At 60.7% G+C, this 54,556-nt stretch carries 59 protein-coding genes and 1 riboswitch; of the genes, 21 read left to right on the plus strand and 38 right to left on the minus strand.

Features of this window, described 5'->3' with window-relative positions:
* Positions 1–239: 239 nt before the first annotated feature.
* The gene (tyrS, locus tag BLT85_RS12790) at positions 240–1,439 is read right to left on the minus strand and encodes a tyrosine--tRNA ligase (RefSeq protein WP_093395418.1); all 1,200 of its coding nucleotides are present in this window, start codon (positions 1,437–1,439) and stop codon (positions 240–242) included.
* A 241-nt stretch (positions 1,440–1,680) separates the two neighbouring features.
* Between tyrS and BLT85_RS12795 the strand changes: the two genes are divergently transcribed.
* Both BLT85_RS12795 and BLT85_RS12800 read left to right on the plus strand, forming a co-directional pair.
* Positions 1,681–3,123, plus strand: coding sequence for a peptidoglycan DD-metalloendopeptidase family protein (locus BLT85_RS12795; protein ID WP_093395421.1), 1,443 nt, complete (start codon positions 1,681–1,683; stop codon positions 3,121–3,123).
* Positions 3,123–4,229 carry an anhydro-N-acetylmuramic acid kinase gene (locus BLT85_RS12800; protein ID WP_093395424.1) on the plus strand — a complete coding sequence of 369 codons (1,107 nt, stop codon included), beginning with the start codon at positions 3,123–3,125 and terminating at the stop codon, positions 4,227–4,229. The genes BLT85_RS12795 and BLT85_RS12800 overlap by 1 nt, the downstream gene beginning before the upstream one ends.
* Before the next feature lie 4 nt (positions 4,230–4,233).
* Here BLT85_RS12800 and erpA read toward each other — a convergent pair whose 3' ends face one another.
* The 6 genes from erpA to argC all read right to left on the minus strand — a co-directional run bounded on the left by erpA (position 4,234) and on the right by argC (position 9,730).
* Complete coding sequence (gene erpA, locus BLT85_RS12805) at positions 4,234–4,587, minus strand: iron-sulfur cluster insertion protein ErpA (protein ID WP_093395427.1); 354 nt, start codon at positions 4,585–4,587, stop codon at positions 4,234–4,236.
* 73 nt (positions 4,588–4,660) lie between these two features.
* Entirely contained in the window at positions 4,661–5,077 is a 417-nt protein-coding gene (locus BLT85_RS12810; RefSeq protein ID WP_093397754.1) for a bactofilin family protein, read from the minus strand.
* 252 nt (positions 5,078–5,329) lie between these two features.
* Positions 5,330–6,310, minus strand: a complete 981-nt coding sequence (locus BLT85_RS12815; RefSeq protein ID WP_093395430.1) for a phosphoribosyltransferase family protein — start codon at positions 6,308–6,310, stop codon at positions 5,330–5,332.
* 30 nt (positions 6,311–6,340) lie between these two features.
* The gene (locus BLT85_RS12820) at positions 6,341–7,627 is read right to left on the minus strand and encodes a glycosyltransferase family 4 protein (protein ID WP_093395433.1); all 1,287 of its coding nucleotides are present in this window, start codon (positions 7,625–7,627) and stop codon (positions 6,341–6,343) included.
* A gap of 308 nt (positions 7,628–7,935) precedes the next feature.
* Positions 7,936–8,694, minus strand: coding sequence for a DUF6776 family protein (locus BLT85_RS12825; RefSeq protein WP_093395436.1), 759 nt, complete (start codon positions 8,692–8,694; stop codon positions 7,936–7,938).
* A gap of 1 nt (position 8,695) precedes the next feature.
* Positions 8,696–9,730 carry an N-acetyl-gamma-glutamyl-phosphate reductase gene (argC, locus tag BLT85_RS12830; RefSeq protein ID WP_093395439.1) on the minus strand — a complete coding sequence of 345 codons (1,035 nt, stop codon included), beginning with the start codon at positions 9,728–9,730 and terminating at the stop codon, positions 8,696–8,698.
* Positions 9,731–9,846: 116 nt separating this feature from the next.
* On the opposite strand from argC, the gene hemJ reads away from it, so the two are divergent.
* The gene (gene hemJ, locus BLT85_RS12835) at positions 9,847–10,269 is read left to right on the plus strand and encodes a protoporphyrinogen oxidase HemJ (RefSeq protein WP_093395442.1); all 423 of its coding nucleotides are present in this window, start codon (positions 9,847–9,849) and stop codon (positions 10,267–10,269) included.
* On the opposite strand, the gene BLT85_RS12840 is transcribed toward hemJ, so the two are convergent.
* Positions 10,270–11,748: an AAA family ATPase gene (locus BLT85_RS12840; RefSeq protein ID WP_093395445.1), complete on the minus strand. Its 1,479-nt coding sequence runs from the start codon at positions 11,746–11,748 to the stop codon at positions 10,270–10,272.
* Positions 11,749–11,839: 91 nt separating this feature from the next.
* On the opposite strand from BLT85_RS12840, the gene BLT85_RS12845 reads away from it, so the two are divergent.
* Together BLT85_RS12845 and coq7 are read left to right on the plus strand one after the other, a co-directional pair.
* Positions 11,840–12,178 carry a histidine triad nucleotide-binding protein gene (locus tag BLT85_RS12845; RefSeq protein ID WP_093395448.1) on the plus strand — a complete coding sequence of 113 codons (339 nt, stop codon included), beginning with the start codon at positions 11,840–11,842 and terminating at the stop codon, positions 12,176–12,178.
* A gap of 63 nt (positions 12,179–12,241) precedes the next feature.
* Positions 12,242–12,886, plus strand: coding sequence for a 2-polyprenyl-3-methyl-6-methoxy-1,4-benzoquinone monooxygenase (gene coq7, locus BLT85_RS12850; RefSeq protein ID WP_093395451.1), 645 nt, complete (start codon positions 12,242–12,244; stop codon positions 12,884–12,886).
* Between the two features lies 1 nt (position 12,887).
* On the opposite strand, the gene BLT85_RS12855 is transcribed toward coq7, so the two are convergent.
* Positions 12,888–13,310: an OsmC family protein gene (locus BLT85_RS12855; protein WP_093395454.1), complete on the minus strand. Its 423-nt coding sequence runs from the start codon at positions 13,308–13,310 to the stop codon at positions 12,888–12,890.
* A gap of 239 nt (positions 13,311–13,549) precedes the next feature.
* On the opposite strand from BLT85_RS12855, the gene crp reads away from it, so the two are divergent.
* The 8 genes from crp (at position 13,550) to BLT85_RS12895 (ending at position 22,539) form a co-directional block, all read left to right on the plus strand.
* Positions 13,550–14,194, plus strand: a complete 645-nt coding sequence (gene crp, locus BLT85_RS12860; RefSeq protein ID WP_093395457.1) for a cAMP-activated global transcriptional regulator CRP — start codon at positions 13,550–13,552, stop codon at positions 14,192–14,194.
* A 62-nt stretch (positions 14,195–14,256) separates the two neighbouring features.
* On the plus strand, positions 14,257–15,609 hold the full coding sequence (locus tag BLT85_RS12865; protein ID WP_093395459.1) for an adenosylmethionine--8-amino-7-oxononanoate transaminase: 1,353 nt from the start codon (positions 14,257–14,259) through the stop codon (positions 15,607–15,609).
* Between the two features lie 3 nt (positions 15,610–15,612).
* A complete protein-coding gene (locus tag BLT85_RS12870) occupies positions 15,613–16,335 on the plus strand; it encodes a 16S rRNA (uracil(1498)-N(3))-methyltransferase (protein ID WP_093395461.1) in 723 nt (240 codons plus the stop codon).
* 35 nt (positions 16,336–16,370) lie between these two features.
* On the plus strand, positions 16,371–17,147 hold the full coding sequence (locus BLT85_RS12875; RefSeq protein WP_093395463.1) for a sulfite exporter TauE/SafE family protein: 777 nt from the start codon (positions 16,371–16,373) through the stop codon (positions 17,145–17,147).
* A 68-nt stretch (positions 17,148–17,215) separates the two neighbouring features.
* Positions 17,216–17,452: an exodeoxyribonuclease VII small subunit gene (locus tag BLT85_RS12880; protein WP_093395465.1), complete on the plus strand. Its 237-nt coding sequence runs from the start codon at positions 17,216–17,218 to the stop codon at positions 17,450–17,452.
* On the plus strand, positions 17,449–18,336 hold the full coding sequence (ispA, locus tag BLT85_RS12885) for a (2E,6E)-farnesyl diphosphate synthase (protein ID WP_093395467.1): 888 nt from the start codon (positions 17,449–17,451) through the stop codon (positions 18,334–18,336). The genes BLT85_RS12880 and ispA overlap by 4 nt, the downstream gene beginning before the upstream one ends.
* A 145-nt stretch (positions 18,337–18,481) precedes the next feature.
* Entirely contained in the window at positions 18,482–20,395 is a 1,914-nt protein-coding gene (gene dxs, locus BLT85_RS12890) for a 1-deoxy-D-xylulose-5-phosphate synthase (protein WP_093395469.1), read from the plus strand.
* 29 nt (positions 20,396–20,424) lie between these two features.
* A riboswitch (cobalamin riboswitch) is annotated at positions 20,425–20,620 on the plus strand.
* 104 nt (positions 20,621–20,724) lie between these two features.
* Positions 20,725–22,539, plus strand: coding sequence for a TonB-dependent receptor domain-containing protein (locus BLT85_RS12895; RefSeq protein ID WP_093395472.1), 1,815 nt, complete (start codon positions 20,725–20,727; stop codon positions 22,537–22,539).
* A 79-nt stretch (positions 22,540–22,618) separates the two neighbouring features.
* Here BLT85_RS12895 and BLT85_RS12900 read toward each other — a convergent pair whose 3' ends face one another.
* The 13 genes from BLT85_RS12900 to nrdR all read right to left on the minus strand — a co-directional run bounded on the left by BLT85_RS12900 (position 22,619) and on the right by nrdR (position 32,517).
* On the minus strand, positions 22,619–23,458 hold the full coding sequence (locus BLT85_RS12900; protein ID WP_093395474.1) for a cobalamin-binding protein: 840 nt from the start codon (positions 23,456–23,458) through the stop codon (positions 22,619–22,621).
* Positions 23,458–23,883, minus strand: a complete 426-nt coding sequence (locus tag BLT85_RS12905; RefSeq protein ID WP_093395476.1) for a hypothetical protein — start codon at positions 23,881–23,883, stop codon at positions 23,458–23,460. Before BLT85_RS12905 ends, BLT85_RS12900 begins: the two co-directional genes overlap by 1 nt.
* Positions 23,883–24,494 carry a GTP cyclohydrolase II gene (gene ribA / locus BLT85_RS12910; RefSeq protein ID WP_093395478.1) on the minus strand — a complete coding sequence of 204 codons (612 nt, stop codon included), beginning with the start codon at positions 24,492–24,494 and terminating at the stop codon, positions 23,883–23,885. The genes BLT85_RS12905 and ribA overlap by 1 nt, the downstream gene beginning before the upstream one ends.
* 116 nt (positions 24,495–24,610) lie before the next feature.
* Complete coding sequence (locus tag BLT85_RS12915; protein ID WP_093395480.1) at positions 24,611–25,261, minus strand: retropepsin-like aspartic protease family protein; 651 nt, start codon at positions 25,259–25,261, stop codon at positions 24,611–24,613.
* 65 nt (positions 25,262–25,326) lie between these two features.
* Entirely contained in the window at positions 25,327–25,821 is a 495-nt protein-coding gene (locus BLT85_RS12920; RefSeq protein WP_231701480.1) for a phosphatidylglycerophosphatase A family protein, read from the minus strand.
* Positions 25,814–26,803, minus strand: a complete 990-nt coding sequence (gene thiL / locus BLT85_RS12925; protein WP_093397756.1) for a thiamine-phosphate kinase — start codon at positions 26,801–26,803, stop codon at positions 25,814–25,816. The genes BLT85_RS12920 and thiL overlap by 8 nt, the downstream gene beginning before the upstream one ends.
* A 25-nt stretch (positions 26,804–26,828) precedes the next feature.
* Positions 26,829–27,308, minus strand: coding sequence for a transcription antitermination factor NusB (gene nusB / locus BLT85_RS12930; RefSeq protein ID WP_093395487.1), 480 nt, complete (start codon positions 27,306–27,308; stop codon positions 26,829–26,831).
* Entirely contained in the window at positions 27,309–27,785 is a 477-nt protein-coding gene (ribH, locus tag BLT85_RS12935; protein ID WP_093395490.1) for a 6,7-dimethyl-8-ribityllumazine synthase, read from the minus strand. It lies immediately after the preceding gene.
* A 60-nt stretch (positions 27,786–27,845) separates the two neighbouring features.
* Entirely contained in the window at positions 27,846–28,937 is a 1,092-nt protein-coding gene (gene ribBA, locus BLT85_RS12940) for a bifunctional 3,4-dihydroxy-2-butanone-4-phosphate synthase/GTP cyclohydrolase II (RefSeq protein ID WP_093395492.1), read from the minus strand.
* A gap of 23 nt (positions 28,938–28,960) precedes the next feature.
* The gene (locus BLT85_RS12945) at positions 28,961–29,626 is read right to left on the minus strand and encodes a riboflavin synthase (protein ID WP_093395494.1); all 666 of its coding nucleotides are present in this window, start codon (positions 29,624–29,626) and stop codon (positions 28,961–28,963) included.
* A gap of 25 nt (positions 29,627–29,651) precedes the next feature.
* On the minus strand, positions 29,652–30,908 hold the full coding sequence (gene nhaD / locus BLT85_RS12950; protein WP_093395496.1) for a sodium:proton antiporter NhaD: 1,257 nt from the start codon (positions 30,906–30,908) through the stop codon (positions 29,652–29,654).
* Between the two features lie 12 nt (positions 30,909–30,920).
* The gene (ribD, locus tag BLT85_RS12955; protein WP_093397759.1) at positions 30,921–32,060 is read right to left on the minus strand and encodes a bifunctional diaminohydroxyphosphoribosylaminopyrimidine deaminase/5-amino-6-(5-phosphoribosylamino)uracil reductase RibD; all 1,140 of its coding nucleotides are present in this window, start codon (positions 32,058–32,060) and stop codon (positions 30,921–30,923) included.
* Positions 32,047–32,517, minus strand: a complete 471-nt coding sequence (gene nrdR, locus BLT85_RS12960) for a transcriptional regulator NrdR (RefSeq protein WP_093395498.1) — start codon at positions 32,515–32,517, stop codon at positions 32,047–32,049. The genes ribD and nrdR overlap by 14 nt, the downstream gene beginning before the upstream one ends.
* Positions 32,518–32,628: 111 nt before the next feature.
* On the opposite strand from nrdR, the gene BLT85_RS12965 reads away from it, so the two are divergent.
* The 6 genes from BLT85_RS12965 (at position 32,629) to BLT85_RS12990 (ending at position 37,423) form a co-directional block, all read left to right on the plus strand.
* The gene (locus BLT85_RS12965; protein WP_093395500.1) at positions 32,629–33,282 is read left to right on the plus strand and encodes a class I SAM-dependent methyltransferase; all 654 of its coding nucleotides are present in this window, start codon (positions 32,629–32,631) and stop codon (positions 33,280–33,282) included.
* A gap of 57 nt (positions 33,283–33,339) precedes the next feature.
* Positions 33,340–34,218 (plus strand): thioredoxin, encoded by an 879-nt coding sequence (gene trxA, locus BLT85_RS12970; RefSeq protein ID WP_093395502.1) that lies wholly within the window; start codon positions 33,340–33,342, stop codon positions 34,216–34,218.
* Between the two features lie 83 nt (positions 34,219–34,301).
* On the plus strand, positions 34,302–34,895 hold the full coding sequence (locus tag BLT85_RS12975) for a DUF2796 domain-containing protein (protein WP_093395504.1): 594 nt from the start codon (positions 34,302–34,304) through the stop codon (positions 34,893–34,895).
* 45 nt (positions 34,896–34,940) lie between these two features.
* Complete coding sequence (locus BLT85_RS12980; protein WP_093395506.1) at positions 34,941–35,648, plus strand: ABC transporter ATP-binding protein; 708 nt, start codon at positions 34,941–34,943, stop codon at positions 35,646–35,648.
* A complete protein-coding gene (locus BLT85_RS12985) occupies positions 35,648–36,910 on the plus strand; it encodes an ABC transporter permease (protein WP_093397762.1) in 1,263 nt (420 codons plus the stop codon). Before BLT85_RS12980 ends, BLT85_RS12985 begins: the two co-directional genes overlap by 1 nt.
* 3 nt (positions 36,911–36,913) lie before the next feature.
* Positions 36,914–37,423: a DUF3299 domain-containing protein gene (locus tag BLT85_RS12990; RefSeq protein WP_093395508.1), complete on the plus strand. Its 510-nt coding sequence runs from the start codon at positions 36,914–36,916 to the stop codon at positions 37,421–37,423.
* Here the strand turns inward: BLT85_RS12990 and BLT85_RS12995 are convergent.
* The 6 genes from BLT85_RS12995 to BLT85_RS13020 are packed head-to-tail and all read right to left on the minus strand — an operon-like array spanning position 37,417 to position 42,322.
* Positions 37,417–38,526 (minus strand): tetratricopeptide repeat protein, encoded by a 1,110-nt coding sequence (locus tag BLT85_RS12995; protein ID WP_093395510.1) that lies wholly within the window; start codon positions 38,524–38,526, stop codon positions 37,417–37,419. The two genes, BLT85_RS12990 and BLT85_RS12995, sit on opposite strands and share 7 nt — an antisense overlap.
* Positions 38,523–39,248, minus strand: coding sequence for an energy transducer TonB (locus BLT85_RS13000; RefSeq protein ID WP_093395512.1), 726 nt, complete (start codon positions 39,246–39,248; stop codon positions 38,523–38,525). The genes BLT85_RS12995 and BLT85_RS13000 overlap by 4 nt, the downstream gene beginning before the upstream one ends.
* Complete coding sequence (locus BLT85_RS13005) at positions 39,248–39,673, minus strand: ExbD/TolR family protein (RefSeq protein WP_093395514.1); 426 nt, start codon at positions 39,671–39,673, stop codon at positions 39,248–39,250. Before BLT85_RS13005 ends, BLT85_RS13000 begins: the two co-directional genes overlap by 1 nt.
* A 9-nt stretch (positions 39,674–39,682) precedes the next feature.
* Positions 39,683–40,198 (minus strand): MotA/TolQ/ExbB proton channel family protein, encoded by a 516-nt coding sequence (locus BLT85_RS13010; protein ID WP_172829834.1) that lies wholly within the window; start codon positions 40,196–40,198, stop codon positions 39,683–39,685.
* A complete protein-coding gene (locus BLT85_RS13015) occupies positions 40,191–41,561 on the minus strand; it encodes a MotA/TolQ/ExbB proton channel family protein (protein WP_093395516.1) in 1,371 nt (456 codons plus the stop codon). The genes BLT85_RS13010 and BLT85_RS13015 overlap by 8 nt, the downstream gene beginning before the upstream one ends.
* Positions 41,558–42,322 carry a DUF3450 domain-containing protein gene (locus tag BLT85_RS13020; protein ID WP_093395518.1) on the minus strand — a complete coding sequence of 255 codons (765 nt, stop codon included), beginning with the start codon at positions 42,320–42,322 and terminating at the stop codon, positions 41,558–41,560. The genes BLT85_RS13015 and BLT85_RS13020 overlap by 4 nt, the downstream gene beginning before the upstream one ends.
* Before the next feature lie 202 nt (positions 42,323–42,524).
* On the opposite strand from BLT85_RS13020, the gene BLT85_RS13025 reads away from it, so the two are divergent.
* Complete coding sequence (locus tag BLT85_RS13025) at positions 42,525–43,193, plus strand: OmpW family outer membrane protein (protein WP_093395520.1); 669 nt, start codon at positions 42,525–42,527, stop codon at positions 43,191–43,193.
* 40 nt (positions 43,194–43,233) lie between these two features.
* On the opposite strand, the gene BLT85_RS13030 is transcribed toward BLT85_RS13025, so the two are convergent.
* The 4 genes from BLT85_RS13030 to BLT85_RS13045 form a co-directional block, all read right to left on the minus strand.
* The gene (locus tag BLT85_RS13030; RefSeq protein WP_093395523.1) at positions 43,234–44,115 is read right to left on the minus strand and encodes a sugar nucleotide-binding protein; all 882 of its coding nucleotides are present in this window, start codon (positions 44,113–44,115) and stop codon (positions 43,234–43,236) included.
* Between the two features lie 76 nt (positions 44,116–44,191).
* On the minus strand, positions 44,192–44,869 hold the full coding sequence (locus tag BLT85_RS13035; protein WP_093395526.1) for a histidine phosphatase family protein: 678 nt from the start codon (positions 44,867–44,869) through the stop codon (positions 44,192–44,194).
* Between the two features lie 90 nt (positions 44,870–44,959).
* Positions 44,960–45,445 (minus strand): single-stranded DNA-binding protein, encoded by a 486-nt coding sequence (gene ssb / locus BLT85_RS13040; protein ID WP_093395529.1) that lies wholly within the window; start codon positions 45,443–45,445, stop codon positions 44,960–44,962.
* A gap of 27 nt (positions 45,446–45,472) precedes the next feature.
* A complete protein-coding gene (locus BLT85_RS13045) occupies positions 45,473–46,843 on the minus strand; it encodes an MFS transporter (protein WP_093395532.1) in 1,371 nt (456 codons plus the stop codon).
* 194 nt (positions 46,844–47,037) lie between these two features.
* Between BLT85_RS13045 and uvrA the strand changes: the two genes are divergently transcribed.
* Positions 47,038–49,875 (plus strand): excinuclease ABC subunit UvrA, encoded by a 2,838-nt coding sequence (gene uvrA, locus BLT85_RS13050; RefSeq protein ID WP_093395535.1) that lies wholly within the window; start codon positions 47,038–47,040, stop codon positions 49,873–49,875.
* Positions 49,876–49,927: 52 nt separating this feature from the next.
* On the opposite strand, the gene BLT85_RS13055 is transcribed toward uvrA, so the two are convergent.
* From BLT85_RS13055 to rpsM, 6 genes are all read right to left on the minus strand, one after another.
* Complete coding sequence (locus tag BLT85_RS13055; RefSeq protein ID WP_093395539.1) at positions 49,928–51,373, minus strand: catalase; 1,446 nt, start codon at positions 51,371–51,373, stop codon at positions 49,928–49,930.
* A 173-nt stretch (positions 51,374–51,546) separates the two neighbouring features.
* The gene (rplQ, locus tag BLT85_RS13060) at positions 51,547–51,930 is read right to left on the minus strand and encodes a 50S ribosomal protein L17 (RefSeq protein ID WP_093395542.1); all 384 of its coding nucleotides are present in this window, start codon (positions 51,928–51,930) and stop codon (positions 51,547–51,549) included.
* Positions 51,931–51,956: 26 nt separating this feature from the next.
* Positions 51,957–52,958: a DNA-directed RNA polymerase subunit alpha gene (locus BLT85_RS13065; RefSeq protein ID WP_093395545.1), complete on the minus strand. Its 1,002-nt coding sequence runs from the start codon at positions 52,956–52,958 to the stop codon at positions 51,957–51,959.
* A gap of 26 nt (positions 52,959–52,984) precedes the next feature.
* The gene (gene rpsD, locus BLT85_RS13070; protein ID WP_093395548.1) at positions 52,985–53,605 is read right to left on the minus strand and encodes a 30S ribosomal protein S4; all 621 of its coding nucleotides are present in this window, start codon (positions 53,603–53,605) and stop codon (positions 52,985–52,987) included.
* Between the two features lie 14 nt (positions 53,606–53,619).
* On the minus strand, positions 53,620–54,009 hold the full coding sequence (rpsK, locus tag BLT85_RS13075) for a 30S ribosomal protein S11 (protein WP_093395551.1): 390 nt from the start codon (positions 54,007–54,009) through the stop codon (positions 53,620–53,622).
* 20 nt (positions 54,010–54,029) lie between these two features.
* Positions 54,030–54,386 carry a 30S ribosomal protein S13 gene (gene rpsM / locus BLT85_RS13080; RefSeq protein ID WP_093395554.1) on the minus strand — a complete coding sequence of 119 codons (357 nt, stop codon included), beginning with the start codon at positions 54,384–54,386 and terminating at the stop codon, positions 54,030–54,032.
* Positions 54,387–54,556 lie beyond the last annotated feature (170 nt).

Here is a 54,556-nt window from a genome sequence, read left to right on the forward strand (position 1 = left end):
TCAGGGAGGCGCATTCTACAGCAGCTCTCACCACTGTCAACACCTTCCGTAAACCTCTTGATGAGTCGCCTCATCAACCCGCAAAGCCCGTTACCGCCAGCCTTCACAGAGCGGCGCATTCTACGCCGTCCTTCCAGCCTGTCAACCCCTAAATTATCGCTAACTTATTGATTGTAAAGCGCTTTATTCAAAGCAGCTCGACTGGAGAGAGGCGCATTATAGGCCTCTGAGCAGGGCCGTCAAGCGGTTTTCAGCTCGATGCGCGCGAACTTCTTCTTTCCGGCTTGGCAGACGTAGGAATTGCCCACTCGAAACATGAAATCCCGGTCCACTACTTCACCATCCACCCGCACCGAACCAGCAGATAGGAGATCCCGAGCAGCCGCCGCATTCTTGACCATGCCGGCTCGATTAAGGACGGCTGATACAGGGAGGTCTTCTTCGGACTGCACGACCACTTCCGGCAAGTCGTCCGGAAGCTCGCCGTCCTTGAGACGATTTCCGGCGGAACGATGGGCGCTGGCCGCAGCTTCTTCACTATGAAAACGAGCTACCAGCTCTTCCGCTAGCTTTATCTTGATATCGCGAGGATTAGCGCCGCGCTCTACGTCGGCACGATACCCCTCTATCTCCTCCATGCTGCGAAAGCTCAGCAGCTCGTAGTAGCGCCACATCAGCGTATCGGGCATGGAAACGATCTTGTTGTACATTTCGCCAGGCAGGTCATTGATACCCACGTAATTACCCAGCGATTTGGACATCTTCTTCACGCCATCCAGCCCTTCCAATAGCGGCATGGTGACGATGACTTGCGACTCCTGACCATACTGACGTTGTAATTCACGCCCCATGAGGAGATTGAACTTCTGATCGGTCCCGCCGAGCTCGACGTCCGCGCGCATCGCGACAGAGTCATACCCCTGAACCAGGGGATAAAGGAACTCATGAATTGCTATCGACTGCTCGCTCTTGTAGCGCTTATCGAAGTCGTCTCGCTCCAGCATTCGAGCCACGGTGTATTTGCCGGCCAGCTGAATCATGTCGGCAGCGCCAAGCTGATCCATCCACGTTGAATTGAACATGACCTCGGTCCGCTCGCGATCGAGAATCTTGAACACTTGCTCTTTATAGGTCTCGGCATTCAAGACAACCTGCTCGCGAGTGAGCGGCTGACGCGTGACGTTCTTGCCCGACGGATCGCCGATCATTCCGGTGAAGTCACCTATGAGGAACATCACATGATGCCCAAGCTCCTGGAACTGGCGGAGCTTGTTGATGAGCACCGTATGACCCAGATGCAAGTCAGGCGCAGTCGGATCGAAGCCCGCCTTGATCCGCAACGGCTTGTTACGCTCAAGCTTTGCCCGCAACTCGTCTTCCACCAATACTTCACTCGCGCCACGCTTGATCAGCGCCAGCTGCTCTTCAACCGACTTCATCTATGCTTGATCCTGTGCTGCATCAGGGATGTGAAAAAGGCCACAAACCATACAATATTACCGATTGAATTCAACTAAAGATCGCCGCGCAGCGGTCGACAATAAAATAGTGTCGGAAATACGTCACAAAAACCCGCTGTAAAAATGACAGACGGTGTCGACAAAAACTTGCCAGATGCAGGTTTCGGTTATAATTTAGCGAGTTAGTCGACAATCCAAAGAATCAACCAGAAGAGCGCTTATGGCTTCTCACAAGACAAAAACGCCGCGATACCCGAAGAGCCACCTCGTGGCCGCCAGCGGTATCGCCGCCGCGCTGAGCATATTTCTGCTCGTCATTCCCACCACGGATGTCGAAGCGAAGAAGACATTCGTCCAGCTTGAGCTGGATCCGGCACAGCTCCAGTCGCAGGTAACGGCCGCGGCGGAGCTCGACAACCTTGTCAGCGACACCATCACCGCTGCGTCCCCGCTTGACCTTGCCAAGCCTATCGACGCTATGCAGGCTGAATCGGCGACAGCGGTCCTGCAGGCACTTGATGAGACTCCGGTCGCAGTTGCCGAGACCATCGCGCCGCAGCCCACCGACTGGGTCAGCGTTACCGTTGCGGCAGGCAACACCCTGTCCGTGCTATTCAGTCAGATAGGTCTTTCGTCAGGTACATTGCACTCGGCGATGTCCAGCAAAGAGGCGCAGCGTTTCACCCGTCTCAACGTAGGCCAGGTGATAGAGTTCAAGCTCGACGAACAGGGCGATCTGCTCGCTATGCGGTCGAAGATCAATGATCTGGAGACTATCCGGCTCGATCGCGAAAGCGGGAAGTTCAAATTCAGCAAAGAGCTAATCGAACCAGAGGTTCACACTCGATTCGCATCAGGGACGATCGACAGCTCCCTGTTTCTGTCCGCACAGCGTGCCGGGCTTTCGCATAACCTCACCATGCAAATGGCGAACGTCTTCGGCTACGACGTTGACTTCGCCCGTGAAATCCGCAAAGGCGATACATTCGAAGTGCTCTTCGAAGAGCTGCGTGTAGGCGACAAGACCGTCGGCAGCAAGAATATCCTGGCGGCGCGCTTCGTCAATCGCGGCAAGACGTTCACTGCGGTTCGCTATACCGATAAACAAGGATATAGCAGCTATTACCGGGCCGATGGCACGAGCATGCGCAAAGCATTCATCCGTACGCCGGTGGAATTCGCCCGCATCAGCTCGCGCTTCAATCCCGGTCGCCGCCACCCGGTCCTCAACAAGATCCGCGCGCACAAGGGGGTTGATTATGCAGCGGCTACCGGCACGCCGATCAAAGCCACCGGCGATGGCCGCGTCGTTCATGTGGGACGCAAGGGCGGTTACGGCAACACCGTGGTGATTAAGCACGGTCAGAAATACCAGACCCTCTACGCTCACATGGTTCGATACGCCAAAGGCATCGCCCCCGGCAAAAACGTCTCGCAGGGACAGGTCATCGGATACGTTGGAATGACGGGATTGGCTACCGGCCCGCATCTGCACTACGAGTTCCGCATCAACGGTGCCCATGTCGACCCGTTGAGCGTGAAACTGCCAGCGTCCGATCCGATCGCAGCCTCCGAGCGAACCGCCTTCCTGGCGCTTAGCAAAAAACTGATGGCCAACCTCGACCAGCACGGGGACACCCAGCTGGCGATGTTGCAGGAGTAATGCCTTCGTTGCATGTCGGTATCATGTCAGGCACGAGCCTGGATGGTATCGACATTGCAGTTGCTTCATTGGATAGTGATCATCGAAGCGCCGAGCTGCTCGGTGCTATCTGTCTTCCCCTCCCGCCTGAACTCAAAACGCAACTGCTCGATCTCTGCCAGCCAGGCACAGACGAAGTTCGGCGCGCCGCAGCAGCCGGACAAGCCTGGGCGCGGCTGGCCGCAGAAGGCGTTGCAACGCTGCTGATGCGCTGCAATCTCCAAGCAGCCGACATCCTGACTATCGGCAGCCACGGACAGACTATCCGCCACCACCCTGAATTGGGGTTCAGCCTGCAGATCGGCGCGCCCGCCCTGCTCGCCGAGCTCACAGGGATCACAGTGATTACCGACTTCCGAAGCCGGGACGTAGCGGCCGGCGGGCAAGGTGCGCCACTGGTACCGGCGTTCCACGACTGGTTATTGAGTGATCCCAACGCAACGCGGGTACTGGTCAACATCGGAGGCTTCGCCAACCTCACGATTTTGCAGCCCGGTCTATCCGTCACCGGTTTCGACAGCGGGCCTGGCAACGTGCTGATGGACGCTTGGTGTGCTCTACATACCGGTCGTGCCTTCGATGCTGGCGGCGCATGGGCCAGCCGAGGCCGACCGATCCCTCCGCTACTTGCCAGCATGTTGGCGGACCCTTATTTTTCCAAGACAGGGCCGAAGAGCACTGGACGAGAATATTTCAATCAGGCGTGGCTGAAAGCCAGGCTGCAGGGCTTTCCGTTTCAGCCGGAGGCAGTCGATGTTCAAGCCACCTTGCTGGAACTGACCGCGCAAACCATCGCCGCTGCCGCCAATGAGCATAATGTCGCCGGGGGGGATCTGTTCATCTGCGGCGGAGGCGCTCGTAACGACTATCTGATGCTAAGGCTACAACAATTGCTGAGCGATGCATCGGTAAGGTCTACCGAAGCGCTGGGCGTGGATCCCGACTGGATGGAGGCGATGGCATTCGCCTGGCTGGCGTCGCGTTGTATTTCAGGCAGGCCGGGAAATCTACCTGCGGTTACCGGCGCGCGCGGCCCCCGCGTGCTGGGGGCGATCTACCAGGCGTGAGCGCTTAGACTGAAAACGACGAGCCGCAACCGCACGTAGTTGTCGCGTTAGGATTGTTGATCACGAAGCGAGAGCCCTCGAGCCCTTCCTGATAGTCCACCTCGGAACCGGCAAGATACTGGAAGCTCATCGGATCCACCACCAGGCGAACCCCCTCGCGCTCAACGATGGTGTCATCCTCTGCCATTTCGTCATCAAACGTGAAGCCGTACTGGAAACCGGAACAACCACCTCCCGTTACGAAGACACGCAGGCTCAGCCTGTCGTTGCCCTCTTCCTCGATGAGCGAGCGAACCTTGCCGACCGCATTGTCGGAGAAAATAAGGGGAGTCGGGGTGAAGACTTCAGCAGTAGACATGCAACCTCCAGCGACTAGCGTCGCAGCACAACAGGTCGAACATTATCCTTTTCCCGAGTCTTTTGGTCAACTATTAACCGGGCTCAACGTCTGCAACCGAGGTATTTCGACTCACCTGTTCCGGCGCGCCAACGTAATGCAATTGACCGCTTATCTGCGCGCCGATCACCATTTCCATGGCCTGGTAATACAGATCGCCGGTAATCCGAGCCTTGGTATCGAGCTCCAGATGCTCCAACGCATGAACGTCACCTACCACCTGGCCGTTCACTAACACGCTAGGCGCCTTGATGATGCCTTCGACATAACCATGCTCGCTGACCCGAACCAGACCCTGATCCGTCTCGATGTCACCTATGATACGACCGTCCACCTGCAAGGCACCGGTGAACCGCACGTCGCCGCGCAGCTCGGCTTCCTGAGCAATAATGGTGGTCTTGCCGCTGAATTGACCGATATCGGCCCGCTTGTGTTTATCGTTTCCAAACATCGGAACCTTGCTCCCCTTTCCGCCCGCTCGATACTGAGCGGACATGTTACCTTCATTCGGCCAAATGCAACGCCATCCGGATTGTATTTCGTGCTCCAGGTGGACCTGCGAAAACGCAGCTTCATCTTACAACGCAGCCAACCCTATTTCTGTGTGCTGCGGCTCAAAGGCAGAGCGCCTGACGCCGGCGCGCAACGGGGAGCGACGCGCCGACCGACCTACCAGGCTTAACCCACGCAGCACATCGTCTAGCTAGGCTTTCCGCACAGAGTTGGCGGGAAACCATTTCCGCACAGCCGCTTTCAGCTTGGTGAATCCTTTCGTACGAACCAAGGCTCCCGTGCGCACAGCGTTGGCCTTGAGCAAGGAGAGTTCGCCGGGCCTGTACATCTCGTTGGTCTCGATGCAGTAAACAGGCTTGCCTGTTAGCGACATGATTTCGATCGCCTGCTTCTTTTCGCTTTCGATGAACAGGCGTGCCAGAGGCTCCTTCGAGTAGATCTCGGCTTTGAATTTGTGATGGATGTTCAAGCGACGCCGCTCTTCAGCAGTTGGAAGGTCGAGCATGTGCAACTTGCCATAGCGAACGCCGTGGCGCTCAAGCCAGTCCTCGGTCTGAGCGCGATATTTTTCCAGGCGACTGGTCACCAGATGTCCCACTTCGACTGACGGGATAAATAGCGGGTGCGTTTTACCGAGAAAGCTCAGGTAATTCGGTCCGTCGTCATTTTCTTCATTGGTCGGATCGACGCAAAGCACGCCATCGATATCGAGACAGGCCTGGGCAAGATAGGGATGATGCATGATGTTCCACTCGAACATCCGTGGTTGTTCGACCAACTCGAAGTGGACGTCGACCATGTGCCGATTGTTCTTCTCGGCAAAAGCGGCAAGCGTGACCACCTCCCCGGAAAACGCTGCCTTCACCTCTTCGACAGCATCGCGCAGCGAGTTGCCCGAACAGATACTGTCATCCACCAACAAGATCTTCTTCGCGTCCCGCGGGCGAGTGAGCGAAGCGTGCTTGTAGGTGCGGGTCTTGCCTTTCTTCAGTTCGTCGTTACGCAGGAACGACTGGACATCGGTCAACGGAATGTTGAGCTTGAGCGCTATGATACTCGCCGCGAGCATGCCGCTTCGTGGTATCCCTACCACCAGCTCTATGTCGTTGGGTATCTGGCATGCGCCCGCGGTACTGAGCCGCGACAGATCGTTCAAGCTTCTGTAATTCATGACTACTCCTTGCTTCAAAGCGGTAGAGGGTTACTCCTGCGGATAACTCCCGCATAGCTGCCTTGCACTGTTTGGCTTGACTGAATAGGGCGCCAGCACCTCTTCGTAGAGCGCCTGGTACTGGCGAGCGATCACTCGGCTGTCGAACTGACGGACGATCTTTTCCCGGGCGTTTCGAGCCATTTCGTCGTAGCTCTCCGAATGCGCGACCCATTCGACACCGTCTGCGAGACTCCGTGCCTCAAAAGGCTGCGCCTTGAAGCCGTCCTCTAGGTGGGTGACGATATCCTTGGGTCCAGTCGCATCGAAACAGACCACTGGCGTGCCGCAACCCATCGCTTCGGCAAGCGTTTTGCCAAATGCTTCCATCAGACTGGGTGCGACGAATACATCGGCAGCGGAATACAGCAGGCGTAGAGAAATACTGTCGTGGAGGAAGCCGAACGAGGTGTAATCGAAGCCCAGGCGGTCAATGATCGATTGCTCGAGCTTGCCGAAGAAACACAGGTGGTACTGCTCCGGATCGAGAAATTCAAGTGACTCAAGGTATTTACCGAAGCCCTTGTATGGATCGCGCGCATTCGTCGAGCCGGCCAGCACGATCTTCTTGCCCGTTTCGATGCCCAGCATCTTCCGCGCGATCTGCTTGTCGACCGGGAAAAATTCCGCGCTGTCGACGTTATTCGAAATCGTGCGGACGTCGACATCATGGAATAGCTGACTGCGCCTTGCCTGCTCGGTCAACCAGGTACTGATGCCGACCACCTTCAGCGAAGCGGGCAGATATTTTTTCTTGCGGTTGAGCACGAAGCGCGACAGGTCCAGATCCGAGCGGCTGCCAAGCTGGTCACAGCTGCCGCACCCCGTCTCGAACTTCTCGCAGCCCATCGAGTAGTGGCAGCCACCCGTCATGGGCCACATGTCACGCATGGTCCAGATCAACGGCTTGTCGATTTTGGCGAGATGCTTCATGTCGATGAAACCAGCGTTGATCCAATGCAGATGGATGACGTCCGCGGCGCGGTATTCGGCGCTTCGCGTAAAATCTGCGCCCAACAAGCCGGTGCTGAACATGCCTGAGCTACGCTTGGGGTAGAAGCTGGCCAGCGATTGGTCTGCCTGACTCCGGGCGAGACTTGCAACCATTTGAAGCTTGTTGGTGTTGGTCGAGGCGACCGATTCATCGCCGTGTGTGGCCCGGCTATTGGTATAGACAACCGAATCGATCCCGATCGAGCGCATCGCCTGGTGTAACCAGTAGGCACCCCTCGCCGCGCCACCGGTGAGTTCACCAGCCACTACGTGCATTACCTTCATCCGCTCCCTGCCCTCCTGATCTTATAAATGCTCCCTGCCTTTCCTGGGGAACTACTGGTGCTTGGCGCTGGATATCTTGTTACAAAGCTTAGTAACCATTGTGGCGCGGTGGTTCCATTGGCGTGCCAGCATTAGGACAGCCTCGGGCAAACGCGCCCCTTGCGCGCGGCTATGCATGGATGGACCGAGTGTCGAAATGCTCCAACACAGAGCGAGGGAGAAAGCGTCCGATCGGTCGGTTCGACGAATGACAACGAAGGCGGGAGGGGGCACACACGGAGGGGCCGGTTTGACGGTGGCGTGGCCGGTCAGGAGCCTGCGGTGACGGCCCAGTCGAAAGTCTGCTCGACCAGCAGCTTGTCGTTATGCTTGACTCGCAGGCGGACCTGCTTGGGCGTGAAGCCTTGCGGCAAGGAGAGTTCGGAGTCCTGGCTGTTGGCCGGCACCACCTGAAAGTAGCGGAAATCCAGCGGCAGACCGCCATCATCTTCGGCCAACGTCATGCTCGACAAGGGAACGCTTGCAGGCTCGCCGCCCTCCTCGCCGAGAACGTCGATGAAGAGTCTGGCCTGGGTAGTGTCTGCCTCGTTCCCTACACGCGTGACCATGACCTTGTAACGAAAGACGCCGGGCTCGTCCGTTCCCTGCAACTCGAACGCCTGGAAACGTAACCCCGGCGCCATGGCTCGCGGCGACAGGGAACCGCGATAAACGGCCAAATCCTGCTGAACGCGGAACAATTGCTGCTCCAGGTCATGGATCATCACCTGGCTGCCCTTGAGCGACTCGCGTGATACCAAGAGGTCGACTTCCACCTGTCGATACTGTTGCGACACAGCTTCGAGGTCCAGTTGGGTCTGGGCCAGAGCGACCGCCAGCTCGTCTCGCTCGGCCCGTACCGCTTCCTGCGAGCGCAGTGCGGCATCCCAGCCAAGCCAGCCCGCGCCCGGAATGGATAGCAATACAAGCAGTGTCAGAAGCTGGCGCCTGAGCCGCTGCGCGCGGGTCTGATGGGGCACGACAACCAGATTGTGCCCACGTAGCGGCGGGCGGCGTCGCCGTTCCACGTCAGGGCATCAACGCGGGATGGGCAAGACCAAGCGTCTCCTCCAGGCCCAGGGCGATGTTCATGTTCTGTACCGCCTGCCCGGAAGCACCCTTGACCAGGTTGTCGATCACCGACAGTACGACTACGAGGTCGCCGTCCTGTGGGCGGTGCACCGCAATACGACACATGTTGGAGCCACGCACGCTGCGCGTCTCCGGGTGGCTGCCCTTAGGGAGCACGTCGACAAACGGCTCGTTGGCGTAGCGCTCACTGAAGAGGTTCTGCAGGTCCACCGACCGATCCTTGACCGTCGCATACAGCGTCGCATGGATACCGCGAATCATCGGTGTGAGATGAGGCACGAAGGTCAATCCTACCGGGCCTTTCGCTGCCAGCTGCAGCCCCTGGCGTATCTCGGGAAGATGACGATGGCCGGTCACTGTGTAGGCCTTCATGCTTTCCGACGATTCCCCGAGTAGAGAACCGACGCTCGCTCCGCGGCCGGCGCCACTGACGCCGGACTTGCAGTCGGCGATCAAGGTGGACGTATCGGCGAGACCGGCTTCGAGCAAGGGAATCAGGCCCAACTGGGTGGCCGTCGGGTAGCAACCCGGCACGGCGATCAAACGGGCCTGGCGGATGGCATCGCGATTGACCTCTGGCAAACCGTAAACCGCCTGGTCGAGCAGGTCCGGCGCGCCATGTGCCTGCCCGTACCATTTGCTCCACTCGTCGGCATCACGCAGTCGGAAGTCGGCGGACAGATCGATGATGCGCGTGCCGGTCGCCAGCAGCTCGCCGGCCAGCGAATGAGCAACACCGTGAGGAGTGGCAAAGAACACCACATCGCACGCGCCGAGCCGGCCCACATCCGGCACGCTGAAAGCGAGGTCATCGTAATGACCACGCAGGTTCGGATACATGTCCGGCACGCGCATGCCTTCCTCGGAGCGCGAAGTGATGACCTCGACATGCGCCTCGGGGTGCTGTGCCAGCAACCGCAGCAGCTCCACTCCCGTATAACCGGTTCCGCCTACAATGCCGACTTTGATCATGATTCGCTTCCCGACGTTTGAACGTGACTGATGCTGCCCTATGATAAAAGCGCTGGCGGAAATTGCCAGCGACCTGTCACCCTGCCCCGTGTCGTCGGAAGATAAGGAAACACCCCGTGTATCTATGGATCAAAGCTTTACACATTGTCGCGATCGTCACCTGGTTCGCCGGCCTGTTCTATCTGCCGCGCCTGTTCGTTTACCACGCGGCCGCGGATGACGCAGCCAGCCGCGAGCGCTTCAAGGTGATGGAGCGCAAACTGTACCGCGGCATCATGCTGCCTTCGATGATTGCCACGCTGGTATTCGGGATCTGGCTGCTAGTGCTATCTCCGGAATGGATGAAACAGGGCTGGATGCACACCAAGCTGGCATTGGTCGTCCTATTGATCGGCTACCACCATATGTGCGGAGCCTTCCTCAAGCGGTTCGCTGCGGACGCCAATACCCGTTCTCACGTCTTCTTCCGCTGGTTCAACGAAGCACCGGTGCTTGTGCTGCTGGCGATCGTCATCCTGGTGGTGGTCAAGCCGTACTGATCAGTCGGCCATCACCGCTCGCCCCTGGGCCCAGGCGCGCAACGCGTCGATTCGCTCGGCCATGACGACCGAGAGGGGCGATGTGCTGCAAAGCGTATCGACCAGATCCTCGGTCCGAAGCGGCTCCTGCCGAGCCGCCGCAGCGTAAACGGCAGAGACCACTGCCTGCTCGATTTCGGCGCCCGAGAAACCTTCACTGGTTGCGGCCAGTGCGGGCAGGTCAAACGCTTCGACTGGCAGCTCGCGACGGGTCAGGTGAATGGCGAATATGTCGGCCCGGACGTCCTCGCCGGGAAGATCGACGAAGAACATCTCGTCAATCCGCCCCTTGCGAATCAGCTCCGGCGGCAGCTGCGAAACATCGTTAGCAGTTGCCACCAGAAATACCCGGCTTTTCCGCTCGGCCATCCATGTCAGCAAAGTGCCGAGCAGACGGCGGGAAACGCCCGACTCTCCGGTATCCGGCGCAAGCCCTTTCTCGATCTCGTCGATCCACAGCACGCAGGACTCCATCGTGTCTGCCAGCTGCAACGCTTCGCGGAGGTTCTTTTCCGTTTCGCCGATGTACTTGTCATAGAGGCAGGCGAAGTCCAGCCGCAGCAATGGCAACCCCCAGACGCCCGCCACCGACTTGGCAGCCAGGCTCTTTCCCGCCCCCTGCACACCGACAAGCAGCAGCCCCTTGGGCACATCGATACCAACTCCAGCGGTGAAGGTCTGCTGCCGCTCATTGAGCCAGCTTTTGAGGGACCTCAGCCCACCCACCTCGGAAAAATGCGCGGTCTCGTATTCGAAGCTGAGCACGCCATTCATGCCAAGCAAGCCGAATTTAGCGTGATTCAGCACCGGAAGGTCATCGCGCGTGATCGCGCCATCGTCATGGATAAGCTTGCGGGCCAGCTGCCGCGCCTCGGCGTATGTCGTGCCGCGAAGGTTCCTGACTACCTGCTCAAGCGTCTGATTGTCGGTCCGCACGCGCTTGCCCTGGTTCTGCTCGCTCCACTTTGCCGCCTCTTCTCTGACGATGGCCATGAGCTGCTCGGCAGAGGGCATACTCAGGCTGAGTCTTGAAGCCAGGCGGCGCAATTCCGGCGGGAGTGTCAGCGCGTGGCTCACCAGCAGCACGGTCGGCGCCGACTCATCATGATTCATCGCGAGCATTTTCAACTGACGAACCACTCTGGGCGAGTCGAGAAAAGGGTGCAGATCGCAGAGCACATACAAGGACGGCTGGTTGTCGCGGCGTATCCGCTCGAGCGCCTTGTCCGGGTCGGCGGTCTCTTCCGACGCGTCGAGATCGCTGCCGAAGCCCAGCCGCCGTAATCCCTCGACGTGATTCCAGGTGTACCAGGTCTGGGCTCGCTTGATGGCGAGCATGCCGATTGCCTCCAGCACCCTCGACTCTTCCCAGGTCTCCACGAGGATGAGCCTGACGCGGGAGTCGAGCAGCAGCGCGAGGTCGTGAATATCGTTTTTCACAGCGATTTCCTTTCTTCCATGAAGGGCGGCACGGTTTCAATCCGGACGCGGTCTAGTACACTGAAATGCTCAACCGAAACGAGGACGACCCGTGGACTGTCTGTTCTGCAAGATAACCGAGGGAAAAATCCCGGCAAAGAAGATTTTCGAGGACGACCAGGTATTGGCGTTCCACGACATCAACCCGCAGGCCCCGGTGCATTTTCTGGTGATTCCGAAAAAGCACATCGCTACGCTCAACGACGTCACCGAAGCAGACCGTGAACTGGTGGGACATATGGTCTACGTGGGCCAGAAACTGGCGCTGGAACTAGGCTGCGAAGCTGGCTTTCGCACCGTTTTCAATTGCAAGGAAATGGGCAGCCAGACGGTCTATCACATCCATCTTCACGTCCTCGGTCAGCGCCAGATGGGCTGGCCGCCGGGTTGACCCAGCGCAAGGCATCCTCCGGTCGTTCGGGATAACCTGCGGCCATTTTTCACGGAGCACAGCATGACCACACGCCGCCATACCTTTGTAGACCGCCTGCTGATCCAGGCCGATCAGTCGCTGCGCACCCTGGTGCCCGGCGCCGCCCTGGCCAACCGCCCTTCCCCGGCATTGCCGCTGGCGGACCATGCCTTACCCGAGACCGAGCGCCGCCGGGTCGCCGGGCTGATGCGCATCAACCATACCGGGGAAGTGTGTGCCCAGGCGTTGTATCAGGGGCAGGCGCTGACAGCGAAACTGCCTGACATTCGCAGAAAGATGGAGCAGGCAGCGGAAGAAGAGATCGATCATCTCGCCTGGTGTGAACAGCGTCTAAAGGAATTGAACAGTCATCCGAGCGTATTCAATCCGCTGTTCTACGGGGTGTCGTTCGGTCTGGGAGCGGTAGCAGGCCTGGTCAGCGACCGCGTAAGCCTCGGCTTCGTGGCGGCGACAGAGCAGTTAGTCGAGCGGCATCTGGATGATCACCTGACCCGCCTGCCGGTTGACGATGCGCGGTCGCGGGCGATTCTCGAGCAGATGCGCGACGATGAAATCCAACATGGCAACCAGGCGCTGGCCGCCGGCGGCGTGCGCTTCCCGGCGCCGGTCAAGGCAGCCATGACGTTGATGTCGAAGGTCATGACCACCGCAACCTACCGGGTGTGAATCAGTCGATATCGACGATTTCGTAGTCGTGCGTGATCTCCACCCCGGCGCGACCGAACATGATCGATGCCGAGCAGTACTTTTCAGCAGACAGCTCCACCGCGCGCTTGACGTGCGCTTCCTTCAGACCTTTGCCGGTCACCACGAAGCGCACGTGTATGCGGGTGAAGACCTTCGGCTCGGCCTCGGCACGCTCCGCCTCCAGCAGGGTGTGGACGTCGCGGATATCCTGGCGGGCCTTCTTGAGGATGCTGACGACGTCGTAACTGGCGCAGCCACCGAGGCCGATCAGCACGGTCTCCATCGGACGCACGCCCATGTTGCGCCCACCGGCGTCAGGCGGTCCGTCCATCACTACCGTATGGCCACTACCCGACTCACCGAGAAACATGGCGCCGTCGACCCACTTGATATGTGCTTTCATCCGCTTCTCCGGCAGGGTAAATTCGCTATTCAGAGGCCGGGCAGAATACCACAGCCATATGAGGCAGAGTGCCGCTATGGCCACGACCGGCAAAACTGGACATAATCAGTTTTGGTCTCAATACGAGGCTCTCTCTAACGACCCGCATCAATGGTACGCTCGAAAAATAAGAAGTCTGCAAGCCTTCCACCCGCCCTGCCCGGCTGGCTTGACAAGCTTCACTGCCAGGGACACATGTAATGGTTGCAATCGCGCTGACACCGAAAATCAAGAATCTCGACGCCTACCTCGCTCACTGTCACCGCCGCAAATTCGCCGCCCGCAGCACCATCATCCACGCCGGAGACGCTTCAGACAGCCTGTTCTTCATCGTCAAAGGCTCGGTCACCATTCTCATCGAGGATGAACACGGTCGCGAAATGATCATCGCCTACCTCAACCAGGGGGACTTCTTCGGCGAGATGGGCCTGTTCGACCAGTCCGCGGCGCAACAGGACCGCAGTGCCTGGGTTCGGGCGAAAACCGAATGCGAAGTTGCGGAAGTCAGCTACGCGAAATTTCGCGAGCTCAGCCAGCGCGATCCCGACCTGCTGTACGCAGTCGGCCGGCAGATGGCCGAACGGTTGCGCAACACGACGCGCAAGGTCGGCAACCTCGCCTTCCTCGATGTGACCGGGCGCGTTGCCGGCAGCCTCCTCGAGTTGTGCAAGCAGCCGGACGCCATGACCCATCCCGACGGCATGCAGATCAAGATCACCCGCCAGGAGATCGGTCGCATCGTCGGTTGCTCGCGGGAGATGGTTGGTCGCGTCCTCAAGAGCCTCGAAGAGCAGGGTCTGATCGAGGTCAAGGGCAAGACCATGGTGATCTACGGTACCCGCTGAACTGCAGCGTGCCGAGGGCTCATGTACAATCGCCTGGATAACATTCCGATGGCGAGGCGAATATGGGCTTGAACAACCAGTGGATGCAGCGCGACATCTCAGTCCTGTGGCATCCCTGCACCCAGATGAAGGATCACGAGCACATGCCGGTCATCCCCGTTCAGCGGGGAGAAGGCGTATGGCTTCACGACTTCGAAGGTAACCGCTATCTGGACGCGGTCAGCTCCTGGTGGGTCAACATCCTCGGGCACGCCAACCCCTATATCAACGAGCGTATCAAGCAACAGCTCGACACTCTTGAACACGTAATCCTCGCCGGTTTCACCCACCCCGCCGTGGTCGAGCTGTCTGAGCGTCTGGTCGCCATGACGCCAGCGCCGCTGACGCGCTGCTTCTATGCCGACAATGGCTCGTCCTGTATCGAAGTCGCGTTGAAGATGAGCTTTCATTATTGGCTGAACAAGGGTCAGCCGAAGAAGAAGCGATTCATCACACTCTCCAACAGCTACCACGGCGAAACGCTCGCCGCACTGGCCGTTGGCGACGTTGCGCTATACAAGTCGACCTATGCACCGCTGCTCATGGACGTGATCACCGTGCCGTCGCCCGATTGCTACGAGCGTGACGCCGGGGCAACCTGGGAAGAACACAGCCGACTGATGTTCGAGCACATGGAACGGGCGCTGGCGGAAAACCACGAAGAAGTCGCCGCGGTTATCGTTGAGCCGTTGATTCAATGCGCGGCCGGAATGCGGATGTACCACCCGGTTTACCTGAAACTGCTGCGCGAAGCCTGCGACCGCTACGGCGTGCATCTGATACATGATGAAATTGCCGTCGGCTTCGGGCGTACCGGAACGCTGTTCGCCTGCGAGCAGGCAGACATTGCGCCGGATTTCCTCTGTCTATCCAAGGCCTTGACCGGAGGTTATCTGCCGATGGCGGTGTGCCTGACCACCGACACCGTGTACGAGGCCTTTTACGACGACTACGAAACCATGCGAGCCTTCCTGCATTCGCATAGTTATACCGGCAACCCTCTGGCCTGCGCTGCGGCGCTCGCCACGCTCGAACTGCTCGAGCAGAACAACGTGATCGAGGCCAACAAGGTCCTGTCCGCGCATATGGCCAAAGCCACCGCACATTTCGTCGACCATCCACACGTGGCCGAAGTACGGCAGACCGGAATGGTGTTGGCCATCGAAATGGTCAAGGACAAGGACAGCAAAACGCCCTACCCCTGGCAGGAGCGCCGCGGTATTCGCGTCTATCAGCACGGCCTGAAGAACGAAGCGTTGCTGCGCCCGTTGGGCAGTGTGGTGTATTTCATGCCGCCGTATGTGATCACGCCGGACCAGATCGACCATCTGGCCGCGGTCGCCTGGGAAGGGATTCAACTGGCTACGCGGGACTGAGCGATGCGCGTGTCGCGGTTCTATCTTGATGCGCCCCTGAGCGAGGGCGAACACCTGCTCGAAGGCGACCTGGCCCATTATGTCGGCCGGGTGCTTCGCCTCAGCCCGGGCGCTTCGGTACAAATTTTCAACGGCAGTGGCCAGGAGTGGCCAGGACAGGTCCTTCAGGTGGGCAAGCGCGAGGTACAGGTGTCGCTGAAACCGGCGGTACCGGGACTTGCCGAGTCTTCGCTGAAGGTCCACCTGGGACAGGCGTTATCGCGCGGCGAGAGGATGGACTGGGCCATTCAGAAGGCGGTCGAGCTGGGGGTGAGCGAGATCACTCCGCTGTTTACCGAGCGCTGCGAAGTGAAACTGCAGGGCGAGCGCGCCGACAAGCGTCAAAGCCACTGGCAGCAGATCGCGATCAGCGCTTGCGAACAGTGCGGGCGCAGCGTGGTGCCCCCCGTGCATCCTCCGCAACCTCTCGACGCCTGGCAGGGCTCGCTTGATGCCGACCTGAGACTGGTTTTGCATCACCGCACCGATCAAGACCTCACGCAGGTAAGCTCGCCCCGAAAACTGGCGGTGCTGATCGGGCCGGAAGGCGGCCTGTCCGAGGAAGAAATCGAGCGTTCGATCGCACAGGGCTTCGTCGCTGCGCGCTTCGGACCGCGCGTTCTGCGCACCGAAACCGCTCCGATCGTGGCTTTGAGCATTGCCCAGCATCTGTGGGGCGACTTGTAACGCCCGGCTTGCCGGCGTCTCAATCAGGAATGACCATGGACTTGATGCAGGCTGCGCTGATCGCCATTGGCGGCTTTGCTGCTGGCGCGATGAATGCGCTGGCCGGCGGCGGCACCTTTTTCTCATTCCCGACGTTGCTGGCGGTCGGCATCGCGCCCGTGACAGCCAATGCCACCAACGCCGTTGCGCTCTGGCCGGCGAGTGTCTCGGCAGCGCTGGCGCTGCGTCCGGAGCTGCGGCGGTTGTCGCTGCGTCACTATCTCGTACCACTGATGGCAGCGGCAGCCATCGGCGGGCTGGTCGGTGGCGTACTGCTTCTACTGACCAGTAACCAGCTGTTCTACCGGCTGGTGCCGTGGCTGCTGCTCCTGGCAACCCTGCTGTTCACGTTCAGTCCCTGGCTGGGCAGACAAGTGGCCAGACTCGATTCCGGCCAGGGTCGGCGCGAGCATCTCACTGTCACCGGCTTCTTTGCGCAACTGGCGGTATCGCTCTACGGGGGCTTCTTCGGCGCAGGAATGGGCATCATGATGATTGCCAGTCTGGCGATTTCCGGGCATACCCAGATCGTCCGCATCAATGCGATCAAGAGCCTGATGTCCTCGGTCATCTACAGTGTCGCGGCGCTGACCTTCATCATTGCCGGCGCGGTACACTGGCCGGCGCTTGGCATCATGTTGCTGGGCACGGTCAGCGGTGGTTACTGTGGCGGACTCATCGCCCGCTGGCTGCCCAATGTCTGGCTGCGACGCGTGGTGACCGCTATCGCCTGGGGACTGACCCTTTATTATTTCCACGACGTATACGCTTGATTGATTCCCCGGGTCGGCTTGGGTAATGTTCGCCGGAACCGACCCGCCCAGATTACCGAGGTAAACGCATGGCCCGGAAGAAACCAGTGGATTTCGAACAGTCGTTGAGCGAGCTCCAGGCGCTGGTCGAGCGACTGGAAAGCGGCGACCTGAGCCTTGAGCAATCGCTGACCGCATTCGAGCAGGGCGTGGCCCTCACCCGGGACTGCCAGCAGGCGCTCACACTGGCTGAACAGAAGGTGCAGCAACTGATCGAGCAGAACGGTGCGCTGACCACGACGCCCTTCGACGGCGATGCCGAATGAGCGGATTTGTCGGCTACTTGCAGCAATGCCAGCAGCGCATCAATCTCGAGCTGACCCAACGCCTGCACAATCAGCATCCCCGCCTTGAGCGCCTGTACGACGCGATGCGCTACAGCGTCACCATGGGTGGCAAGCGCGTCCGCCCATTGCTCGCATACGCCAGTTGCGAAGCGCTTGGCGGTTCTGCCGAACAGGCCGACACCGCCGCCGCTGCGGTTGAGCTGATCCACGCCTATTCCCTGATCCATGACGACCTGCCCGCTATGGACGATGACGATCTGCGTCGCGGTCAGCCGACCTGTCACAGAGCCTACGACGAGGCGACCGCGATTCTTGCCGGCGATGGCCTGCAGGCGCTGGCGTTCGACTGGCTTGCACAGGAGTCGCGCTATGCCGCGGAGACCCGTCTGGAGATGATCCGCACGCTTGCCGGAGCCGCCGGGCCGCAGGGCATGGTCGGCGGCCAAGCGATTGATCTCGCCGCCGTCGGACACAAGCTCGATCTGGCAACACTGGAAGACATGCACCTACACAAAACGGGCGCGCTGATCAGCGCAGCAGTGCAACTGGGAGCACTGGCCAGCCAATACGCCACCGATGACCAGCTGCAAACCCTGCGCCGCTACGCTCGCGCCATCGGCCTGGCATTTCAGGTCCAGGATGACATCCTCGATGTGCAAAGCGACACCGCCACGCTGGGCAAACAGCAAGGCGCAGACATCGCCCGCGACAAACCGACCTATCCTGCCCTGCTCGGCCTCGAACAGGCGCAATCCCTGGCACTGCATTTGCGTGACGAAGCACTCGCTGCGATCGAGTGTTTCGGCCCTGATGCTGCTCGCTTGCGTGAACTTGCCGACTATATTGTGCAGAGACGCTTCTGATTGTGGCGCGCCTGCAATGCATGGCGGGAGCTGACAGGGGCCTGCCGGTACGCGCCGGGCACCCGCGGTTGGGCAACGCGAGCCAATCGGGTAAACTGCCGGTTTGATTTTTCGCCAGCTCGCTGGCACCCAGAGTGCAGTATCGATGCCGAGTACCTTTCACGACATACCGCGCGAGCGTCCCAGCACACCGCTTCTGGACAGCATCGACGACACCGCCACGCTGCGCCGGCTGGATGAAGCCAGCCTGCTCGTGCTCGCTGATGAGTTGCGCGCGTTTCTCCTGTGGAGCGTAGGCCAGACCGGCGGTCATTTCGGTGCCGGGCTCGGCGTGATCGAACTCACCGTTGCCTTGCATTACGTCTATAACACGCCGGCCGATCGCCTGGTCTGGGATGTCGGTCATCAGGCCTACCCGCACAAGATCCTTACAGGTCGTCGCGAACAGATGAAAACGCTGCGCCAGAAGGATGGCCTGGCTGCCTTTCCCCGCCGCAGCGAGAGCCCCTATGACACTTTCGGTGTCGGACACTCGAGTACTTCGATCAGCGCCGCGATGGGCATGGCGGTTGCGGCGCGCCTACGCGGCCTCGATCAGCGCACCGTTGCCGTGATCGGTGACGGAGCGCTGACGGCGGGGATGGCATTCGAAGCCCTCAACCACGCATCGGACGTTGAACCGGACATGCTGGTGGTGCTCAACGACAACGACATGTCCATCTCGCGCAATGTCGGCGGCCTCTCCAACTATCTGGCAAAGATCCTTTCCAGCCGCACCTACTCGCATATGCGCGAGGGCAGCAAAAAGGTACTTTCGAAGATTCCGCAGGCGTGGGAACTGGCGAGGCGCACCGAGGAGCATGCCAAAGGCATGCTGGTGCCAGGCACCATGTTCGAGGAGCTTGGCTGGAACTACATCGGGCCGATCGACGGACACGATCTGCCGACTCTGATTACCACGCTGGCGAATATGCGCAAGCTCAAAGGGCCGCAGCTTCTTCACGTCATCACGCAGAAAGGCCGGGGATTTTCGCCAGCCGAGGCCGATCCGATCGGCTATCACGCCATCACCAAGCTCGAGCCCAAGCCGGTCGCAGCGACCTCCACCAGCGCCAGCAAGCCGAAGTTTTCGAATGTCTTCGGCCAATGGCTGTGCGACATGGCCGCGCATGACAAGCGCCTCGTCGGCATCACCCCGGCGATGAAAGAAGGCTCCGACCTGATCGCTTTCAGCGAGCGTTTTCCTGATCGCTACTTCGACGTCGCAATCGCCGAACAGCATGCGGTGACGTTGGCCGCGGGTATGGCCTGCGAAGGCATGAAGCCGGTAGTGGCGATTTACTCGACCTTCCTGCAGCGTGCATACGATCAACTGGTGCACGACGTCGCCGTGCAGAATCTCGATGTGCTGTTCGCCATCGATCGCGCGGGCCTGGTGGGTGAAGACGGTCCGACTCATGCCGGCAGCTTCGACCTTTCCTACCTTCGGTGTCTGCCAAACATGGTCATCATGGCCCCGGCGGACGAGAACGAAACGCGACAAATGCTCAGCACCGGCTTTCTGTTCTCAGGTCCCGCGGCCGTTCGCTACCCGCGAGGCACCGGTCCGGGCGTGGCGATCGATCCGGCGCTGGAGTCCTTGCCGATTGGGAAGGGCGTGATTACCCGTCAGGGTAGGTCGGTAGCGATACTCTGCTTTGGCACCCTCCATGCCAACGCCTTGACCGCAGCGGCCTCGCTGGATGCTACAGTCGCCAATATGCGTTTCGTCAAACCCCTGGATACCGATCTGGTGCGCCAGCTCGCCGAGCAACACGATCTGCTGGTGACGGTAGAAGAAAACGCGGTCATGGGCGGCGCTGGGAGCGCGGTCAACGAATGGTTGCTCGCCGAAGGCATCAGCAAGCCCGTGCTGAACCTCGGCCTGCCGGACGTCTACGTCGAACACGCCAAACCGTCCGAAATGCTGGTTGAGTGCGGCCTCGACGCGGCCGGTATCGAGCGCTCCATCCGCACACGTCTCGCATCGATCGGCAAGCCAGCCATCAAGCAGGCTTGACCCTCTAACGGCAAACCCCTAGAGTCGCCCGGCTTTCCAATCGCAGGGTGCCCGGCCAAGGCCGGGTGAAACGGGAAGTCGGTGCAACCCCGACGCTGCCCCCGCAACGGTAAACGATCGCAGGTCTGACCTGCAGAGCGCGTCACCAGCCACTGTGCTTCGGCATGGGAAGGCAACGCGCTTGAAGTCGTGAGTCCGGAGACCGGCCCTGACGATTGCTGAGGTGACGCGGAGGGCGCCACCGGTCAGCGCAGGCGTGCGGCCGCCCTCCAGGACGCCCCATTTCTGCCGACTTTCGCCCTCCTCAAAAGATTCTTTTGAGGATATATATGAACAAGCCCCTGATTTTCATTCCCGCACTGCTGAGCTCGAGCCTGGCTGTAGCGGCCGACTCGATCGCCCTGAGCGACACCATCGTTACTGCATCGCGGCAGCCGCAGCCCGCCAGTAGCAGTACCGCAGCCAGTAGCATTTTCACCCGTGCCGACATTGAGCGCCTGCAGCCCTACAGCGTAGCCGACCTGTTGCGCCGCGTTCCGGGTGCTTCAATCACCAGCAATGGCGGACTTGGCAGCCTGACGACGCTTTCGCTACGCGGGACCAGCGCTACGCAAAGCCTGGTTCTGATCGACGGTCAACGCATTGGCAGCGCCTCGGCCGGGCAGCCCAGCCTGGAATTTATCAACGTCGAGAACATCGATCGAATCGAGGTCATACGCGGTCCACGCTCCGCCATATACGGTTCGGATGCCATTGGTGGGGTCGTGCAGATTTTCACGCGCCAAGGCGAGCCCGGGCTCAGACCACGCGTGAAGCTCGGTATTGGCAGCAACCAGACCTACACTCGCAGCCTGGCGCTTTCCGGAGGCGACGAACGTACCACTGTCGACATCGGTGGGACCCTCAACGAGACTGCCGGCATCGACCGCACCCGGCACAATGCCGGCGGCGACGAAGACCGCGACGGTTATCGCAACGAAGCGTACAACCTCAGCGTAAGACATTGGATTACCGATACGTTGGATGTGGGTCTGCGGCTCAACGAGCAATCGGGCAATACCGAGTACGACCTGTTCGGCAACCCGGAAGACGACTTTCGCCTGAGCACTGTCTCGACCCACCTTCAATGGCAAGCCAACCGGGTCTGGACCGCAAGGTTGGAGGCAGGCCACGTCGAGGATAAGCGCGACAGCCTGTATGACTTTGCCAGCTATACCTACAACACCTACCGCGACTCCGCCAGCTGGTTGAATACGCTGAAGCTCAGCGACGCTCATCAACTGCAGACCGGGCTCGACTGGTATGAGGACCGGCTCCGCAGCAATTCGGAATTCACGCGGACCGAGCGCTACAACCGGGCAGCCTTCGCCCAGTACCGCTTCAGCGGAGAGCGCATCAGTGCCGAACTGGGCTGGCGGCACGACGATAGCGAACAATTCGGTCACGCCAACACTCGCAATGCGGCGTTGATCGTGCCACTCGCCAACGGTCAGCAGCTGGTCGCATCCTATGGCGAAGGCTTTCGCGCCCCGACATTCAACGACCTTTACACGGCGTACGGCGCCAACCCCCTCCTCGACCCGGAATGGTCGAAGAGCTACGAACTGCAGTGGCGCGGAGAGGTGGATGAAACCTCGCTGCAGGTGGCGGCATTTCGCACCGATATCGAGGATATGATTCTGCTGGACCCGTTCTACGTGGCGCAGAACATTTCCCAGGCTCGTATTCACGGACTCGAGCTGAGCGCGACCAGAGATGTACTGGGTTGGCAAACCACTGCGTCAGCCGCCTGGCTGGATCCACGTGAGCGCGGCACCGGCAGGCAACTGCCCCGCCGGGCCAAACGCACGTTGAGCCTCGACGCGGACCGCCAGTTCGGCAATATCGGCGTTGGGTTCACCATCATCGCCAACAGCCAGCGATACAACGACAGGGCCAATCAACAGGAGCTGTCAGGTTTCGGCACGCTGGAAGCCAGAGCAAGCTGGCGGATGCTGCCCTCCCTGCGCTGGGACCTGGCCATCAGCAATCTTCTGGAACGCGACTATCGACTGGCTAACTATTCCTACGCCGGGCGCACATACGCCTATCAGGAAGAACAGCTCAACGCCCGACTATCAATGACCTGGACGCCGACCCTGTAAAAACAGCGGGCAGCCGCGCGCATCTGCTTGATGCGGCGGCCTGCGCCAGGTTGCCTCTGGGAACAGGGCCGGGGCGGGGCTAGCGCTTTTGGTCAGCCGCAGGGTGCGCTCTGCCCGCAGCGAGCAGGCCGCACAGCTCTGCTACCCCGCGAGCAATCGCAGGGGTCGGCCTGACCAAGGCGTCGCTGTGCAGCGCATACAACCTGTCATGCCGCACCGCCGGAAGTTGCGGATAAGCGGACCACCGCTCCAGCCAACCAGCCGCCTGGCTCCTCTCTTCCGCCAGCGCGAGGATCACATCCGGCTGCGCCGCCAGCACCGCCTCGACACTGATCTGCGGTGCCAGTCCGGGTAACGACGCAAACACATTGCGCGCACCGCAATGTCTCAGCACATCGCTCAGAAGCTGCTCACCAGCCACAGTAAAGATCGGTTCCCTCCACAACTGTACGAACACGTCCGGCCCTTCGCCCGGCGAGCTTCTGAGCGAACTGGACAACTGCACTCGATAGGCTGTGCTCAGCGCTTGAGCTCGCTCGCGCTCACCGAGCAGGTCGCCCAAAGCGAGAGTCATGCGGTCGATAGCCTGCAGCGTCTGCGGATCGAAACGCCGCACTGCGATACCGAGCGACTCGAGACGAGTCAGCAGTTCGGGGGAATTTCCTGAGGTCCATCCCAGCACCAGGTCGGGACGCAGCGTGACTATGCGTTCAAGGGACAGGGACTGGTGGGCACCCACACGCTGCACGCCGTCCAGTTCGCCGGGAAGGGATTGGTCATCGAGCACACCGACAAGCCTGGCTTCGGCCTCGAAAAGCAGCACCATGTCGGTGAGAAAAGGCGCCAGGCTGACGATGCGCTCGGCTGCGGACGTTGGCAGGCTGAGGCACAGCACAGCGCCCAGCAGCCACCCACGCATTACTTGACCCAGGCAGACGGCGGTCGATAGAGCAACATGATGCCCTGCGTGGCAAGAACCAGCAGGACCAGCGGGACAATCTCAGCGGTGCACACGTAATGCAGTATGCCGATCCAGCCGGGGAGCTTGGCATGCAACAGCCCCAGCAATTGCTGGTGATGCAGACGACTCCATGCGTCTTCGGCGGTTGGCGAGGCACTCTGTGCGTCGGCTTCGATCAGCGCCCGCTTGTATTGGCGGAAGCGCCACAGGGTCGGCGCGACGCTGGCCAGGCCGACGATGAACAGCGGCATCGCACCCTCGGGCCAGGCGGGTTCCCAGTCGCCAAGAAACCATACCAGAGCGACCGGCAGAATCAGCGAGGCTGCGCACTGCATGCGCCAGTTGCGCTGCAGAGCCTGCCAATGGGTGCGAGCTTCAGCCATCACTCCACCTCGGCCTGATGCAGATTACCCAGCAGATGTCCGAGCTTGCCTGCTTTGGTTGCCAAGTACTTGCTGTTGTGGGGATTCTGGCCAAACTGCAGCGGCAGGCGGTCGGCGACACCGATGCCGATATCTTTCAACGCGTTGACCTTGCGTGGATTGTTGGTCAGAAGCTTGAGACTGGTGATACCCAGATGATCGAGCATCGGCTTGCAGATCGCGTAGTCACGCTGATCGGCACCGAAGCCGAGTTGCACGTTGGCCTCGACGGTATCGGCGCCGTTGTCCTGCAGATGATAGGCACGGATCTTGTTCATCAGTCCGATGCCACGCCCTTCCTGGCGTAGATACAACAAGGCGCCGCGACCCTCTGCGGCGATTGCTTTTAGCGCAGCTTCGAGCTGGAAACCACAATCGCAGCGCAGGCTGAACAGGGCATCGCCGGTCAGGCATTCGGAATGCAGGCGGCCGAGAACCGGCTGGCCGTCAGCGACGTCACCCATGGTCAGCACGACGTGTTCCTTGCCGGTGCCGGGTTCGAGGAATCCATGCATGGTGAACGTGCCCCACTGGGTGGGGAGCTGGGATGACGCAACAAAGGTGACTGGCACACCAATCTCCTGTCTGACCGCTTGAAAAGGGGGGCTATATTAGCAGGTGCGGCCGGTGGCGGCGACGCTCTCGCCCGGATGAATATCGGCACATGGCCGGCGGCCCCCAAAGCTCGTCAAAAACGCTGCTCCAACACCAGCACCGTACCCTGGTCTTCCATCCGTACCCTACGCAGGTAGCTCATCCCCAACAACACTTCCACCGGAAAGGCGCCTTCCAGAACCAGTCCATCGACGTTGCTGAGTTCGATGTTGCCGACTTTCACCCGCGCCAGACTCACCCGGTAGCCGGACACCTGTCCGCTGGCGGTGGTCGCCTTTATCGGGGTGCCGTCCAGCTTGTAGTCGACCCCTAGGCGTCGCGCCTGGTCGGAGTTCATCGCTACGCTGGTGGCACCGGTATCGACCATGAAAGAAACGCCCTGGCCGTTGACCGAACCACTGGTCCGGTAGTGACCGCCGGCGCTACGGGGAATACTCACCCGCACTTTCTCGCGGTCGGTATAGGCTTCGCTGTAATCGGTTTCCAGACCGAACTCACGGAGCTGACCATCCACACGCAGGGTCGCACTACGGCTGTTGGCGGTTACCAGTTCGACGCCCTGAGGACCGGGCCGACCCGCCCGCAACATGTGACGTTTACCGTCTACGGTGACTACCGCAGTATCATTGAACAGGCCGACCACCCGTACGTCAGGTGGGGCTGCCATCACAACAGATGCGCAAGCCAGTGAACTCAAGAGCAGTGTCGAGCAGATGGTTTTCATGATGGAGCGTTCCCTTGCCAGCCGGTCTATCACGTTAGCCATGCCGCCAGCCGCTGTCCAGGGGTCTAGAGGCGGGCGACCAGAAGCTCGGCGAGCCACAGTACACCGAGCGTCATGAAGCCGGCGAGAATGTCGTCCAGCATGATACCCAGCCCGCCACCGACCCGCTTGTCTACCCAACCGATAGGCCACGGCTTGAGAATGTCGAACAGGCGGAACAGCACGAAGCCAGCGACCAACCACGACCAGCCCACCGGCGCCAGCCAGAGCGCGATCCATACGCCGACAAACTCATCCCAGACGATTCCGCCATGATCATGCACGCCAAGATCATCAGCGGTGCGCTGACACAACCAGATGCCGAACAAGGTCGCAACCAGAATTACCGCGGCATAGCCAGCCACGGAAAACTGCTGCCAGAGCAGAATGAACGGCATGGCCGCCAGCGTGCCCCAGGTGCCAGGGGCGCGAGGTGCTGCGCCGCTACCGAATCCGAAGGCGAGAAAATGCACCGGATTACGCCATACCGAGGCTGGGACCGGCTCGTGCGATTCAGACACTGCAACCTCCAAAATGCTGATAGCCCGGCGCTCCGGAATAGGTCTCCAGGCCGTCGCCCCGATCGAGCCAGACACCTTCGCCACCGACGACCCGACCGATTACCGTAACCGGCCAGCCGGCAGCCCGCCAGACGTTGAGCTGCGGCTCACTGGCGCGTGGCAGTGTGAACAGCAAGACGTAGTCGTCGCCGCCGCTGAGCATCCAGGCGTCCCGCTGAGCGGCAGGCCAACAGCCCAGCGCAGAGGACAACGGTAGATCGGCAAGCCGGATTTGCAGGCCGACGCCGCTCTCTTCGGCCAGGTGTCCGGCATCAGCCAACAGGCCGTCGGACACGTCCAGCCCAGCGCTGGCTACCTTTGCCAGCTCCAGACCGAACTCCCAGTGCACCTGCGGAGACCAGAAGCGGCGCCGCAGGTAGTCACGGTCGGCTTCGGTCAGACCGGCAGGCAGATCCTGGCCGGTCACGACGGCAAGGCCCGCCGCGCCGTCACCCAGAGGGCCGCTTATGCACAGCAAGTCGCCCGGATGCGCACCGTCCCGGCGCATCTCCGCCCCGCTGGCCACCTCACCGAAAACGGTTACGCCTATGTTCAACGGACCACGGGTGGTATCGCCGCCGATCAATGACATGCGCAAGTCACCCGCAGCGCAGGCGAGGCCCCTGGAGAAACCTTCCAACCAGGCCTCGTCAGTCCGCGGCAAGGTCAGCGCCAGCGTAAACGCCACCGGACGGGCAGCCATGGCCGCCAGATCACTGGCCGCCACGGCAAGCGCTCGGTAGCCAAGATCAGCGGAGATGTAATCGGAGGGAAAATGAACGGATTCCACCATCGAATCGGTGGAGATGACACTACGGTAACCCGGGCGGACGTTGAGCAAGGCGGCGTCATCACCTATGCCCAGCGCCACCATCTGGCGATCACCGGCCTGTTCGAGGGCCTTGCTGCGAAAGAACCGGCGGACCAGCTCGAATTCACCCATTGGCATGCCGGCTCTCCCTTGACTGTCAGCGTCCTCGCCGGGCGGCGTTGACCTCGACGCTGCGCAACGACGGCGCCAGCTTGTCGAGAATACCGTTGACGTATTTGTGGCCATCGGTGGCACCGAAAATCTTCGCCATTTCGATGCCTTCGTTGATGACTACCTTGTAGGGCACGTCGATACGCTTAAGCAACTCATAGACGCCGATGCGCAAAATCGCCAACTCAACCGGATCAACTTCTTTCACTGGCCGGTCGAGGACTTTACCCAGCTGCTCGTCGATCTCGTCGAGCGAGCGCGGCACACCGGTCAGCAGCTCGTGAAAGTAAGCACCGTCTACCTTGGCGAAGTCGTTGTCGGTACGAAACTGAGCCTCGATATCCGACAGAGGCAGGTCGGCGATCTGCCAGGAATACAGGGCCTGTACGGCAAAGCTGCGTGCTTTGCGGCGCGCGGACGCCTTGGGGCGCCCGGCTTCGGCCGGACGTTGCTCGGAATCGGACACTTAAGCCCCCAATTGCTTGATGACGCTGACCATTTCGAGAGCCGACATGGCGGCTTCTGCGCCCTTGTTGCCGGCCTTGGTGCCCGAGCGCTCGATGGCTTGCTCGATGCTGTCTACGGTCAGCACACCGAAGGCTACTGGAATACCGTATTCCAGCGACACGGCGCCGGTGCCCTTGACGCACTCGCCAGCGACGTATTCGAAATGCGGGGTGCCACCACGAATGACAGCGCCCAGCGTGATGATCGCATCGAACTGAGCGAGCTCAGCAACCTTCTTGACCATCAACGGAATCTCGAAGGCACCGGGAACGCGGACGATGGTGATGTCGGCTTCCTTGATGCCATGGCGCTTGAGGGTGTCGACAGCGCCGGCCACCAGGCTTTCCACCACAAAGCTGTTGAAACGGCCGACGATCAGTGCGTAGCGGCCCTGGGCAGCGATGAAATCGCCTTCGATGGTACGGATAGCAGTCATGTTCACTCTCTCTTAAAGAACCGGCTGGGCTCGTGGCTCAGCCGTGAATCGGGTGCGTTATTAGCAGGGGACGTATTCTACTACTTCCAGGTCGAACCCGGATATGGCGTTGAACTTCATCGGCGCTGACATCAGGCGCATCTTGCGTACCCCCAGGTCGCGCAGAATCTGCGAGCCGGCACCGACCGTATTGTAGGTCGCCGGACGACGCACTGGCGGCTCCTCGCCAGCCAGTTGCTTGACGTGATGCAGCAGCTCGTCGCCTTCCATGTGGCCGCCGAGCAACAACACGACACCTTGCCCTTCCTCGTTGAGTCGCGCCATCGCGGCGTGCAGCGTCCAGCGACCCTCCTGTCGAACCATGAACAGGTCGCGAAGCGGATCCATGTTATGCACCCGGACCAGCGTCGGCTCTTCCGGTTGAATTTCGCCGAGGGTCAACGCCATGTGGATAGTGCTGTCGAGGGTGTCACGAAAGGTCACCAGGTTGAAACTGCCGAGCTCGGTATCCAGCGGCTGATCGGCAACACGCTGAACGGTGCGCTCGTTGAGCAGGCGGTAGTGAATCATGTCGGCGATCGTGCCGATCTTCAGCCCGTGCTGTTCGGCGAAGGCTTCCAGCTCGGGACGTCGTGACATGCTGCCGTCCTCGTTCATGATCTCGCAGATCACGCCCGACTCGCCAAACCCGGCCATGCGAGCCAGGTCACAGGCGGCTTCGGTGTGCCCGGCACGCGCCAGCACATTGCCAGGCTGCGCCATCAACGGAAAGATATGCCCTGGGCTGACGATATCCTCGGCGACGGCATCGTGCGCAGCGGCGGCTTGAACTGTTCGCGCGCGATCAGCGGCTGAGATGCCCGTCGTCACACCCTCGGCGGCCTCGATCGACACGGTGAACTTGGTACCGAAGCCCGAGCCGTTGCGCTGAACCATCAGCGGCAGGCGCAGGCGCTCACAGCGCTCCAGGCTCATCGGCATGCAGATCAAACCGCGACCGTGGCGCGCCATGAAGTTAATATGCTCGGCACGGCAGGCCTCGGCAGCCATGATCAGATCGCCTTCGTTCTCGCGGTCCTCGTCATCCATGAGGATGACCATCTTGCCAGCGCGGATATCTTCGATCAGTTCTTCTACGGTATTGAGTTTCATCTGGCCCTCCCCGGGCACATGAATCAGGGCTTGAGGAAGCCGTTCTCGGCGAGAAAGGCCAGACTGATATCGGATTGGCTGCCGGGCTCAGCAGCCTTGTCACCGAGCAACAGGCGCTCCAGGTAACGGGCAATCACATCGACTTCCAGGTTCACCACGCAGCCTGGCTGGTAACCACCCATGATGGTTTCTTGCATGGTGTGCGGCACGATGTTCAGGTGGAATATTGCGCCATCGACGGCGTTGACCGTAAGGCTGGTACCGTCGACGGTAATCGAGCCTTTCTCGGCAATGTAGCGTGCCAGCGCTGCCGGCGCTTCGATGCGAAAATGCCAGGAGCGCGCATCCTCTTCCATCGAGACCACCTTGCCGACGCCATCGACGTGTCCGCTGACCAGGTGACCGCCCAGCCGCGAAGCCGGCGTCAAGGCTTTTTCCAGGTTGACGCGGCTGCCTGGCTTGAGGCCCGCCAGCGCGCTGCGACGCAGCGTCTCCTGGCTGACGTCAGCCCAGAAGCCATCACCCGGCAGGTCGACCGCCGTCAGGCAAACGCCATTGACCGCGATGCTGTCTCCCAGCTTCACATCAGCCAGATCGAGCTTACCGGTCTTAACATACAGACGCACGTCGCCACCCTTGGGTTGCATGGTCTGAATCTGCCCGACCGCTTCGATGATGCCTGTGAACATAGAGTGCCTCTTCTCAGATGGACGCCTAGCCGACCAATAGGCCGACGCCGTATACCGCCAGGAAGCCGAAAGCAAACGCCATCAGCAGCAGCCCGAAGCTGCGCAGGTATGTCATGAAGGTCAGGCCGGGCACTTTGCTCATCGCCACGATGCCCGCCGCGGAGCCGATTATAAGCAATGAACCACCCACACCGACAGCATAAGTCAGGCCCATCCACTCGGCAGTGGTCATCTCCAGATCCGACTTGAGCAATGCGGCAGTCAGCGGAACGTTGTCGATCAGCGCCGAAAGCAGGCCCATCAGGAAGTTCGCGCCCAGGGTCGGCATCACGTCGTACAGCGCGGTGAGCCCCTGCAACACGCCAATGAACTGCAGCATACCCACCAGCAGCAACACGCCGAGGAAGAACAGCAGCGTCTCGAACTCGATGGCGCGAATGTATTCCAGGATCGGATCGTTTTCGATGTCTTCGTTGAAGAAACGCGCCACCAGAAACATGACCGCCAGGCCGGTGAGAAAGCTCAGTACCGGCGGAATGGCGAACAGCAGGCTGCCAAGAATGGTGCCGAAAATCGTCAACAGGAAGATGCCGGCGATAACCTTGTCGACCCCGCGGATCGGCTTGAGCTCGCTTTTCTGGATCATTACCTCGCCGCTCAGACCGACCGAGAGCAGACCGGCAAGCAGCAACACGGCCAGCAAAGCCGGGAAGGCAAGTAGCAGGAGGTTGGTGATCTCTACCTTGTTGGCCAGGAAGATCATCAGCGTCGTGACGTCACCCGTGATCATCGCCACGCCGCCGGAGTTGACCGCGAAGATCACCAGCGTGGCGAAGCGCAGCGTTTTGCGCAGCTCCAGATTCAGGCTGACGACCAGCGCAATGGAGACCAGCGTAGCGGTGATGTTGTCGGCGATCGACGAAAAGACGAAGCAGAACAGACCGGTCAGAAACAGCAGCTTGCGCTCGGTTATGTGCGCCGGAAGGATCGAGTAGATGATGTTCTCGATCAGGCCTTTCTTGTTCAGATAGGCGACGAAGGTCATGGTCGCCAGCAGGAACAGCCAGAGGCTGGCGATATCGGTGATATTGTGGCTGAGCGCTGCCTGAACCTGCTCGCGAAAGGCCAGATCAGGCGCGGCGATAAACAGCACCATCCAGGCGAGCGCGCCGAAGAACAGCACCACCTTGGCCTTGTTTACATGTATGACTTCTTCGAACACGACACCCAGAAACGCTGCGATCGCCATCAGGATCAACAGGACCTGCACACCGCTATGCATGATGAAACACTCTCAGGAAGGAAAAATCGGTCGCGCCGTGATACGCCAGTCCCGGCCGATAGCCCGCATGTCGGTTATCTCGAGATCCATGGCACCAGCCATGTTGTCGATCGGCAACTCCAACAGCGGTCGCGCCCGGCTGCCCAGCAGCCGTGGCGCCATATAAACGATGACTTCGTCGACCAGGCCCGCCTGGAAAAACGCTCCGGCCAAACCGGCGCCGGATTCGACGAGTACTTCATTGCATTGCCGTGCGCCGAGCTCAGCCAGGAGCTCCGGCAGATCCACACGTTCACCGGCATCATCCGGCAGGGTTAGCAGCTCGGCGCCAGCGAACCCATAATCCTGCTCGCGCCCACGCACACCGCGGCACACCACGAGAATCGGGCCCGGCTCACGAAACAGGCGACTATCCAGCGGAACACGCATACGACCATCGATCAGCACGCGCAGCGGTAGTCGGGCTGCTGCCGCTTCGGCCTCAGCGAGCGGCAGGCCCAGCTCGGCAGCGCGCACCGTCAGTGCCGAATCATCCTGCAGTACGCTATCGGCACCGCTGATTATCGCGCCACTACGGGCGCGCAGCCGCTGCACATCGGCGCGCGCCTCCGGCCCGGTAATCCACTTGCTTTCGCCGCTGGCCATGGCGGTGCGACCGTCAACGCTCATTGCCAGCTTCACCCGCACGTAGGGCCGGCCGGTTTGCATGCGTTTGATGAAGCCCGGATTGAGTGCGGCAGCTTCGGCCTCGAGCAAACCACAATCGGTTTCGATACCAGCGTCGCGCAACCGGGCCAGACCGCGTCCGGCGACCTGCGGATTGGGGTCCTGCATCGCAGCGACCACGCGGGCCACGCCCGCCCCGATCAGTGCATCGGCACAGGGCGGCGTCTTGCCAAAGTGGCTGCAGGGCTCGAGCGTGACGTAGGCAGTCGCCCCCTTGGCTCGGTCGCCGGCCTCGCGCAACGCATTGACTTCCGCGTGGCCTTCGCCAGCACGCTTATGCCAGCCCTCTCCAACCACCTGACCGCCATTGACCAGCACGCAGCCGACCCGCGGATTGGGCTCGGTGGTGTACAAGCCGCGCGCCGCCAGTTCCAGCGCACGGGCCATGTGCAAGCGATCCAGACGATCCTGTTCAGCCCTTGTCATCATGCTCGCGCCGGGACAGTCGTTCGATTTCCTCGCGGAACTGATTTAGATCCTGAAAGCGCCGATAGACCGAGGCGAAGCGGATATAGGCCACTTCATCAAGCTGTTTGAGCTCGTTCATGACCATCTCACCAACCACCATCGCTTTCACTTCACGTTCCCCGGTGGCACGCAGACGATGCTTGATATGGCTGATCGCCGCCTCGATCTGCTCGACGCTGACCGGGCGCTTTTCCAACGCCCTGAGCAAGCCGGCACGCAGCTTGTCTTCATCGAACGGCTGACGGCGGCCGTCCTGCTTGATCACTCTTGGCAGGACCAGCTCGGCGGTTTCGAAGGTGGTGAAGCGCTCCTGACAGGCCAGGCATTCCCGGCGGCGCCGAACCTGGTCGCCATCGGCCACCAATCGTGAATCGATCACTTTGGTGTCATGCGCACTACAGAACGGACAATGCATGGGTGGGCAATCCTGGTCACGGGAAATGAGCGCTGCACATGTTACTCCCTTGTCCGCTGCGAATAAATCGGGCCGAGCGTACAATGCACGCTTTTGCACAGAGGCCAAGCGATGCTGCGAGCGAACCTGGAAGCTGAACTGCACAGGGTGCTCAGCGAGGCGCGCCTGTGCGAATCCGCACTGCCTGGAGTGCCTGAGCTGCGGCTGTGCTTGCTGGATCCTCAGAACCTGGCGCGCGCCTTCGCAGCCGAGGAAACCCGCAGGCTGCTCGACGCTCCACCTTACTGGGGGTTTTGCTGGGGCAGCGGGTTGGCGCTGGCGCGCTGGGTACTCGACCACCCGGAAGAGGTTCGTGGCAAACGGGTTCTGGACTTTGGTAGCGGCTCGGGTGTGGTCGCGCTTGCCTGTCAACTTGCCGGGGCAGCCCAGAGTATTGCCTGCGATCTGGACGCCCCGGCACGCCAGGCCTGCGCCCTGAATGCCGAGCTGAACGGAGTCGAGCTGCAATACGCCGCCGATTATTTCGCCGTCGAAGGCGATCTTGATCTGATCATCGCCGCAGACGTGCTCTATGACAGCGACAATCGGCCATTTCTGGATCACTTCCGTCAACGCGCCGACCAGGTATTGATTGCCGACAGCCGAGTACGTGACCTGCAACACCCCGGCTATCGCAAACTGGCCATGCTGACGGGTGAGACCATCCCCGACCTTGGCGAGCCCCTGGAGTTTCGTCAGGTAGCGCTGTATCTGGCCACACCTTGATTCGATGCACGGCCGCCACCATATAGTTATCCATTGAACAACTGCCGGATCCAATCCATGAGTCAATCGCCCTACATCTTCGACGTAACCGCCGACGACTTCGACCGTTTCGTCATCGAAAACTCGTTCCACAAGGCAGTGCTGGTCGACTTCTGGGCCGACTGGTGCGCGCCCTGCAAGGCGCTGATGCCTGTGCTGACGAAAATCGTCGAGGGCATGCAGGGCGAACTGTTGCTGGCCAAGGTCAATTGCGACGAACAGGCCGCCCTGACCGAACGCTTCGGTATTCGCAGCCTGCCTACCGTCGTGCTGTTCAAGGACGGTCAACCGGTGGATGGCTTCGCCGGCGTGCAGCCTGAAAGCGCCATCCGTGCGATGGTCGAGCCCTATGCCACAGCCGCAGAACCCGCTCCTGCGCCCGAAGCGGATGTGATCGAGCAAGCGACGTCACTGCTGAACGCAGGGGAGCCCGAGCAGGCCATCGCCACGCTGGAGGCTGCGGACAACGACGCTCGCGACGAGGGGTTCCTGCTGCTGTTGGCGCGTGCCTTGATCGCCGCGAAGCGTCCCGACGAAGCCCAGCAGGTCATCGAGTCGGTCCCGGCCAGTGATGAGAACAAGCAGGCGCTTGCCGGGTTGCGCGCGCAGCTGACGTTTGCCCGCGAGGCCCAGGCTCTGCCGCCGCGCGAGCAATTGGAATCACGTTTGGCTAGCGATGCGAAGGACACCGAGGCGCTGTATCAATTGTCGCTGCGGGATTTGGCAGATGGCCGCTACGAACCGGCCCTGGATGCGCTGCTCGGGCTGTTTCAGACAGATCGGGATTATGCCGACAACAGCCCGCAGCGCACCTTGCTGCAAGTATTCGATGCCCTTGGCGGCAACCATTCCCTGACCATCCAATATCGCCGACGGATGTACCAGGCGCTCTACTGACCAGCAGCCGGCGAGCCCGGCTGCTGCATTCGCCAAGCAGGGAGTTATAAGATAACATCCGATTTTTCTCTCGGAGGCTCATCATGGTTTCGATCCGCCCTGCTTTCGCGTTCTGCTGTCTCGCGCTTCCTGTCCTGGCCGTCGGGCAGGCACACCATAGCCGTGAGCACGATCACGTTCACCAGCCCGGCGTCCACCAACACGGAGTAGGTGCACTGAATATGGCGCTGGATGGAAGTACACTGGAAATCGAGCTCTCCGGCCCGGCCGACAACTTCCTGGGCTTCGAATACCAGCCGAGCAGCGACGCGGAGCGTGAGCAGGCGCAACGGGTACTGGACAACCTGCGCCAGCCGGGCGGTTTGTTCATTCTCCCTGCCGAGGCGCGCTGCGTCCCCGAAGCGGTAGACGTTGAGAGCGCGCTGCTCAAGGACGTCGACTCCGACGCGGCGGAACATGGCCATGATGGGCATGAGCATGCCGAGTCGGCTGATTCACATCAGGACATCACAGCGCACTATCGATTTAGCTGCGAGAATGCCGATGCCATCGAGCAGATCGAACTGGCGGTGTTCAAGGTATTCCCCAATACAGAACGACTGCTGCTTCAGAGCATCGGTACGCGGGGGCAGCTTGGCGGCGAGGTGACCGCTAGCCAGCCGGTGGTGAAGCTGTAAGATGAGCGCAGCTCGTGTCTAACCCCGGGGAGCGGAAGACTGCGCATGGCAGCCGAAATCATCCGAATCGAATCATTGCGCTATGCCTGGCCGGGTCAACCGCTGCTACTGGCGATCGACGAATTTCTTCTTGCTCGCGGGGAGCGTCTTTTCCTGAAAGGGCCTTCCGGCAGCGGAAAAACCACCTTGCTCGGATTGATCGGCGGTGTGAATCGGCCCGATGCCGGCACGGTTCGCCTGCTGGGTGAAGACCTGTACACCCTGTCTTCGTCCCGCCGGGATCGCTTTCGCTCCGATCACATCGGCTACATCTTCCAGATGTTCAACCTGCTGCCGTACTTGTCGGTCATCGACAACGTCACGCTGGCCTGCAGCTTTTCGCCGGTGCGCCGCGAGCGCGCCCTGGCCGACCACCAAAGCCTGACGGCCGCCGCCAGGAGCTTGCTGATCGGTCTCGGCCTGCAGGACAGCTATCTGCAGCGCCCCGTCAGCGAGCTATCCGTAGGGCAGCAACAGCGGGTGGCAGCCGCTCGTGCCCTGATCGGCAAACCCGAACTGATCATCGCCGACGAGCCGACCTCCGCGCTGGATGCCGATACGCGCCAGACCTTCATCAGCCTGCTGTTCGATGAATGCGCCCGGGCCGGCACCAGCCTGCTGTTCGTCAGCCACGACGCTTCACTGGAAACGCTCTTCGACCGCAGCCTCTCGCTCGGCCAGCTGAATTTGGCCCAGCGGCAGGAGAACGCATGATGTATTTGCTGCGGCTGTCACTCAGAAGCCTGGCCAACCGTCGCTTCTCTGCCCTCTTGACCATGCTGGCCATCGCCCTGAGCGTCGCGCTGTTGCTGGGCGTGGAACGTATCCGTACCGAGGCCCGCGCCAGCTTTGCCAATACCATCTCGGGCACGGACCTGATCGTGGGTGCACGTTCCGGCTCGGTGCAACTGTTGCTGTACTCGGTCTTTCGCATCGGCAACGCCACCAACAATATCAGTTGGGAGAGCTACCAGCGCATCAGTGACCACCCTCGGGTGGACTGGGCGATTCCCGTGTCCCTGGGCGATTCGCATCGCGGGTTCAAGGTGATGGGCACCGACGCGCAGTATTTCGAGCATTTCCGCTTTGGCCGCGAACAGCCGCTGGTATTTGCTCAAGGTGCCGCCTTCGATGATCTCTACCAGGCGGTGATCGGCGCCGACGTAGCGCGCGACCTCGGCTATAAACCGGGAGATGAAATCGTCCTTGCACATGGTACCGGGTCGGTCAGCTTCGTCGATCATGCGGATAAACCGTTTCGAGTCAGTGGGATTCTCGCCCGCACCGGTACGCCGGTCGATCGCACGGTCCACATCAGTCTGGAAGGCATGCAGGCGATTCATCTGGGCTGGAACAGTGGCATGCCGGCGCGCGGCGGCCGCCAGATCAGCGCTGATAACGCCCGGCAGATCGATCTGACACCTGACTCGTTGACCGCGGTCCTGCTCGGCCTGGACAGTCGTATCGCCACCTTCGCGGTCCAGCGAGACATCAACCAATACCGGGCCGAGCCACTGCTGGCGATTCTGCCCGGCGTCGCGCTTCAGGAGTTGTGGAGCTTGCTGGGTACGGCGGAAAAAGCCCTGTTCCTGGTATCGAGCTGCGTTGTCCTGACCGGGTTGATCGGCATGCTCACTGCGGTACTCGCAGGCCTCAATGAACGCCGACGGGAGATGGCCATCCTGCGCTCGGTGGGCGCGCGACCAATGCATGTTTTCGGATTGTTGCTCAGCGAGGCGCTGGTGCTGACAGTGGCCGGCATCGCCTGCGGTCTGTTGATTCTCTACGCTGCGCTTGGGGTTGCCAGGCCATGGCTGCTGGACCACTATGGCTTGTTCATCGCGATACAGATGCCGGCATCGAGAGAGTGGCTGCTACTCGGCGCAATTCTGCTCGCCAGCGTTCTCATGGGTTGCATCCCGGCCTGGCGCGCTTACCGACTTTCGCTCAATGACGGCCTAACGATACGGATCTGAACCATGCGCGTACTGACCGGCTTTGTTTCTGCCCTGGCATGGCTAAGTTGCACTGCCGCGTTCGCCGCGCAGGAGCTTAGCTGGGACGATCTCATCCCGCCGGGCTACGAAGAGCCGATGCCGGCCCCGCAGAGCCCGCACGAACTCTCCGGCATGAGTGAGATGATCGACGAGTCCGGCGACCCTGCCGAGCAGCTGAACCCGGCCGCACCGGTCGTCGAAGAGCTGGACGGCCGCGAGGTGCGGCTGCCGGGCTACGTAGTGCCGCTTGGTCTCAGCGAGGGTCGCGTCGTCGAGTTTCTGCTGGTGCCCTACTTCGGCGCGTGCATCCATGTGCCACCGCCGCCCTCGAACCAGATTGTCCACGTCATCAGTAGCGAAGGGATCGAGCTGGACGCTCTGTACCAACCGTTCTGGATCAGCGGCCCGATGCGCGTTCAGAGGGTGGAAAGCGAGCTGGCCACAGCCGGTTACCAGATCAGCGCCAGCCAGATCGAGCCTTACGTCTACTGATTCGCGCCTTCCTCGGCCCGTACCGCTTCAACATAGTCGCGCCACTGTCTGATCGTTGCCAATTGCTCGGCACTGGCGCCCGCCTCTGCCCGCTCCAGCGTGCCGAGCAAGGCTGACCACTGCTGCTTTTCCAGCTGTAGCCTGGCCAGCTGCAGCCAATCGGAACTTGCACCGCTTTTTCCGGCCAATGCGCTCCAGGCTGCCTCGGCTCGCTCGCGATCACGCGCCTGCGACCATAGCTGCGCCAGAAGCCGCTGACGCTCGGCGCTCGGTCGTAACAGGTTCTCGGCAAGCAGCGCCTGCAGCAGACGGGCGGCCTGCCAGGGCGCCCCCGCCTGGACGTGCACGGCCACCAGGTTATGCAGATCCTGGTCGCTCAAGGATATGCCGCCCTCGTGGGCCAGTCTGAGGGTGGCCGCAGCCTCGACCTGACGCTCATCGAGACTTTGCATGCCAGCCAGTTGCCGCCAGTGCTCGGACTGGTTGGGTTGTCTGCGTACCAGCACCTTGAGCCAGCGTTCGGCCTGCCGGTAGCGTTCGAGCCGGTGATTCATGCCAGCCAGCAGGCGGTACCACACCGTGTCTGCCTGCGGATCGGCAGCCACCACCTGCTCGGCCAGAGGTATGGCTTTGTCGTACTGCTCCAGCTCGCTATAGGCCTGCACCAACAGCCTTTTGCGCGGGGTCGAGAGCTCGCCTCGTTGTTGTTCCTGCTCGAGTAGCCGCACTGCCTCGGCGTGCTGTCCAGCGCCTATGAGCAACTGCGCCAGGTTCCGCCGGTCCTGCGCTGCAGCCTGATCGCCCAGCGCCCCGCTATTCAGACCCAGACGCAGCCATTTGATGGCTTCGGACGGCCGGTCCTGCTCGATCGCCAGATAGCCCAGACGCTGATGGACAAGCGCCAACTCCAACGAGCCTTCGCGCAAGCCCTGGCGGATAGCTTCCAACCGCGCCCGGGCTTCGGCCTGACTGCCCGCTTGTTGGAGGCGCTGCGCCTCGGCGATAGCTTCAAAAACCGGCCGGGAAATCTGCTGCTGCGCCTGCACGGCACCACAGCACACCACTAACGACAGCAGCCCGGCAGATAGGATACGCGGGGTCATCGGCGCCGCCCTTGCAGACGGAAGTACAACGTCTTGGTTGCCTCGCGAGGTACCGGCTGACCATTTTCACGCCGCGGGGCGAAGCGCCAGCGGCTTGCCGCGCGCCGCGCTTCCCGATCGAAGACGCCCGGCGGCTCTGCCTCGGTTACCCGCAGATTGTCGACCTTGCCTTCGGCGGTGATGGTGAAACGCAACACAACCTTGCCCTCGATCCCGGCAGCACTAGCCCGCGGCGGGTAGTTGGGCGGTATGTCGACCAGCGGCGTCACGTCTTCGTCGATACTCACCTCGCCCATCTCCGCCGAGGCTGCGGCTTCCGGTTCGGCAGGCTGAGGCGCTGGCGCAGCCGGAGCCGCGACGGGCTCCGGTGTCGGTTGCGCCACCGCGAGGTTATCGAGGCTCGGCGCAGCAGTGATATTGATCTGCGCAGGCAGGTCGGGAATGCTCAGATCCAGCGCCACCTCCGCCTGCGCCGGAGCCTCTGGCGCAGCGTCAGGGATCGGCGGCGGCTCGGGCAGATCAGGAGGTTCCGGACGCTCCGGCAATTCGCGACGCTGGCGTTCTTCGCTGGCAGTATCGCTTACGCTGCGCACGAAGCCGACCCGCGCTATCTCCTCATCGGGCAATTGATCGTCGCGGGGGGGCATGACCAGCAGAATCATCAAGCCGAACAGGGCCAGGGCAACCAGGACTGCTGCTCCCAGGCTGACTAGCAGCCGCATCAGCGCGATCCACCCGAGCCCGACGCGGTGGCGGCTAGCGCGACGTCGTCTACTCCGGCCAGGCGAACCTGATCCATGATGCGGATCACCAGACCGCTGCGTGCGTCACGATCGGCCTGCACCACCACCGAGCTGTCCGGTTGATCAACGCGCATGCGCTCGACCGCGGCACGCACCGAGCGGATGTCGACCTGCTGACGGTCGATCCAGATCTCGCCGTTGGCGTCCACCGCGATAAGGATGTTGCCCCTGGGCTGGTTTTCGGCCGTGTCGGCAGACGGCGTCTGCACCGTGATCCCGGCTTCCTTGATGAAGGAGCTGGTGACGATAAAGAAAATCAGCATGATGAAAACGATGTCGAGCATGGGCGTCAGATCGATGCCGGCTTCGTCGTCACTGCTTGCTTGGTGCCTGCGCATGCGCATGGTCGATTCCTAGTCGTGGTGCAGCTTGTCGGTGAGCATCTGCAGGGCGCGACGCGCCTGCTGATCGAGTCTTGCCAGGCAGAACAGCCCGCTGATGGCGATGACCATACCCGCCATCGTCGGCACCGTGGCGCGGGAGACCCCGGCGGCCATCTCGCGCGGGTTGCCATTGCCGCTCAGCGCCATGACATCGAACACCTGAACCATGCCGGTCACCGTCCCGAGCAAACCAAGCAGGGGGCACAGGGCGATCAGTACGCGTACCAGCGGGAGGTAGCGATTCAGGCGCAACTGCGCCTGTGACAGCCAGGCATGGCGGATGCAGCGAGCTGCCACGGAATGTCGATCGCCTCGGTGAAGCCAGTCGGCTTGCAGGCGCCGGGCCTCGCTGGGAAAGACCCGAGCGAGGAACCACAACCGCTCGAGCATGAGCGTCCAGAGCAATATCGTGGTGAACAGGATGGTCCACAGCACCCAGCCGCCACTGTCGAGGAAATCCCTGAGCAGCCACAGCCCTTCAGTCACCTCGACGCTCTCCGTTGCCCAGATGCAGGGCAATCAGGCCGGCGCTTTGCTGTTCGAGCAATTGCACGAGCGCTTTGCTTCGCGCGGCAACCAGGCTATGCAGGAACAACAGCGGGATCGCCACGACCAGACCCAGGACGGTTGTCACCAGCGCCTGTGAAATGCCGCCGGCCATCATCTTCGGATCGCCGGTGCCGTACAGCGTGATCGCCTGGAAGGTGGCAATCATGCCGGTCACGGTACCCAACAGCCCGAGCAGCGGCGCAACCGCGGCAAGCAATTTGATCAGCCCCTGCCAGCGTTCGAGGCGCGGCGTTTCACGCAGGATCGCCTCGTCGAGCTTGAGCTCCAGCGTATCGATCTCTTCCAGGCGCGGCCGGTCGCCGATGACCCCGAGGACTCGGCCAAGTGGATTATCGGTGCGCAAATCGCCGAGATCGTCCGCTTGCCGATCGACACGGCGCGACACCCGCTGCAGCCAGATCAGCCGGCCGATGGCGAGCAGTAAGCCGAGCAGGCCCAGGCCGAGAATCACGTAGCCAACGAGCCCGCCCTGGCGAACCCGCTCAAGCAGCGATGGTGTCAGCTGTTGCTGCGCCAGCACGTTGCCCCGCGTCGGATCGACCCAGAGATCGGCAAGCTCGTCGCGCGGCTCGACAAAATCCTCGGCCAGGTTGCCGTCACCGGGCTGACGCGCCGCTACCATAAAACGATTGGCGTCAGGCTCGTACAGAAGGTAGTCATCTCCTTGAAGGGCGACGAAGGGACCAACGGCTACGACCGGCAATGTCTGCTGCTGGCCATCCCGGCCCGCCACCGCTGCGGTGAAGCGGCTGACCTGACCGCTGGCTGTCATGTCCTGCTGCAGTATGTACCAGAACTGTTCGAGTTCTTCGACCGTCGGAATGCTGCGGCTTTGCTCAAGCTGTTGAAGCCCCTCGGTCCGCTGCGGGAAACGAGCATTCAATAGCGAGTCTCGCCATTGGCCACGGGTGTCCGCGGCCATCTGCCTGACTACCCCGAACAGCTCACCAAGATTTCCGCTGCGCTCGTCGAGCTGCGCTTGCGCCTCGCCCAGCTCGCTTTCGAGTCGCTCGAATTCAGCTTGCAGCCGGTCCGTCTGCGCCTGTACCTCGGCAAGTGCCTGCTCCGCTTCGCGTAGCGTCTGCTGGCGCTGGTCTCGCTCGGCGATGAACCGCTGCTCCCGCTCACGCATTGCCTGCTGCTCCGCGCTACGCACCTCGCGAATGCTGCGCAACAGCTCATCAAGGCTGTCCGGGCCCGTGTCGGCCTGGGCAAAGCACAGGGGGGCGATCAGCGCCAGTAAGCCTGCTCCTATCCATCGCCGTGTCGCTGCGCTCATTGGGCATTCTCCTGATCCTGCACTGGCGGAAGCGGCAAACGCAGCATGACCGGCGTCTGTTGCTGCCTGGCGATGTTCAGGCCTTGCTCCAGAGTGCGTCGATACTCTCCAGGCAAAGCTGCCCAATCGCCCTGCTCCGGCTCCCAGTATCCTTGCTCGCTACCATCGGGCGTCTGGTAGAACAGCATCAGCCTGCCAAGACGCAGAAAGTCCACCACCCGCGTTCCGGTATCGTCCTGCAATGTGCCGCGCCACGCTTCAAGCGTGCGGCCATAGTCGCTTTCGATCTGGTACGCCTCGAGCACACGCCGATACTTCTCGGCAATGCTCACCGCCGGGTTGGCCATCAATGTCTTGAGCTGCGCGACCCGCTCGTGTCGCTCCTCGGACTGAAACGGCAGATCCAGCTCAACGAAACGTTCCAGCGAGGCGAGCATGCGCTGCAACAGAGGCAGCACCTCGTGCTGGGTATCTTCGATGGAAGCCAGCTGTGACTGCAGGCGTTGGAGCTCTTGCCGCTGAGCAGAAACGATATCCTCGAGTTGCTGGTTGTAATCGCGCAGCTGATCGCCCCGGCTGATTGCCTCTCTGTAGCGCTCAAGCGCTTCGCGGGTAGCGTCATCCAGCTGCTCGACACGTTGCTGAGACTGCACCGCTTCTCGGGTCAGCGCCGCGCTTTCGTCGAACGCGCGCTCCCCGGCATTCTGTGCCAGGGCTGCAGAGGACACGAGCGTCGCCAGAACCATGCATACCGCTCTCATTCAAAGGCTCCATCGGGGGAAGCTGGCGACCAGATGAGGCCAGCCACAAAAGAGAACCATTATCATCTGAGTCTGTGCGGAGTTCAACCGCTGTGGCAGAGCGTCGCAGCGGGCCAAAGCGAAGCATTGCTGTAGATCAATAATCCACGTCCCTTCGACGCATACAGTGAGCCCTGACAACACATGCATCAGGAGCTACACCATGTCACGCGTTACACAGAAGCTGTCCGCTGCCCTTATCCTCGCTCCAGCCCTGCTGGCCGTGTCAGTTACCGCCCATGCCTACGAGGCCGGCAACGTAATTCTGCGAGCGGGCGCGGTAGCGGCTGATCCGCAAGAAAGTAGCGGCGACGTCAAACTGGGCGGTGCGCCTACCGGACTGGAAGTCGGTGTCGACAGCAACATACAACTGGGTTTGACCGGGACCTTCATGCTGAGCGACAGACTGGGCCTGGGCCTGCTCGCAGCCACCCCGTTCAAGCACACCATCAATCTCAACGGCGTGGGTGAACTGGCTGACGTCAAGCACCTGCCTCCGACGTTGACACTGCAGTATTTCCCGCTGGGTTCGGCATCTGCATTACAGCCCTATGTTGGCGCCGGTCTGAACTACACCACGTTCTTCAGCGAAGACTTCAAGTCCGATCCCGCTGCCGCTGGCTTCAACGGCTTGTCGCTGGATGACTCCTGGGGTCTGGCTCTGGAAGCTGGACTGGACTATATGTTGACCGAAAACGTCGTTCTCAATGCAGCCGTCTGGTATGCGGACATCGACACCGAAGCGACCTTCGACGTAGGCGGCGTGCCTGGCAAAGTCAGCGTGGATATCGACCCGTACGTCTACATGGTGGGCCTGGGATACAAATTCTAAGCGGCAAGACTGGAACGCATGACGGCCGCCTTTGCGGCCGTCATGCGTTCTGCGGGTCGATCAGTGCGGAAAGCTGAGCGCGCCAGGCGCGCGGCTTGATGCCGAAGGCCATCAACAGCCGGCGAGAAGCCAGTGCGGCATTCTGCGGCTCGCGCCCAGCCATTTGCTGGCTGGCGAAAGAAACCGGCTGTACGATCGGATCGACTTCCAGCTGCTGGCTGGCCAATAACTCTTGCGCCAGACTCTTGGCAAAGGAAATCCAGCTGGATACTTCGCTACTGCCGTAGTGGTAGGTGCCATAGAGCGGTGCGTCGCAGTCAAGTTGCTTGAGTATCGCCAGCATGACCCGGGCCGCATCGTTGATCGGAGTGGGATTGCCCCGCCACTCTTCGGCCAGTTGAACGGGTTCGCCAGTTTGCATCTGCGCCAGCAGCCGCCCCAGCAGGCCGTCGCCGGACCGGTCCAGAAGCCAGCTGAAGCGCAGGATGACGTGCCGCTCGCTGGCCTGGCGAAGCCGTCCTTCGAGCTCTGCCTGCAGCGAGCCCAGCGGATCGGAAGGAGCGAGCGGATCTTTCTCGCTGTAAGCACTGGTCTTTAGCCCGTCGAATACCCTGGCGCTGGAAGGCATAAAAAGTGCGCAGTCATGGCTGACGCAGCTTTCGATCAGCTTGTTGGTAAAACGCCGCTGCTCGTCGAGTGCTGGTTGTTCCAGCAGACCCAGTTGAAACTGCTCATGGTAGAAAGCCAGATTTACCAGCATGTCCGGACGCTCTCGCGCCAGTGCCTGGTCGACAACCTCATTCGACCAGCCGCCCGGCGACTGCCCAAGCGTCTGAAGCTGGATCGATTCCATCGACGCCTGCGCCAGCAAGGCCTGACCCAGACGGGTCTCTTCCCCAAGCAGCAACACCCGCATGCGCATCTGAATCAGCCTTGTCTCATCGAACGGAACCTGCCCCTATTGTGCAGTGTTACGGCGATGGCGTCACCACGCAGCGTCATGCGTAGGTGATCAGTGACTGATGCTGCGGATGGTCCAGATGCGGCACGCTGTTGAAGCTGCTCAAGCGCATCGAGCGCTGATTGAACACGCAGTGGATGAGACCGGTGTTACGCGTCTGCAGATTGAGTTCGACCATGGTCTCGCAGGGCGCATCCAGCAACTGGCGAACCAGCATCGCAATCGCTCCTCCGGAACTGATTGCCAGGACCCGCTTGCCCGCGCAGCGAGCCATGAGATCTTCCTTCATAAAGCGAACGCGCTCTTCGAACGCCGCCCAGGTTTCCGGCAAATCGCCCTCCAGGCCTGACTGTGACCAGAGGATGATGCCCTTGCGCAGACGCTTGAAGAAGTCGGATACCGCTGGTTTCTCCGGGAGCTTCTCTTCCGGGAACTGAGCCGTATAGGCGGCGAGAATGGCGTGGAAATCGAACTCGTTCAGCTGGGTGAATACTTCGAACGAGGGGTCCTTCAGGTCCAGACCGGCACAGATGCCCTCTGCGGTCTCGCGATGACGCACCATATCGCCGGTGAGAATGTGATCGAAGTGCATGTCGCGCTCGCGGAAGTACTCACCAAGCAACCGCGCTTGGCGATGACCCTTGTCCGACAGCTGATCGTAATTGCTCGAGCCGAAGGACGCCTGGCCGTGACGTACAAAGTAAACTTCTGACATCTTGGATTCGCTTTTTCCTGGGCAAAACAAAGCCCGGTGAGCCGAAGAACATCATCCTCGACCAAGCCGGGCTGGTTCGACAGCTACATTCTAAAAAGGAATGTCGTCGTCAAAACTATCGTAATCGGGCATCGATTGCGGCTGCTGTTGCGCCGGCTGCGGCGATGGCTGCTGCTGTTGCGGGCGCTGTTGCTGCGGACGCGGCGGGGCCATGCCCTGCTCACCGCCCTGCGGGCGACCGTCGAGCAGCTGCATCTGGCCGCCCATGTCGACGACGATTTCGGTGGTGTAGCGCTTGACGCCGTCTTTTTCCCATTCACGGGTCTGCAGACGACCTTCGATGTACATCTTCGAGCCCTTGCGCACGTATTCACCGACGACCTCGGCAATACGGCCGAAGAACACCACTCGGTGCCATTCGGTGCGCTCTTGCTGCTGGCCTGTTTGCTTGTCCTTCCAGCTATCGGAGGTAGCAAGCGTGACGTTGGCGACGGCATTGCCATTGGGCAGGTAGCGGACTTCCGGATCGCCCCCGACGTTGCCGATCAGAATTACCTTGTTGACGCCTCTGGCCATGATTCAAATCTCCTGACGTGCCTGAGCTCAGGCTGGTTGTAGAACTCGATCCAGCGCTTCGCGATCCAGCACCTGCGTATCGACTTTGATGTATGCGGCCGCTTCCTCGGCCACGATGACCGCCTCGGCCACGCCCGGCACCGCGAGAATTCGCCGGAGCAGCGCCTCATCCCGGAACGGTGCATCGGGCAACGGCAGGCGATAGCTTTTGACATATGGCGGCTGCTTCATGGTAACACCAATCATCAGCCAGGAAAGAGCGAGCAAACCGCAAAGCAGGAAAACCCCGCCCAGGCCAAACTCCCCATAAGCCGCTCCTCCCAAGGCACCACCCAGCGCTGCGCCGATGAACTGGCTGGTCGAATAAACGCCCATCGCAGTCCCCTTGGCACCGGGAGGCGCGATCTTGCTCAGCAAGGACGGCAGAGTGGCCTCGAGCAGATTGAACGCAGTGAAATACACCACGATCGCCACCACCAGCCCATTCAGCGAATCGAGATTCAGCCAGATCATACCCTGCACCGCAGCCAGCAAGGCCACAGCGGCCAGAAGCACCTGCTTCACCCGGCGCTTGCGTTCGGCATAGATGATCGCGGGCACCATCGCGACGAAGGAAACCAGCAAGGCCGACAGGTATACCCACCAATGCTGACTGGTGGGTAAACCGGCGTGGTCCTGCAGTGCCAGCGGGATCGCCACGAAACTCGCCATGAGGATCGCGTGCAGCGCGCCAATTCCATAGTTGAGCCGCAGCAACTCCGGATTGCGCAGCGCCGGCATCAATGCGGAGCGCACCACGCCGGCCTCCCGGTGTTGCAGCGCCAGGGTCGGTGTTGGCACCACCCAGGTCACCAATGCCAGGCCAACCAGCGCCAGCGCAACGGTGACGTAAAACACGCCGGAGAGCCCGGCGACCGAAGCGATGAGCGGGCCGGCGATCATCGCCACGCCGAACGAGACGCCAATGCTCATACCTATCATCGCCATCGCCTTGGTCCGATGTTCGTCCCGCGTCAGATCAGCGACGAGCGCCATGATTGCCGCTGCGATCGCACCGGCACCTTGCAGAATACGGCCCATCACCACACCAAGCATGCTGTCTGCCTGGGCCGCCACCAGCCCGCCCAGCGCGAACAACAGCAGTCCGCCAATGATCACTGGCTTGCGACCGATACGGTCGGACAACATGCCGAACGGAATCTGCAGTAACGCCTGGGTGAAACCATAGGCACCGATTGCTACTCCTATGAGCAACGGCGTCGCGCCATCGAGGTGCTGTCCGTAGGTGGCCAGCACCGGCAGGACCATGAACAATCCGAGCATGCGAAAGGCGAACACGGCTGCGAGCGATACCGCAGCGCGGCGCTCGATCGGCGTCATCGATTCAGCCTGTTGCATGAAATCTCCGGGATTGAAAAAGGCGCGCATTTTAGCATGCATGACTACGCAGCGTAGCGCTGGCAACGCCGCGCATGGACATCTTTGGTTGCAAAGCGAACGGGGGAATATGGCCTGCAACGGCTGCGATTTTGCTGCCTCGTTCCCAGGCAACGTATACTAACCGGCTTTGCTGGCCGCTGGGTAAATGTACTGTGGATACCATTCTCATCCGTGGGGCGCGCACCCACAATCTGAAGAACGTCGATCTCGATCTGCCCCGTGACAAGCTCATCGTCATTACCGGTCTGTCCGGTTCGGGAAAATCATCACTCGCCTTCGACACGCTCTACGCCGAAGGCCAGCGTCGTTACGTCGAGTCGCTGTCGGCCTATGCCCGCCAGTTCCTGGCGATCATGGAAAAGCCGGACGTCGACCATATCGAAGGTCTGTCGCCAGCGATCTCGATCGAACAGAAATCGACTTCGCACAACCCGCGTTCGACTGTCGGCACCATTACCGAAATCTACGATTATCTGCGCCTGCTATTCGCGCGAGTCGGCACCCCGCGGTGCCCGGACCATGATCTGCCGCTGACTGCTCAAACCGTCAGCCAGATGGTCGACCAGGTGCTTGCCATGCCCGAGGGCAGCAAGCTGATGCTGCTCGCGCCAGTGATGCGCGAGCGCAAGGGCGAGCACCTGGCACTGTTCGACGAGCTGCGTGCGCAGGGCTTCGTTCGCGCTCGCATCAACGGCCGCATTCATGATCTGGACGAAGCACCGGCACTGGAAAAGAACAAGAAGCACACCATCGAAGTCGTCGTCGATCGCTTCAAGGTGCGCGCCGATCTGCAGCTGCGTCTGGCCGAGTCCTTTGAGACCGCGCTGAACCTCGCCGACGGGCTGGCGATCATCGCGCCCATGGAAGGTGAAGAACTGGCGCCGGAAATCGTCTTCAGCGCACGTTTCGCCTGCCCGCAATGCGGTCACTCGATCAGCGAACTGGAGCCGCGGCTGTTTTCGTTCAACAATCCCGCCGGTGCCTGCCCCGTTTGCGATGGCCTGGGGGTCAAGCAATTTTTCGACAGCAAGCGACTGGTCAACGGCGAGCTGACTCTGGCCGAAGGCGCGATTCGCGGCTGGGACCGGCGCAACGTCTACTATTTTCAGATGCTCAGTTCGCTGGCCAACCACTACGGTATCGATCTGGATCAGCCATTCGGCGAACTGCAGGACAAACATCGCAAGCTCATCCTAAGCGGCACCGGTACCGAGAAGGTCAGCTTCCGTTATCTGAATGATCGCGGCGATGTCGTCAAGCGTGAGCACCCGTTCGAAGGCATCCTGCCTAATATGGAGCGCCGTTATCGAGAAACCGAATCGCAAAGCGTGCGCGAAGAGCTGGCCAAGTACCTCAGTACTCAGCCGTGTCCGGAGTGCGCCGGCACCCGACTGCGTCGCGAGGCCCGCCATGTATTCATCGACGAGCGCAACCTCCCCGGGCTGACAACTCTTCCGGTCGGCGCCGCTGCCGAATACTTTGCGCAGCTGACGCTGCCGGGCAATCGCGGCGAGATCGCCGAGAAAATCCTGAAGGAAATCCGCGAACGCCTGGCGTTCTTGGTTAACGTCGGGCTCGATTACCTGACGCTTGACCGCAGCGCAGACACACTGTCAGGCGGTGAAGCGCAGCGCATTCGCCTCGCCAGCCAGATCGGCGCAGGGCTGGTCGGGGTGATGTACATCCTTGACGAGCCGTCCATCGGCCTGCACCAGCGAGACAACGAGCGCCTGCTGGGAACGCTCGTACACCTGCGTGATCTGGGCAATACCGTCATCGTGGTGGAACATGACGAAGACGCGATCCGACTCGCCGACTATGTTGTGGATATCGGTCCCGGCGCCGGTATCCACGGTGGTCGAATCGTATCGCAGGGCACGCCCGGGGAAGTGATGAACGACCCCAATTCGTTGACCGGGATGTACCTGTCGGGCCGGATGAAAATCCCAGTCCCGCCGGAGCGCACCCCGCCGCGCAAGAACGAGTGGCTGCGCCTGAAAGGCGCCTGCGGCAACAATCTGCAGAACGTCAACCTGGAGATACCCGTCGGCCTGATGACGTGCGTCACCGGCGTCTCCGGGTCGGGCAAGTCGACGCTGATCAACAATACTCTCCACCCAATCACGGCGACCGCGCTGAATGGCGCGACGACGCTGGATGTCGCGCCTTACACGAGCTTCGACGGCCTGCAGCATCTGGACAAGGTCGTGGACATCGACCAAAGCCCGATCGGACGGACTCCACGCTCCAACCCAGCGACCTATACCGGACTGTTCACCCCGATTCGCGAACTGTTCGCCGGTACCCAGGAAGCGCGCTCACGCGGCTACAAGGCCGGACGCTTCTCGTTCAACGTCAAGGGCGGGCGCTGTGAAGCCTGTCAGGGCGACGGCCTGATCAAGGTCGAGATGCACTTCCTACCGGACATCTACGTGCCATGCGACGTCTGCAAGAGCAAGCGCTACAATCGCGAGACGCTGGAGATCAAGTACAAGGGCAAGAGCATCCACGAGGTGCTGGAGATGACCATCGAGGAGGCGCGGAGCTTCTTCGACGCGGTACCGGCACTGGCCCGCAAGCTGCAAACGCTGATTGAGGTGGGTCTGTCATACATCCGCCTTGGTCAATCCGCGACCACTCTGTCGGGGGGTGAAGCCCAGCGCGTCAAACTGGCTCGCGAACTGTCCAAGCGCGACACTGGCAAGACGCTATATATCCTCGACGAACCGACGACCGGCTTGCACTTTGCCGATATTCAGCAACTGCTCGATGTCCTGCATCGTTTACGTGACCACGGCAACACGGTCGTGGTCATCGAACACAACCTGGATGTGATCAAGACGGCCGACTGGGTCGTCGATCTGGGGCCGGAAGGAGGCTTCAAGGGCGGGCAGATCATTGCCGCCGGCACCCCTGAGCAGGTATCGGAAATGAAGCAATCGCATACCGGCCTGTTTCTGGGGCCGCTTCTCAAGCGGGATAGGGCATAGCGGGTATAAAAAACCGGGCGATACGCCCGGTTTTTTATTCGGAGACAAAACGTCAAGCCGAAGCTTTAAGCGCCTCGCGCACGCCAACGCCGTATTCCGGATGCACCTTGTCGAAATGGCCAAGCTGCCGCGCGACGATGAACTCCGGCACACCTTGCATGGCTGCAGCGATATTGCTGAACAAACGCTGCTTCTGTCCTTCGTCAAACAACTCGAACAACGCACGGGGCTGGCTGTAGTCGTCGTTGCCTTCGCGATGGTCAAACCGGTCCGCATCGCCTTCGAGGGGCAGAGGCGGCTCACCGTATTCCGGATTCTGCGCTGGGCCGCCGAATGAATTGGGTTCGTAATAGGCGTCCGCCACCGGCATATTCGGGGAAAAGCGCATTGCACCGTCTTTGTGATAGTGATGCACCGGACACTTCGGTGCGTTGACCGGCAGCGCTTCGTAGTGCGTCCCCAAGCGGTAACGGTGCGCATCAGCGTAGGAAAACACGCGAGCCTGAAGCATCTTGTCCGGAGAAAAACCAACGCCGGGTATCACGTTCGAGGGCGAGTAAGCAGCCTGCTCTATTTCGGCAAAATAGTTGTCAGCGTTACGGTTGAGCTCGAGGATGCCGACCTCAATCAGCGGAAACTCGGCATGCGGCCACACCTTCGTCAGATCGAACGGATTGTACGGGGTCTGCCGTGCCTGTTCTTCTGTCATGATCTGTACGCACATTCTCCAGCGAGGGAAGTCACCATTGTCGATCGCGCTGTACAGGTCCTCCTGTGTGCTTTCGCGAGTCTTGCCAACGACCTTTTCCGCCTGCTCGTTGGTCCAGTGCCGGTGTCCCTGGAGCGTCTTGAAGTGAAACTTGACCCACACGCGCTCGTTGGCTGCGTTAATGAAGCTGTAAGTATGCGACCCATAACCATTGATGTGGCGAACGTCCGTCGGCAGCCCACGGTCAGACATCAGCATGGTGACCTGGTGGAGGCTTTCGGGCGACAGCGACCAGAAGTCCCACATCGCAGTGGGCGAACGCAGATTGGTGCGTGGGTGGCGTTTCTGAGTGTGAATGAAATCAGGAAACTTCAGCGGGTCGCGAACGAAGAACACTGGCGTATTGTTGCCGACGACGTCCCAGTTACCCTCTTCCGTGTAGAACTTCACGGCGAAACCTCGAACGTCGCGCTCGGCATCTGCGGCGCCAAGCTCACCGGCCACGGTGGAAAAGCGCATGACCAGTTCAGTCTGCTTGCCGACCTCGGAGAAAAGCCGAGCGCGCGTGAAACGGGTGACGTCATTAGTGATAGTCAGCGTACCGAAAGCACCCGACCCCTTGGCATGCACAACGCGCTCGGGGATGCGCTCCCGGTTCTGGTGAGCGAGCTTTTCGATGAGCTGGTAATCCTGTAACAACAGCGGACCCCGAGAACCCGCACTAAGGGAGTTCTGGTTGTCGGCGATCGGATTGCCGGCACTGGTCGTCATGGTTTTTCTATCAATCATGGTTGGTTCCTTGTGCGAAATAGGTCCGGTTTCACCGGGCCAAAGCAGTATCGACCGCCTCGCTTAAGAGAACCAATTTATATATCCAAGCATCCTAATAGAGATACCCTAACATCGAGCCGCAGCCACAAAAAAGCCGAGCAATGCTCGGCTTTTCTTACGCAGCGGACAGCTTACTCTTCAGAAGCAGCAGCCAGCTCCGGACGATCCACCAGCTCCACGTAGGCCATGGGCGCGGCATCACCAGCGCGGAAACCGCACTTGAGAATGCGCACATAACCGCCGGGACGATCGGCGTAGCGCTTGCCCAGGTCATTAAACAGCTTACCAACAGCTTCTTTGCTGCGGGTGCGGTCGAATGCCAGGCGACGGTTGGCCACGGTGTCTTCCTTGGCCAGGGTGATCAGCGGCTCAGCCACTCGGCGCAGTTCTTTCGCCTTGGGCAGAGTAGTCTTGATCAGTTCGTTTTCGAACAGCGACACCGCCATGTTCTGGAACATGGCCTTGCGGTGTGAGCTGGTCCGATTCAGGTGACGACCACTTTTACGATGACGCATCTTTCAAATCCTCGGTGTCGAGACGATCAGGCGGAAACCTTATCGTCCTTCTTCAAGCTTGCCGGCGGCCAGTTGTCCAGACGCATACCCAGTGACAGACCACGCGAGGCCAGAACATCCTTGATCTCTGTCAGGGACTTCTTGCCAAGGTTCGGGGTCTTCAGCAGCTCCACTTCGGTACGCTGGATCAGATCGCCAATGTAATAGATATTTTCGGCTTTCAGGCAGTTGGCTGAACGCACTGTCAGTTCCAGATCGTCTACCGGGCGCAGCAGGATCGGATCGATCTCGTCTTCCTGATGCTCAACAACCGGCTCGTGATCGCCCTTGAGATCGACGAAAGCGGCCAGCTGCTGCTGCAGGATAGTCGCAGCACGACGGATCGCCTCTTCGGGATCCAGCGTGCCGTTGGTTTCCAGATCGATGATCAGCTTGTCCAGGTTGGTACGCTGCTCCACCCGGGCGCTCTCAACGACGTAGGCGACGCGACGAACCGGCGTGTAGGTAGCATCCAGCTGAAGGCGGCCAATCGAACGGCTCTCGTCTTCATCAGACTGACGAGCGTCGGCAGGCTCATAGCCACGGCCGCGAGCGACGGTGAGCTTCATGTTGAGCACACCATTGGCAGACAGGTTGGCGATGACGTGATCGGGGTTAACGATCTCGACATCGTGGTCCAACTGGATGTCCGCACCAGTCACGGCACCCGGACCCTTCTTGGAAAGGTTCAGGGTAACGTGATCACGACCGTGCATCTTGATAGCCAGGCCTTTCAGGTTCAGCAGGATCTCGATGACGTCTTCCTGCACGCCTTCGATGGCGCTGTACTCATGCAACACGCCGTCGATTTCCGCCTCTACCACAGCGCAACCGGGCATGGAGGAGAGCAGAATGCGACGCAGCGCATTGCCCAGGGTGTGACCGAAACCACGCTCCAACGGCTCCAAGGTGATCTTGGCGCGCGTGGGCGAGCTTTCCTGTACGTCGATATGACGCGGTGTTAGAAACTCGGTAACCGAACTTTGCATGGGAGGCACCTTTTGCTGTCTGTCGCTTACTTGGAGTACAGCTCGACGATCAGGTTTTCGTTGATGTCGGCGTACAGGTCGCTGCGTGAAGGCAGGCTTTTGAACACGCCTTCCTTCTTCGCTGCGTCGACTTCCAGCCATTCGACCGAGCCACGCTGAGCAGCCAGATCCAGCGAGCCGCTAATGCGCAGCTGATTCTTGGCCTTCTCACGAACCGCTACCACGTCGCCTGGCGATACCAGGAAAGACGCTACGTTCACGGTCTTGCCGTTTACCATGATTGCCTTGTGCGAAACCAGCTGACGCGATTCGGCACGGGTGGAGCCAAAGCCCATCCGGTATACGACATTATCCAGACGACGCTCGAGCAACTGCAGCAGGTTTTCGCCAGTCGCGCCTTTCAGGCGAGCAGCTTCCTTGTAGTAGTTGCTGAACTGACGCTCGAGGATGCCGTAAATACGACGAACCTTTTGCTTTTCACGCAGCTGGGTGCCGTACTCGGACAGACGACCACGGCGCTGGCCGTGGACGCCCGGAGGGCTTTCCAGCTTGCACTTCGAATCGAGGGCGCGCACGCCGCTCTTGAGAAACAGGTCAGTGCCTTCGCGACGAGACAGCTTGCACTTGGGACCAATATATCGAGCCATTTACCGTCTCCTGATTAAACGCGGCGCTTCTTGGGCGGGCGGCAGCCGTTATGTGGGATAGGGGTGACATCAGTGATGCCGCTGATCTTGTAACCACAAGCATTCAGCGCGCGTACAGCTGACTCACGACCCGGGCCAGGGCCCTTCACGTTAACGTCGAGGTTCTTGAGACCATATTCCAGGGCCGCTTGACCAGCACGCTCTGCAGCTACCTGGGCAGCGAACGGAGTGCTTTTGCGCGAACCACGGAAACCGGAGCCACCAGAGGTAGCCCAGCTCAGAGCGTTGCCCTGGCGATCGGTAATGGTGATGATGGTGTTATTGAAAGACGCGTGGATGTGGGCGATCCCGTCGACCACCGTCTTTTTGACTTTCTTGCGAACACGAGCAGCAGGCTTAGCCATATCTGTATATTCCTTCGCGATTACTTACGGATCGGCTTGCGCGGACCCTTGCGGGTACGAGCGTTGGTCTTGGTGCGCTGACCGCGGACCGGAAGGCCCTTACGGTGACGCAGACCACGATAGCAACCCAGATCCATGAGACGCTTGACGTTCATGTTGATCACACGACGCAGGTCACCTTCAACGGTGCTCTTGGCTACCTCATTGCGCAGCAGATCGACCTGCTCCTCGCTGAGTTCCTTGATCTTTGCACTGGGGGCGATGCCAGTGGCGGCACAGATTTCCTGTGCCTTGGTCTGACCGATACCGAAGATATAGGTCAGTGAGATAACAGTATGCTTGTTATCCGGGATGTTGACGCCTGCAATACGGGCCATCCAAATTACTCCGTCTGACAGCTACCTGACTCAACCTGCACGTCACGTAAGTTGCGTGAAAAAGGGTGCAGTAGGGTAGCGCTAACAAAAACAAAATTCAACCACCCGGCCAATATCATTGGCCGGGTGGTGAGTTATCCTGAGACGTAGTCTTCAATCAGTAGGCCGGG

The organism is Halopseudomonas xinjiangensis, assembly GCF_900104945.1.
GTDB classification, from domain to species: domain Bacteria; phylum Pseudomonadota; class Gammaproteobacteria; order Pseudomonadales; family Pseudomonadaceae; genus Halopseudomonas; species Halopseudomonas xinjiangensis.

What these genes read in the sequence shown, in the direction of transcription:
- tyrS (WP_093395418.1), bottom strand. Translation starts at nt 1,439, where the DNA reads ATGAAGTCGGTTGAAGAGCAGCTGGCGCTGATCAAGCGTGGCGCGAGT.
- BLT85_RS12795 (WP_093395421.1), top strand. Translation starts at nt 1,681, where the DNA reads ATGGCTTCTCACAAGACAAAAACGCCGCGATACCCGAAGAGCCACCTC.
- BLT85_RS12800 (WP_093395424.1), top strand. Translation starts at nt 3,123, where the DNA reads ATGCCTTCGTTGCATGTCGGTATCATGTCAGGCACGAGCCTGGATGGT.
- erpA (WP_093395427.1), bottom strand. Translation starts at nt 4,587, where the DNA reads ATGTCTACTGCTGAAGTCTTCACCCCGACTCCCCTTATTTTCTCCGAC.
- BLT85_RS12810 (WP_093397754.1), bottom strand. Translation starts at nt 5,077, where the DNA reads ATGTTTGGAAACGATAAACACAAGCGGGCCGATATCGGTCAATTCAGC.
- BLT85_RS12815 (WP_093395430.1), bottom strand. Translation starts at nt 6,310, where the DNA reads ATGAATTACAGAAGCTTGAACGATCTGTCGCGGCTCAGTACCGCGGGC.
- BLT85_RS12820 (WP_093395433.1), bottom strand. Translation starts at nt 7,627, where the DNA reads ATGAAGGTAATGCACGTAGTGGCTGGTGAACTCACCGGTGGCGCGGCG.
- argC (WP_093395439.1), bottom strand. Translation starts at nt 9,730, where the DNA reads ATGATCAAAGTCGGCATTGTAGGCGGAACCGGTTATACGGGAGTGGAG.
- coq7 (WP_093395451.1), top strand. Translation starts at nt 12,242, where the DNA reads ATGACCACACGCCGCCATACCTTTGTAGACCGCCTGCTGATCCAGGCC.
- BLT85_RS12855 (WP_093395454.1), bottom strand. Translation starts at nt 13,310, where the DNA reads ATGAAAGCACATATCAAGTGGGTCGACGGCGCCATGTTTCTCGGTGAG.
- crp (WP_093395457.1), top strand. Translation starts at nt 13,550, where the DNA reads ATGGTTGCAATCGCGCTGACACCGAAAATCAAGAATCTCGACGCCTAC.
- BLT85_RS12865 (WP_093395459.1), top strand. Translation starts at nt 14,257, where the DNA reads ATGGGCTTGAACAACCAGTGGATGCAGCGCGACATCTCAGTCCTGTGG.
- BLT85_RS12870 (WP_093395461.1), top strand. Translation starts at nt 15,613, where the DNA reads ATGCGCGTGTCGCGGTTCTATCTTGATGCGCCCCTGAGCGAGGGCGAA.
- BLT85_RS12875 (WP_093395463.1), top strand. Translation starts at nt 16,371, where the DNA reads ATGGACTTGATGCAGGCTGCGCTGATCGCCATTGGCGGCTTTGCTGCT.
- BLT85_RS12880 (WP_093395465.1), top strand. Translation starts at nt 17,216, where the DNA reads ATGGCCCGGAAGAAACCAGTGGATTTCGAACAGTCGTTGAGCGAGCTC.
- ispA (WP_093395467.1), top strand. Translation starts at nt 17,449, where the DNA reads ATGAGCGGATTTGTCGGCTACTTGCAGCAATGCCAGCAGCGCATCAAT.
- dxs (WP_093395469.1), top strand. Translation starts at nt 18,482, where the DNA reads ATGCCGAGTACCTTTCACGACATACCGCGCGAGCGTCCCAGCACACCG.
- BLT85_RS12895 (WP_093395472.1), top strand. Translation starts at nt 20,725, where the DNA reads ATGAACAAGCCCCTGATTTTCATTCCCGCACTGCTGAGCTCGAGCCTG.
- BLT85_RS12900 (WP_093395474.1), bottom strand. Translation starts at nt 23,458, where the DNA reads ATGCGTGGGTGGCTGCTGGGCGCTGTGCTGTGCCTCAGCCTGCCAACG.
- BLT85_RS12905 (WP_093395476.1), bottom strand. Translation starts at nt 23,883, where the DNA reads ATGGCTGAAGCTCGCACCCATTGGCAGGCTCTGCAGCGCAACTGGCGC.
- BLT85_RS12915 (WP_093395480.1), bottom strand. Translation starts at nt 25,261, where the DNA reads ATGAAAACCATCTGCTCGACACTGCTCTTGAGTTCACTGGCTTGCGCA.
- thiL (WP_093397756.1), bottom strand. Translation starts at nt 26,803, where the DNA reads ATGGGTGAATTCGAGCTGGTCCGCCGGTTCTTTCGCAGCAAGGCCCTC.
- ribH (WP_093395490.1), bottom strand. Translation starts at nt 27,785, where the DNA reads ATGACTGCTATCCGTACCATCGAAGGCGATTTCATCGCTGCCCAGGGC.
- ribBA (WP_093395492.1), bottom strand. Translation starts at nt 28,937, where the DNA reads ATGAAACTCAATACCGTAGAAGAACTGATCGAAGATATCCGCGCTGGC.
- BLT85_RS12945 (WP_093395494.1), bottom strand. Translation starts at nt 29,626, where the DNA reads ATGTTCACAGGCATCATCGAAGCGGTCGGGCAGATTCAGACCATGCAA.
- nhaD (WP_093395496.1), bottom strand. Translation starts at nt 30,908, where the DNA reads ATGCATAGCGGTGTGCAGGTCCTGTTGATCCTGATGGCGATCGCAGCG.
- ribD (WP_093397759.1), bottom strand. Translation starts at nt 32,060, where the DNA reads ATGACAAGGGCTGAACAGGATCGTCTGGATCGCTTGCACATGGCCCGT.
- nrdR (WP_093395498.1), bottom strand. Translation starts at nt 32,517, where the DNA reads ATGCATTGTCCGTTCTGTAGTGCGCATGACACCAAAGTGATCGATTCA.
- BLT85_RS12965 (WP_093395500.1), top strand. Translation starts at nt 32,629, where the DNA reads ATGCTGCGAGCGAACCTGGAAGCTGAACTGCACAGGGTGCTCAGCGAG.
- trxA (WP_093395502.1), top strand. Translation starts at nt 33,340, where the DNA reads ATGAGTCAATCGCCCTACATCTTCGACGTAACCGCCGACGACTTCGAC.
- BLT85_RS12975 (WP_093395504.1), top strand. Translation starts at nt 34,302, where the DNA reads ATGGTTTCGATCCGCCCTGCTTTCGCGTTCTGCTGTCTCGCGCTTCCT.
- BLT85_RS12980 (WP_093395506.1), top strand. Translation starts at nt 34,941, where the DNA reads ATGGCAGCCGAAATCATCCGAATCGAATCATTGCGCTATGCCTGGCCG.
- BLT85_RS12985 (WP_093397762.1), top strand. Translation starts at nt 35,648, where the DNA reads ATGTATTTGCTGCGGCTGTCACTCAGAAGCCTGGCCAACCGTCGCTTC.
- BLT85_RS12990 (WP_093395508.1), top strand. Translation starts at nt 36,914, where the DNA reads ATGCGCGTACTGACCGGCTTTGTTTCTGCCCTGGCATGGCTAAGTTGC.
- BLT85_RS12995 (WP_093395510.1), bottom strand. Translation starts at nt 38,526, where the DNA reads ATGACCCCGCGTATCCTATCTGCCGGGCTGCTGTCGTTAGTGGTGTGC.
- BLT85_RS13000 (WP_093395512.1), bottom strand. Translation starts at nt 39,248, where the DNA reads ATGCGGCTGCTAGTCAGCCTGGGAGCAGCAGTCCTGGTTGCCCTGGCC.
- BLT85_RS13005 (WP_093395514.1), bottom strand. Translation starts at nt 39,673, where the DNA reads ATGCGCATGCGCAGGCACCAAGCAAGCAGTGACGACGAAGCCGGCATC.
- BLT85_RS13015 (WP_093395516.1), bottom strand. Translation starts at nt 41,561, where the DNA reads ATGAGCGCAGCGACACGGCGATGGATAGGAGCAGGCTTACTGGCGCTG.
- BLT85_RS13020 (WP_093395518.1), bottom strand. Translation starts at nt 42,322, where the DNA reads ATGAGAGCGGTATGCATGGTTCTGGCGACGCTCGTGTCCTCTGCAGCC.
- BLT85_RS13025 (WP_093395520.1), top strand. Translation starts at nt 42,525, where the DNA reads ATGTCACGCGTTACACAGAAGCTGTCCGCTGCCCTTATCCTCGCTCCA.
- BLT85_RS13030 (WP_093395523.1), bottom strand. Translation starts at nt 44,115, where the DNA reads ATGCGCATGCGGGTGTTGCTGCTTGGGGAAGAGACCCGTCTGGGTCAG.
- BLT85_RS13035 (WP_093395526.1), bottom strand. Translation starts at nt 44,869, where the DNA reads ATGTCAGAAGTTTACTTTGTACGTCACGGCCAGGCGTCCTTCGGCTCG.
- ssb (WP_093395529.1), bottom strand. Translation starts at nt 45,445, where the DNA reads ATGGCCAGAGGCGTCAACAAGGTAATTCTGATCGGCAACGTCGGGGGC.
- BLT85_RS13045 (WP_093395532.1), bottom strand. Translation starts at nt 46,843, where the DNA reads ATGCAACAGGCTGAATCGATGACGCCGATCGAGCGCCGCGCTGCGGTA.
- BLT85_RS13055 (WP_093395539.1), bottom strand. Translation starts at nt 51,373, where the DNA reads ATGATTGATAGAAAAACCATGACGACCAGTGCCGGCAATCCGATCGCC.
- rplQ (WP_093395542.1), bottom strand. Translation starts at nt 51,930, where the DNA reads ATGCGTCATCGTAAAAGTGGTCGTCACCTGAATCGGACCAGCTCACAC.
- BLT85_RS13065 (WP_093395545.1), bottom strand. Translation starts at nt 52,958, where the DNA reads ATGCAAAGTTCGGTTACCGAGTTTCTAACACCGCGTCATATCGACGTA.
- rpsD (WP_093395548.1), bottom strand. Translation starts at nt 53,605, where the DNA reads ATGGCTCGATATATTGGTCCCAAGTGCAAGCTGTCTCGTCGCGAAGGC.
- rpsK (WP_093395551.1), bottom strand. Translation starts at nt 54,009, where the DNA reads ATGGCTAAGCCTGCTGCTCGTGTTCGCAAGAAAGTCAAAAAGACGGTG.
- rpsM (WP_093395554.1), bottom strand. Translation starts at nt 54,386, where the DNA reads ATGGCCCGTATTGCAGGCGTCAACATCCCGGATAACAAGCATACTGTT.